The 57,671-nt window shown below is 39.7% G+C and carries 59 protein-coding genes and 1 tRNA gene (2 of these 60 running past the window's edge); 59 read left to right on the top strand and 1 reads right to left on the bottom strand.

Features of this window, described 5'->3' with window-relative positions; genetic code table 11:
* The 49 genes from HMPREF1477_RS03520 to pyrR form a co-directional block, all read left to right on the top strand.
* A protein-coding gene (locus HMPREF1477_RS03520; protein WP_016475839.1) for a formate--tetrahydrofolate ligase crosses the window boundary here: on the top strand, positions 1–1,207 show its 3' portion. It extends 464 nt beyond the left edge of the window; only the last 1,207 of its 1,671 coding nucleotides appear in the window; the start codon falls outside the window, past its left edge; the stop codon is at positions 1,205–1,207.
* Positions 1,208–1,293: 86 nt separating this feature from the next.
* Positions 1,294–1,911: a cyclodeaminase/cyclohydrolase family protein gene (locus HMPREF1477_RS03515; RefSeq protein ID WP_016475838.1), complete on the top strand. Its 618-nt coding sequence runs from the start codon at positions 1,294–1,296 to the stop codon at positions 1,909–1,911.
* 164 nt (positions 1,912–2,075) lie between these two features.
* The gene (locus HMPREF1477_RS03510; RefSeq protein WP_016475837.1) at positions 2,076–3,398 is read left to right on the top strand and encodes a nucleobase:cation symporter-2 family protein; all 1,323 of its coding nucleotides are present in this window, start codon (positions 2,076–2,078) and stop codon (positions 3,396–3,398) included.
* A gap of 173 nt (positions 3,399–3,571) precedes the next feature.
* Positions 3,572–4,012, top strand: coding sequence for an MOSC domain-containing protein (locus HMPREF1477_RS03505; RefSeq protein ID WP_009661571.1), 441 nt, complete (start codon positions 3,572–3,574; stop codon positions 4,010–4,012).
* A gap of 20 nt (positions 4,013–4,032) precedes the next feature.
* Positions 4,033–4,998 carry a GTP 3',8-cyclase MoaA gene (moaA, locus tag HMPREF1477_RS03500; protein WP_016475836.1) on the top strand — a complete coding sequence of 322 codons (966 nt, stop codon included), beginning with the start codon at positions 4,033–4,035 and terminating at the stop codon, positions 4,996–4,998.
* 1 nt (position 4,999) lies between these two features.
* On the top strand, positions 5,000–5,302 hold the full coding sequence (locus tag HMPREF1477_RS03495) for a hypothetical protein (RefSeq protein ID WP_016475835.1): 303 nt from the start codon (positions 5,000–5,002) through the stop codon (positions 5,300–5,302).
* A 107-nt stretch (positions 5,303–5,409) separates the two neighbouring features.
* Positions 5,410–5,485, top strand: a tRNA-Lys gene (locus HMPREF1477_RS03490).
* A gap of 70 nt (positions 5,486–5,555) precedes the next feature.
* On the top strand, positions 5,556–5,753 hold the full coding sequence (locus HMPREF1477_RS03485; protein WP_016475834.1) for a helix-turn-helix domain-containing protein: 198 nt from the start codon (positions 5,556–5,558) through the stop codon (positions 5,751–5,753).
* A gap of 87 nt (positions 5,754–5,840) precedes the next feature.
* The gene (locus HMPREF1477_RS03480; protein ID WP_016475833.1) at positions 5,841–6,782 is read left to right on the top strand and encodes a Dyp-type peroxidase; all 942 of its coding nucleotides are present in this window, start codon (positions 5,841–5,843) and stop codon (positions 6,780–6,782) included.
* Between the two features lie 138 nt (positions 6,783–6,920).
* On the top strand, positions 6,921–8,420 hold the full coding sequence (thrC, locus tag HMPREF1477_RS03475; protein ID WP_009661601.1) for a threonine synthase: 1,500 nt from the start codon (positions 6,921–6,923) through the stop codon (positions 8,418–8,420).
* Positions 8,421–8,501: 81 nt separating this feature from the next.
* Complete coding sequence (locus HMPREF1477_RS03470; protein WP_016475832.1) at positions 8,502–9,389, top strand: DMT family transporter; 888 nt, start codon at positions 8,502–8,504, stop codon at positions 9,387–9,389.
* A 109-nt stretch (positions 9,390–9,498) separates the two neighbouring features.
* Positions 9,499–11,193, top strand: coding sequence for an ATP-dependent endonuclease (locus HMPREF1477_RS03465; RefSeq protein ID WP_016475831.1), 1,695 nt, complete (start codon positions 9,499–9,501; stop codon positions 11,191–11,193).
* A 120-nt stretch (positions 11,194–11,313) separates the two neighbouring features.
* Positions 11,314–11,781, top strand: coding sequence for a large conductance mechanosensitive channel protein MscL (gene mscL / locus HMPREF1477_RS03460; RefSeq protein WP_016475830.1), 468 nt, complete (start codon positions 11,314–11,316; stop codon positions 11,779–11,781).
* A 181-nt stretch (positions 11,782–11,962) separates the two neighbouring features.
* On the top strand, positions 11,963–12,955 hold the full coding sequence (locus HMPREF1477_RS03455) for a D-glycerate dehydrogenase (RefSeq protein WP_038141507.1): 993 nt from the start codon (positions 11,963–11,965) through the stop codon (positions 12,953–12,955).
* 45 nt (positions 12,956–13,000) lie between these two features.
* Positions 13,001–14,689 carry a glutamine--tRNA ligase/YqeY domain fusion protein gene (locus HMPREF1477_RS03450; RefSeq protein WP_016475829.1) on the top strand — a complete coding sequence of 563 codons (1,689 nt, stop codon included), beginning with the start codon at positions 13,001–13,003 and terminating at the stop codon, positions 14,687–14,689.
* Between the two features lie 49 nt (positions 14,690–14,738).
* On the top strand, positions 14,739–15,365 hold the full coding sequence (locus HMPREF1477_RS03445) for a hypothetical protein (protein WP_005380715.1): 627 nt from the start codon (positions 14,739–14,741) through the stop codon (positions 15,363–15,365).
* Positions 15,366–15,474: 109 nt separating this feature from the next.
* Positions 15,475–16,062, top strand: coding sequence for a DUF3793 family protein (locus HMPREF1477_RS03440; RefSeq protein WP_005377411.1), 588 nt, complete (start codon positions 15,475–15,477; stop codon positions 16,060–16,062).
* Positions 16,063–16,072: 10 nt separating this feature from the next.
* The gene (locus tag HMPREF1477_RS03435; protein ID WP_016475827.1) at positions 16,073–16,492 is read left to right on the top strand and encodes a flavodoxin; all 420 of its coding nucleotides are present in this window, start codon (positions 16,073–16,075) and stop codon (positions 16,490–16,492) included.
* A gap of 128 nt (positions 16,493–16,620) precedes the next feature.
* Positions 16,621–17,811: a RuBisCO large subunit C-terminal-like domain-containing protein gene (locus tag HMPREF1477_RS03430; RefSeq protein WP_016475826.1), complete on the top strand. Its 1,191-nt coding sequence runs from the start codon at positions 16,621–16,623 to the stop codon at positions 17,809–17,811.
* Positions 17,812–17,902: 91 nt separating this feature from the next.
* Positions 17,903–18,712, top strand: coding sequence for an MBL fold metallo-hydrolase (locus tag HMPREF1477_RS03425; RefSeq protein ID WP_016475825.1), 810 nt, complete (start codon positions 17,903–17,905; stop codon positions 18,710–18,712).
* A gap of 13 nt (positions 18,713–18,725) precedes the next feature.
* On the top strand, positions 18,726–19,205 hold the full coding sequence (rlmH, locus tag HMPREF1477_RS03420) for a 23S rRNA (pseudouridine(1915)-N(3))-methyltransferase RlmH (RefSeq protein ID WP_016475824.1): 480 nt from the start codon (positions 18,726–18,728) through the stop codon (positions 19,203–19,205).
* 107 nt (positions 19,206–19,312) lie between these two features.
* Positions 19,313–19,768 (top strand): CBS domain-containing protein, encoded by a 456-nt coding sequence (locus tag HMPREF1477_RS03415; RefSeq protein ID WP_016475823.1) that lies wholly within the window; start codon positions 19,313–19,315, stop codon positions 19,766–19,768.
* Between the two features lie 158 nt (positions 19,769–19,926).
* Positions 19,927–21,231, top strand: a complete 1,305-nt coding sequence (tig, locus tag HMPREF1477_RS03410; protein WP_016475822.1) for a trigger factor — start codon at positions 19,927–19,929, stop codon at positions 21,229–21,231.
* A gap of 34 nt (positions 21,232–21,265) precedes the next feature.
* Positions 21,266–21,859, top strand: coding sequence for an ATP-dependent Clp endopeptidase proteolytic subunit ClpP (gene clpP / locus HMPREF1477_RS03405; protein ID WP_005377316.1), 594 nt, complete (start codon positions 21,266–21,268; stop codon positions 21,857–21,859).
* Positions 21,860–21,871: 12 nt separating this feature from the next.
* Positions 21,872–23,125: an ATP-dependent protease ATP-binding subunit ClpX gene (gene clpX, locus HMPREF1477_RS03400; protein ID WP_016475821.1), complete on the top strand. Its 1,254-nt coding sequence runs from the start codon at positions 21,872–21,874 to the stop codon at positions 23,123–23,125.
* Between the two features lie 65 nt (positions 23,126–23,190).
* Entirely contained in the window at positions 23,191–25,500 is a 2,310-nt protein-coding gene (lon, locus tag HMPREF1477_RS03395; RefSeq protein ID WP_005377407.1) for an endopeptidase La, read from the top strand.
* Positions 25,500–26,198, top strand: coding sequence for a ribosome biogenesis GTP-binding protein YihA/YsxC (gene yihA, locus HMPREF1477_RS03390; protein WP_016475820.1), 699 nt, complete (start codon positions 25,500–25,502; stop codon positions 26,196–26,198). The genes lon and yihA overlap by 1 nt, the downstream gene beginning before the upstream one ends.
* Positions 26,195–27,166 carry a polyprenyl synthetase family protein gene (locus tag HMPREF1477_RS03385; RefSeq protein WP_016475819.1) on the top strand — a complete coding sequence of 324 codons (972 nt, stop codon included), beginning with the start codon at positions 26,195–26,197 and terminating at the stop codon, positions 27,164–27,166. The genes yihA and HMPREF1477_RS03385 overlap by 4 nt, the downstream gene beginning before the upstream one ends.
* A gap of 1 nt (position 27,167) precedes the next feature.
* A complete protein-coding gene (gene tatC / locus HMPREF1477_RS03380) occupies positions 27,168–28,052 on the top strand; it encodes a twin-arginine translocase subunit TatC (RefSeq protein ID WP_016475818.1) in 885 nt (294 codons plus the stop codon).
* Positions 28,053–28,074: 22 nt separating this feature from the next.
* On the top strand, positions 28,075–30,732 hold the full coding sequence (locus HMPREF1477_RS03375) for a valine--tRNA ligase (RefSeq protein WP_016475817.1): 2,658 nt from the start codon (positions 28,075–28,077) through the stop codon (positions 30,730–30,732).
* Between the two features lie 9 nt (positions 30,733–30,741).
* Complete coding sequence (locus HMPREF1477_RS03370) at positions 30,742–32,049, top strand: folylpolyglutamate synthase/dihydrofolate synthase family protein (protein ID WP_016475816.1); 1,308 nt, start codon at positions 30,742–30,744, stop codon at positions 32,047–32,049.
* 9 nt (positions 32,050–32,058) lie between these two features.
* On the top strand, positions 32,059–33,327 hold the full coding sequence (locus HMPREF1477_RS03365) for an O-antigen ligase (protein ID WP_016475815.1): 1,269 nt from the start codon (positions 32,059–32,061) through the stop codon (positions 33,325–33,327).
* Between the two features lie 370 nt (positions 33,328–33,697).
* The gene (locus HMPREF1477_RS03360) at positions 33,698–35,200 is read left to right on the top strand and encodes an acetyl-CoA hydrolase/transferase family protein (RefSeq protein WP_016475814.1); all 1,503 of its coding nucleotides are present in this window, start codon (positions 33,698–33,700) and stop codon (positions 35,198–35,200) included.
* 28 nt (positions 35,201–35,228) lie between these two features.
* Positions 35,229–36,875, top strand: a complete 1,647-nt coding sequence (locus HMPREF1477_RS03355; protein ID WP_005380642.1) for a methylmalonyl-CoA mutase — start codon at positions 35,229–35,231, stop codon at positions 36,873–36,875.
* Positions 36,876–36,902: 27 nt separating this feature from the next.
* Positions 36,903–37,298, top strand: coding sequence for a cobalamin B12-binding domain-containing protein (locus HMPREF1477_RS03350; protein WP_005380683.1), 396 nt, complete (start codon positions 36,903–36,905; stop codon positions 37,296–37,298).
* 79 nt (positions 37,299–37,377) lie between these two features.
* A complete protein-coding gene (gene meaB, locus HMPREF1477_RS03345; RefSeq protein ID WP_005377389.1) occupies positions 37,378–38,316 on the top strand; it encodes a methylmalonyl Co-A mutase-associated GTPase MeaB in 939 nt (312 codons plus the stop codon).
* Positions 38,317–38,367: 51 nt separating this feature from the next.
* Positions 38,368–38,790 (top strand): methylmalonyl-CoA epimerase, encoded by a 423-nt coding sequence (gene mce / locus HMPREF1477_RS03340; RefSeq protein WP_005377395.1) that lies wholly within the window; start codon positions 38,368–38,370, stop codon positions 38,788–38,790.
* A gap of 36 nt (positions 38,791–38,826) precedes the next feature.
* A complete protein-coding gene (locus tag HMPREF1477_RS03335; RefSeq protein ID WP_005377385.1) occupies positions 38,827–40,356 on the top strand; it encodes a carboxyl transferase domain-containing protein in 1,530 nt (509 codons plus the stop codon).
* 73 nt (positions 40,357–40,429) lie between these two features.
* Positions 40,430–40,774 (top strand): OadG family protein, encoded by a 345-nt coding sequence (locus tag HMPREF1477_RS03330; RefSeq protein WP_016475813.1) that lies wholly within the window; start codon positions 40,430–40,432, stop codon positions 40,772–40,774.
* Between the two features lie 23 nt (positions 40,775–40,797).
* Positions 40,798–40,965 carry a hypothetical protein gene (locus HMPREF1477_RS09715; RefSeq protein ID WP_005377348.1) on the top strand — a complete coding sequence of 56 codons (168 nt, stop codon included), beginning with the start codon at positions 40,798–40,800 and terminating at the stop codon, positions 40,963–40,965.
* A gap of 97 nt (positions 40,966–41,062) precedes the next feature.
* Positions 41,063–41,446, top strand: a complete 384-nt coding sequence (locus tag HMPREF1477_RS03325; RefSeq protein ID WP_005377346.1) for a biotin/lipoyl-containing protein — start codon at positions 41,063–41,065, stop codon at positions 41,444–41,446.
* Positions 41,447–41,519: 73 nt separating this feature from the next.
* Positions 41,520–42,641 carry a sodium ion-translocating decarboxylase subunit beta gene (locus HMPREF1477_RS03320; protein ID WP_005382576.1) on the top strand — a complete coding sequence of 374 codons (1,122 nt, stop codon included), beginning with the start codon at positions 41,520–41,522 and terminating at the stop codon, positions 42,639–42,641.
* Between the two features lie 197 nt (positions 42,642–42,838).
* Positions 42,839–43,096, top strand: coding sequence for a hypothetical protein (locus tag HMPREF1477_RS03315; RefSeq protein WP_016475812.1), 258 nt, complete (start codon positions 42,839–42,841; stop codon positions 43,094–43,096).
* Between the two features lie 39 nt (positions 43,097–43,135).
* On the top strand, positions 43,136–44,434 hold the full coding sequence (locus HMPREF1477_RS03310) for an SLC13 family permease (protein ID WP_016475811.1): 1,299 nt from the start codon (positions 43,136–43,138) through the stop codon (positions 44,432–44,434).
* A 240-nt stretch (positions 44,435–44,674) separates the two neighbouring features.
* Complete coding sequence (locus HMPREF1477_RS03305) at positions 44,675–44,938, top strand: SemiSWEET family transporter (protein WP_004696474.1); 264 nt, start codon at positions 44,675–44,677, stop codon at positions 44,936–44,938.
* 492 nt (positions 44,939–45,430) lie between these two features.
* On the top strand, positions 45,431–45,595 hold the full coding sequence (locus tag HMPREF1477_RS03300; RefSeq protein ID WP_005377422.1) for a DUF362 domain-containing protein: 165 nt from the start codon (positions 45,431–45,433) through the stop codon (positions 45,593–45,595).
* A gap of 90 nt (positions 45,596–45,685) precedes the next feature.
* Positions 45,686–46,144 carry a signal peptidase II gene (gene lspA, locus HMPREF1477_RS03295; protein WP_071529971.1) on the top strand — a complete coding sequence of 153 codons (459 nt, stop codon included), beginning with the start codon at positions 45,686–45,688 and terminating at the stop codon, positions 46,142–46,144.
* On the top strand, positions 46,145–47,062 hold the full coding sequence (locus tag HMPREF1477_RS03290; RefSeq protein ID WP_016475810.1) for an RluA family pseudouridine synthase: 918 nt from the start codon (positions 46,145–46,147) through the stop codon (positions 47,060–47,062).
* An 11-nt stretch (positions 47,063–47,073) separates the two neighbouring features.
* Positions 47,074–47,595 carry a bifunctional pyr operon transcriptional regulator/uracil phosphoribosyltransferase PyrR gene (gene pyrR, locus HMPREF1477_RS03285; protein WP_016475809.1) on the top strand — a complete coding sequence of 174 codons (522 nt, stop codon included), beginning with the start codon at positions 47,074–47,076 and terminating at the stop codon, positions 47,593–47,595.
* Between the two features lie 97 nt (positions 47,596–47,692).
* Here pyrR and HMPREF1477_RS03280 read toward each other — a convergent pair whose 3' ends face one another.
* Positions 47,693–48,898, bottom strand: coding sequence for a nucleotidyltransferase family protein (locus HMPREF1477_RS03280; protein ID WP_016475808.1), 1,206 nt, complete (start codon positions 48,896–48,898; stop codon positions 47,693–47,695).
* A 196-nt stretch (positions 48,899–49,094) separates the two neighbouring features.
* Between HMPREF1477_RS03280 and HMPREF1477_RS03275 the strand changes: the two genes are divergently transcribed.
* The 10 genes from HMPREF1477_RS03275 to HMPREF1477_RS03230 all read left to right on the top strand — a co-directional run.
* Positions 49,095–49,658: a hypothetical protein gene (locus HMPREF1477_RS03275; protein ID WP_009661597.1), complete on the top strand. Its 564-nt coding sequence runs from the start codon at positions 49,095–49,097 to the stop codon at positions 49,656–49,658.
* A 3-nt stretch (positions 49,659–49,661) separates the two neighbouring features.
* Positions 49,662–50,867, top strand: coding sequence for an acetate/propionate family kinase (locus HMPREF1477_RS03270; RefSeq protein ID WP_005377317.1), 1,206 nt, complete (start codon positions 49,662–49,664; stop codon positions 50,865–50,867).
* Positions 50,868–51,005: 138 nt separating this feature from the next.
* On the top strand, positions 51,006–51,623 hold the full coding sequence (locus tag HMPREF1477_RS03265; RefSeq protein ID WP_016475807.1) for a hypothetical protein: 618 nt from the start codon (positions 51,006–51,008) through the stop codon (positions 51,621–51,623).
* A complete protein-coding gene (locus HMPREF1477_RS03260; protein ID WP_016475806.1) occupies positions 51,620–52,189 on the top strand; it encodes a nucleoside triphosphate pyrophosphatase in 570 nt (189 codons plus the stop codon). The genes HMPREF1477_RS03265 and HMPREF1477_RS03260 overlap by 4 nt, the downstream gene beginning before the upstream one ends.
* 102 nt (positions 52,190–52,291) lie before the next feature.
* Positions 52,292–52,990: a DNA repair protein RadC gene (gene radC / locus HMPREF1477_RS03255; protein WP_005380542.1), complete on the top strand. Its 699-nt coding sequence runs from the start codon at positions 52,292–52,294 to the stop codon at positions 52,988–52,990.
* A gap of 44 nt (positions 52,991–53,034) precedes the next feature.
* On the top strand, positions 53,035–54,072 hold the full coding sequence (locus HMPREF1477_RS03250) for a rod shape-determining protein (RefSeq protein ID WP_005377434.1): 1,038 nt from the start codon (positions 53,035–53,037) through the stop codon (positions 54,070–54,072).
* Positions 54,069–54,986, top strand: a complete 918-nt coding sequence (gene mreC, locus HMPREF1477_RS03245; protein ID WP_005377430.1) for a rod shape-determining protein MreC — start codon at positions 54,069–54,071, stop codon at positions 54,984–54,986. The genes HMPREF1477_RS03250 and mreC overlap by 4 nt, the downstream gene beginning before the upstream one ends.
* Positions 54,983–55,474, top strand: coding sequence for a rod shape-determining protein MreD (mreD, locus tag HMPREF1477_RS03240; protein ID WP_009661595.1), 492 nt, complete (start codon positions 54,983–54,985; stop codon positions 55,472–55,474). The genes mreC and mreD overlap by 4 nt, the downstream gene beginning before the upstream one ends.
* Before the next feature lie 38 nt (positions 55,475–55,512).
* Positions 55,513–57,405 (top strand): penicillin-binding protein 2, encoded by a 1,893-nt coding sequence (mrdA, locus tag HMPREF1477_RS03235; RefSeq protein WP_005377362.1) that lies wholly within the window; start codon positions 55,513–55,515, stop codon positions 57,403–57,405.
* Between the two features lie 12 nt (positions 57,406–57,417).
* Positions 57,418–57,671, top strand: the beginning of a protein-coding gene (locus tag HMPREF1477_RS03230; RefSeq protein ID WP_016475805.1) for a P-loop NTPase. 661 nt of this gene lie beyond the right edge of the window; 254 of the gene's 915 nt are visible here — the first part of the coding sequence; the start codon lies at positions 57,418–57,420; the stop codon falls past the right edge of the window.

The raw sequence follows: 57,671 nt of genomic DNA, 5'->3' as shown, positions 1-57,671 counted from the left end.
AATCGATTTGCGTCAAATTTCTTGGACTCGTGTTCTCGATATGAATGATCGTGCATTGCGTAATGTTACTGTCGCAATGGGCGGAAAAGTTTGTGGCTTCCCCCGCGAAGATCATTTTATGATTACCGTTGCCTCTGAAATCATGGCTATTTTGTGTTTAGCTAAGGATTTAGAAGATTTGAAAGCTCGTTTTGGTCGCATCGTCATCGGTCCAAATCTTAAGGGTGAACCGGTGTATGTACATCAACTCGGATGTGAAGGTGCGATGGCACTTCTTATGAAGGATGCTATTAAACCAAATCTTGTACAAACATTGGAACATACGCCTGCCATCGTTCATGGCGGTCCATTTGCTAATATTGCACATGGTTGTAACTCTGTAGTAGCTACAAAACTCGGCATGAAACTTGGTGATATCGTGGTGACAGAAGCTGGATTCGGCGCTGATCTAGGGGCAGAAAAGTTCCTCGACATTAAATGCCGTTATGGCGATATCTTCCCAAATGCCGTTGTCATCGTCGCTACATTGCGCGCTCTTAAAATGCATGGTGGCGTATCAAAACAAGAGTTAAATACAGAAAACGTAGAGGCTGTAACAAAGGGCTTCAGCAATTTGCGTAAAGCTATTGAAAATATGCGCTTCTTCGGTGTACCTGTTATGGTTGCTATTAATAAATTCGTTACCGATACGGATGCGGAAATCGCGGAGTTAACTCGTTTGTGCAATGACTATGGCGTGCCTGTAGAGCTCAATGAATGTTGGGAAAAAGGTGGCGAAGGTGGTATCGACATGGCGAAACGCGTTGTGGAACTCGTGGAAGGTAGTGAACCAACACCTAAATTTGTATATGAATTAACAGATAGCATCGAAGACAAAATCGGTAAAATTGTTCGCACTATTTATGGTGGTGATGGTGTTACATTTGGGGCTAAAGCGAAAAAACAAATCGCTCAATTAAAAGAGTGGGGCCTTGATAATTTGCCAGTATGTATGGCAAAGACGCAATATTCTTTATCCGATAACCCAGCGTTATTAGGTGCACCAACAGGCTTTACAATCAATGTAACGGATATTCGCGTTGCTAATGGTGCAGGATTCCTAGTATGCCGTACCGGTGATGTTATGGTTATGCCAGGCTTGCCTAAACGTCCTGCTGCACTTAACATGGACATTGATGCGGACGGTACCATTAAAGGATTGTTCTAATACTATAGTATTGTAATCGACATAGTATTTTTATTGACATAGTATACAGAGGGGGCAATAGCCCCCTTTGTTATTGAGGAGTATATATGGATTTATTGACGAGTTCTGTAAAAGATTTTGTAGCGGCAACTGCATCAAAGGAGCCTACTCCGGGTGGCGGTGCTATTGCAGCCTTGACGGCAGCCACAGGCGCAGCATTGGCTGAAATGGTAGCGAATTTAACATTTGATAAAAAAGGGTACGAAGATGTGCAAGAGGAGATGCATCTTTTACAACAAAAAGCAGAGTTTATTCGAGAGAAAGCGCTTTCACTAGCACAAGCAGATGCGAATGTATTTAATTTGTTTATGGATGCCTTGGCATTGCCAAAAAATACGGATGAAGAAAAATTAGCGCGTACTGCTGCGATTCAACAGGCTTATAAGGATGCGGCTAATGTACCTTTAGAAATAGGCATGATTAGTTATGAAATATTTGATCTTGCTTATGTTGCGGCTACGAAGGGCAACCAAAATCTCATTACCGATGGTATTATTGCAGCTATTAATGCAAGAGCTGCGGTAAAGGCAGCCTTTTTAAATGTGCGTATCAATATATCTGGCATTAAGGATGAAAGATATGTAGCTGATTTGAAAGCGCAAATGAATCAAATAGAATCTGAACTAGACGAAAAGGAAGCATCCGTTTTAGCCTTGTACAAATAAATGGACGATAACATACTTTTACATTAAGAATGTTCGGAAAAAAAATAAAATAGAAAGCCTTAGAAAATAAAATTTCTAAGGTTTTTCTTTTTCTATTGTTAAAATCCGAATAATAACGTAAAATATAAGTGTAATGTTTGTAGTTTAGAAAACAGGAGACCATTATGTCAGAACAAAACAATACTGTTGACTCTATGTTGCCAATACCTAAGCTGTTTGCCTACGGTTTACAACACGTATTAGCAATGTATGCCGGTGCTGTAGCGGTACCAATCATTATTGCGCAAGCTATGCATTTGCCTGTAGAGGATTTAATCCGACTTATTACAGCGGACTTGTTTACTTGTGGTATTGCCACACTTATCCAAACATTAGGGTTTGGCAATATTGGTGGTCGTATCCCGATGATTCAAGGTGTAACCTTTGCCTCTGTTGGACCTATGGCCATGATTGGGGCCCAACATGGTATGACCGCCATTTACGGTGCCATCATCATAGCCGGTATTTTTACTTTCTTAGTAGCACCATTTTTTAGTCGTTTGATTCGACTCTTCCCACCTGTTGTAACAGGCACCATTATTACAATCATTGGTATTAACCTCATGCCTGTAGCGGTAAACTGGATGGGGGGCGGTGTAGGCAATCCGCAGTTTGGTAGTCTTACCAACATCGGTCTCGGATTCCTTACATTCTTAATCGTTATCTTTACTTATAAATTTGCCAAAGGTTTTCTTGGTAATCTTTCCGTTTTAATTGGTCTTATTGCAGGTACTGCCATCGCTTTTGCAATGGGGGTAGCCAATTTTGCTGAGGTTGGTAAAGCTCATTGGCTGGCTGTTATTGAACCATTATACTTTGGATTACCAACATTTGATTGGGCCTCTGTGATTTCCATGGTAGTTGTTATGCTCGTTGTTATGGTTGAAACAACTGGTGATAGTATCGCAATCGGTGAAATCGTAGATAAAAAAATCGATCGTAAGGAATTGGCATCCATTATCCGTGCCGATGGTCTTTCCACTGTTATTGGTGGTATTCTTAACAGTTTCCCATATACAGCATTTGCTCAAAACGTTGGTCTTATCGCTGTAACACGCGTTAAAAGTCGTTTTGTAGTAGCTGCATCTGGTGTAATCTTAATTCTATTAGGCTTATTCCCTAAATTGGCGGCTGTTGTAGCAAGCATTCCAAATGCAGTGCTCGGTGGTGCTGGTATTGCCATGTTTGGTATGATTATTGCTAGCGGTATCCGTTCTCTTGGTAAGGTTAACTTTGATGGCAATCAAAACTTGATGCTTGTGGCGATTAGTATCGGTGTTTCCATGATTCCTATCGCTGCACCAACATTCTATGCGCATTTCCCAGCATGGGCTCAAATTTTATTAAAATCTGGTATTACATTCGGTAGTATCATGGCTATCCTCCTTAACCTATTGCTCAATGGCGTGAACAAGGGCGATGAATTCAAAGAAATGGGTCGTCGTTAATCGGCTTTCACCATTATTAATACTAAGAACTCTACTCGTAGTGGGTAGGGTTCTTTTTTTGAAAGTAATAATCTCCAAATAGTGACTAAACTCACAGGGGTTACACCTATATACTATGGTATAATAAATTGATAAATTTAGATGATTTGTTCCCATAAGAAGGGAAGGAGTTTATGGCTGAAGGTAAAATTATTGCCATCTCCATTAGCGAGAAAAAAGGGCAAAAGAAACATAATATTGAATCTGCCAATCTTATCGTAGATCACGGCATGGAAGGCGATGCACATGCAGGTAATTGGCATCGTCAAATTAGTTTACTCGGCATTAAGAGCATTGAGCATATGCGTGAAAAAGGGGCCGATGTAAAACCTGGTGATTTTGCTGAAAATATCACCGTCGAAGGCATTGTATTGTATGATTTACCGGTCGGTACGAAATTACAACTAGGCCCTGAGGTGTTATTAGAGGTCACACAAATTGGTAAAGAATGCCATCATGGCTGCGAAATTATGAAACAAGTTGGATCCTGCATCATGCCTACACAAGGTATTTTTGGTAAAGTGCTAAAAAATGGTACAATTAACGTAGGTGATGACGTTTCGATTATTAAATAATGTTGTAAATGAGGTGTACTATGAAGGACGCATGGGGCCGAACAATTGAATATGTACGTCTGTCATTGACAGATGCGTGCAATTTTTGCTGCCCATATTGCAGACCAGCAGAGATTACACCACAAAGCCAACATCAACTCTTATCTGTGGATGAATGGATGACTATTTTAGGTGCATTTCACCAAGTAGGGGTGAAAGCTGTACGCCTCACCGGTGGTGAGCCCTTACTATATCCTCATATAGAAGAGTTATTAGCACGTATCAAGCAGACTGGATGGTTTGAAGATATTTCTATGACAACCAATGGTAGTCTATTGGCGCCGCGGGCCAAGAAATTGAAAGAGCTCGGTTTGAACAGAGTCAATATTAGTCTTGATTCCCTTGATAGCGATGCTTTTGCGCTATGTGTGGGCAAAGCTAACCAACTCGATTCCGTTCTAAGCGGTATTCAAAGTGCTATTGATGCGGGCTTTACTTCTGTTAAAATTAATACTGTATTATCCCGACACTGGACTGATGATGAAGTTCGTGCTTTACTAACATACGTAGAAACTTGGCCGGTAATTTGGCGCTTTATTGAATATATGCCATTTCAGGGCGATGCGTTTCATGGGCCGACCTTCGATGAATGGAAGGCTCAATTAGAACGCGTTAGCGGTGGTATCCTCACCGAAAATCACGGTGTGTACGGTTTTGGACCTGCCACGTATTACAATTTACCGAGTGGTAAGGAGATTGGTTTTATTTTCTCCATGTCTCATAGTTATTGTGATACATGTAATCGTGTTCGCCTTACTTCAGATGGTCAAATGCGACTCTGCCTTTTGCGAGATGATGAGGCCGATTTAGTGTCTCTCGTACGTCGCGGCATAAGTGAAACTGAACTCGCCAGTCATATTGAATGGGCACTGCAACGTAAGCAAGAACGTCATGATGGTGTTACGATGGATCAACCAGAACGTCCTATGTGGCGCATCGGAGGGTAGTATGGGATTCTTTGATTTTCTAAAACCGAGAAATAAAGAGTTTGTTCAATCTTGTTGGCCTGGTGGCAAAATGCTGCAAGTCCACATGGAATATGATACACAAAAGCTTATATTTACCTATATAGGACGTTATGGATTACAATTTAGCGTGCCTAAGGCTGATGTAACAGACATCATTGTGAAAGAAGTAAGTCGTACCCATAGCGTTATTCAAATTTACCATGGCGAGGAATGTGTGGGGACTACGGATATCATTCCTACCGAGGCTTGTGAAACGATAAAGAATTGGATGTTAGAATTCTAATATCCTATACATATAGAGATGGTATAAATCAAATTGATATATTTTATGGGAATGTAATAAATATTCTTTACATTCCTATAAAATAAGCATATAATAATTCATGTCATGGACCACTAGCTCAGCTGGCAGAGCACCTGACTCTTAATCAGGGTGTCCAGGGTTCGAACCCCTGGTGGTCCACCAAAATAAACCCGCACAGTTGTGCGGGTTTTTCTTTTGCGGAGTATTATTATTGATTATTAGGGGAATTTAAATGAAACTAGAAGATGTTATGACAACACAAGAGGCGGCAGAACGTTGGAATGTTACTGCTGATTCTCTTAAACAAAACTGTAGAGGGCGAGTAAAAAACGGATTTTTAGAAGGAGAATTTAGAAAATCGGGGAAAATGTGGCTCGTCACTAGACAAGGTATGGAACGCTTATATGGTAAAGAAATAAAGTCTTTATAAATTTATTCTGATAAATATCGCATAGACAATAAATTAGTAATAGATTATGATTGGAACATAGTAGTTTTTCTCATTAGGAGGCCCCCAATGGCAGTAGATGTATCAAGAACACAAGATGTATATAAAGATGCTGGTCAAAATGTCAATTTCACAACATTATTATTAAATCGTAAAGATCGCGATGTAGAATTAGAAGTAATTCAAGACATGGCTGATCGTATTCAAGCGATTAAACGTTCTGTTAGTATTCGTGCTAATGGTGAAGGCTTAGGTATTGCGTTTGGCTTTAGTCGTAAAGCATGGGACTATTTATTCCCTAATGCACCTGTACCAAAAGAGTTAGAAGACTTCCAAGGTATTAAAGGTGATAAACAAGACGTGCCAGCTGTAGCGGCTGACTTGTTCTTACATGTACGTTCCAATGATGAATCTGTTACATACACCGTAGTGGATCAAATCATGGAATTCTTGCGTCCTGTTACATCCGTAGTTGATGAGACTCATGGATTCCATTATGAACAAGGTCGTGCTATTATCGATTTCGTTGATGGTACGGAAAATCCTGTAGGCCAAGAAGCGGTAGAATGGGGCGTTATCGGTGATGAAGATCCTGAATTCACGAATGGTTCTTATGCATTTGCACAAAAATACGAACACGATCTTGATGCTTGGCGCGCACTTCCTACAGAAATGCAAGAAAAATTCATCGGCCGTCGTAAATTTAGCGATATTGAGTTAGAAGACGATGAAAAAGATCCAGCAGCTCACAATGTAGTAGCTCAAGATAATCGTGATGATGAAGAACATAAAATCGTTCGTATGAATGTACCATTTGCACAACCTGGTCAAGGTGTGCGTGGCACATATTTCATCGGCTATGCTCGTTATTGGGATGTAACGAAAACAATGCTTACAAACATGTTTACTCAAAACGATAAATTGCTAGATTATTCTAAACCTATTACAGGTATGTTATTCTTCATTCCATCCCTTGATACATTGGATGCTATTGCAGAAGGCGAATTATAATCGTTATAATTTTACGATATATGTAATGATAAAATAATATGCAATAAATCTATAGAAAGCGCCCTTTTGGGGGCGCTTTTATGCTATAATTAAAGAATATTATTGATTCTGTAGAATTTTAGTTTGTAGAGGTTGCCCATGAATTATACAAGTACACGTGGCACTGTTGCCGTAAATGAAACATATGCATTATTACATGGTTTGGCGGAAGATGGCGGTTTATACGTACCAGCTTTATTTCCAACGAATTGCTTGAGCTATAACGACATTAAAGATAAATCTTACCAAGAGGTAGCTGCTGTTGTATTAGCTAAATTATTTCCTTGTTTCTCCGAAGCACATCTCAAGGAAATGATTAACTCCGCTTACAGCGATGCAAACTTTAGCACTCGTGATATTGCACCTCTACATTCTTTGCTTGAAAAACTATCTGTGTTAGAACTGTTCCACGGCCGTACACAAGCATTTAAAGATATGGCGCTTTCACTATTTCCATATTTATTGGTAGCAGCGAAAGAAGCAGAAGGCGAAGATAAAGAGGTTCTTATCTTGACGGCTACATCTGGTGATACAGGTAAGGCTGCCCTTGAAGGGTTTAAAGATGTACCTGGTACACATATTCAAGTATTCTATCCAACTGATGGCGTTAGCCCTATGCAAGCGGAACAAATGCAAAAGCAAGAAGGCGCTAATGTTAATGTAACTGCTATTCATGGTAACTTTGATGACGCTCAACAATTTTTGAAACGCTTATTTGTCGATGCTGATACAGCAAAAGAAGTAGCCGAAAAAGGCGTTATGTTCTCCAGTGCGAACTCCATCAATATCGGTCGTTTAGCACCGCAAGTAGTATACTATGTAAATGCTTATGCTGAGCTTGTTGCACAAGGTGCTATCCATGAAGATGAGGCGTTTAACGTAGTGGTTCCAACAGGTAATTTTGGTAACATCTTGGCTGCTTACTATGCTAAAAAGATGGGTATTCCTATCGGTAAATTGATCTGTGCATCCAATCAAAATAACGTGCTTACTGATTTCTTTAACACTGGTACATATGATATGAATCGTCCATTCTATACGACGATTTCTCCATCCATGGATATCCTTGAGTCCTCTAATTTTGAACGTTTCTTGTACTATATCTCCGGCGAGGATAGTGAAAGAACAGCTCAATGGATGAAAGATTTGAAATCCACAGGTAAATTATCTGTTAATGAAGAAGAATTTAAACGTGTACAAGCTAATTTCAGCGGTGCCTATGTCAATGACGAAGAAACAAAGGCTATTATTGAGCAAGTGTATAACTCCTATGGCTATTTAATGGATCCTCATACAGCTGTTGCGATGGGTGCGTATATGAAAGAACTAGAAGCTCATCCAGAAGATGGTGCTCGTCATACAATCATCGCATCTACTGCACATCCATTCAAATTCCCAACACCTATTTGTGAGGCCCTTGATATTAAGGTTGGTTCTACGCCTTATGAAAGCTTGGATAACATCTCAGCTGTAACCGGTGTAGCATTCCCTAAACAATTGGCTGCGTTAAAGGCTAAATCGTTACGCTTTACAAAAGCCATCGACAAAGAAAATATGAAACAAGAAATTCTAGATTTTGTCGATACATTCTCTAAATAATACTATGCCGCCTCTCCTTGGAGGGGCGGTTTCTTATTGTAATGGTTATCGATATATTGTATTGATGAGATAGGGGGATATATGGCAAAAAAAGGTTTAATTTATGCACTCCTTTCGGCACTATTGCTGAGTACCATGAATTTATTTGTTAAGATGCTGGGATCCAATATTCCATCTGGAGAGATTGCTTTCTTTCGCGGCTTATTTGGCACCGTTGCTGTCCTTGTCGTTATGTATATGAAGGGCATCCGATTTTCCACGGAGGACCGAGGACTGCTTATTATGCGAGGCCTCTATGGCGGTTTTGGCATGGTGTGTAACTTTATAGCCTTGGTACATATGAAGATGTCTGATGCTACCATATTATTTCAAACATCGGGAATTTTCGTGTTTATCTTTAGCGCCTTTTTCCTTAAGGAACGCGTTCCGAAGGGCGCTGGTAAATGGCTTATCTTAATCTTCATAGCTGTAATGGTTATGGTTAATCCATTTAGTTATGGCGGATTTACCTGGTATGCCTTAGTTGCCATCTTAGGTGCAGCGTTATCTGCCGCTGCGTATACAACAATTCGCTCCATTAGTAAGCATGGACAACATAGTAATTTTGAGATCATGGCTTATTTCTTAATTACAGGAATGATTGCGGGCCTTGTGACGACAGATGGATTTGTCATGCCTCAAGGTCAAGAATGGCTAATCATTACTGCTATTGGCGGTATAACCGTAGTGGCGCAATTCTTCTTAACGGGCGCTTTTGTTACAACGAATGCTGTAGTAGCACAATTCTTGCAATATGTAGGCGTATTCATTAGTTCCTTCTATGGATTTTTATTCTTTGGTGAAAGTCTATCCATCGAAACGGTGGGGGCTGGTATTGCCATGTTTGTGGCGTCCGTTATGTTGGCACGCTTAAAAGAGCAAAATGGGCCTATACGTGAAGGCAAGGTCATAGAGGAAAAAACAAAATAAATGTCGAATACTATATAAGTAGTATTGGTGCATAATTAAGATGCGACCATCAATTAGAGATATTATTGTATGGTTGCATCTTTTTGTATATTGTAGGAGTGTGATGACTATGTTTATGGAGTGGATTAAAATTGAGAATTATCGTAATCTCGTAGATATTGAACTACACTTTCACAATGATATCAATTACTTTGTAGGCGAAAATGCAGTGGGGAAATCTAATTTTCTTGACCTCTTAGAGCAAATGATGAATGTACGAGGCTTTCAAGAAAGTGATTTTGCTGATGTGCATAAACCGATACGCATTGAGTGTAAACTGTCTTTTTCTGAACTGACTACCTCATTTCAGGATATACTTGGTCCAGAAGATGGCATGTATCTACGACTTGAACAAGTGGTACAAGAGGTATATCCACGACTCTATAAGGTGGAGGGGGACCAATTGACACCTGTACCATTGTCTATGTTGCGCCATACAATCTATATGTGTCATCGCGATACATCGGAAGCGGAACTCTATTCTATTCCTACATCGGTATATATGGAACTGGGGAAAAAACTTGTTGCCTATTTACCTAAGACGGGATTAACTTCAGCCGATGCCATCGCATTAGATAGTTTTATCAATGTTAGAATGGGGCTTGATCCCGAATGTGTTCTTAATATACAGCGCCTTGTAGAGTTATTAACATCCTCTACAGAGGCAAATTTAATACGTAAGTATTCCATAGATAATGTACGGCTCATCATGGCGGTAGCACTAAAGATTTTGGCACAAATATATATGAAGGTACAGAGTGCATCTACTAATTTAGAATCACTGCTCGTGTATGATAGTGAGGGCCGTCGATATTTACCGGTATTTATCAGTGTTGATGAACCAGAACTACATTTGAGTCCCTATTTGCAACGGGCTGTACTCAGCTATTATCGTCAAATTGCAACCAATGAAAATGCTGAATTTTTAGCGTTAATTAAACAGCTATTTCAAATTGATGGTCTATTAGGTCAATTATTTGTAGTAACTCATAGTACTGATGCATTGGTAGATGATTATCGTCATATTATACGTATGTATCGTGATGAAACGGGTCTCGTTCGCGCCGCTTGCGGGGTGACATTTAAATTTGCACAAGAAGTAGAGAAGCATTTGATTATGCATTTTCCTGAAGCGAAGGAAGCCCTCTATGCACGTTGTATCATCTTGGTAGAAGGGGAAACTGAGTATGGCAGTTTTGCAGGTATCGCCAAAAAACTAAATGTAGATTTTGATTATTTTGGCATATGTCTTATCAATGCACGCGGGGAATCTTCTATTAGTAAGCTTCATAAATTATTTAAAAGCTTTGCCATTCCGACGGTAGCACTTTATGACCGAGATGTAATGGATAAGCATAGCAAGTCTCACACTAATGTGTTTTACACGAATGAAATCTGTTTTGAAATGGATGTAGTGTCCCATTTAATTCAACATCATCATCGGGATGTATTAGACAGCATTATTCACGATATTATCGATACAGGGCGTGGTATGGTAACAAAGGATATGGCCCGCCGCGGTTTTGCTAAGTTGGGACTTGATGATCATCAAGTGGTACAACGATGTTTGAAGAATATCAAGGCAAAGGATATAGATACATTATTGGCGTACTATTTCTCTTGGTTTTATAGCAATAAAGGTGTGATTGTAGGGCGTAGAATTGCCTACTATATACCGGATCATATGATTCCGCCAGCCTTTATTGCGGTTATTGAAAGGGCTAAAGTCTTATCTCTAGAATCATCTATTATGAAAATAGGATGATAAGCATATTAAAAATTTTCAATAAACTATATCGAAAAATATTGACATGGATGCAGTTTTCTTTTATGATTAATGAGGTTAATTTTTCCGAACGGTTTTAAGTGTGAGTAGGAGTTAAACATGAAGGAATTTATCAAAGAGTTTAAAGAGTTCGCTTTCAAAGGGAACATGATGGACCTTGCTGTCGGTATGATTATTGGTGCAGCTTTCACAGCATTAGTGAATTCTGTAGTTAGCAATTTGTTCATGCCATTAATCAGTGTGTTCACTGGTGGTATTGATTTTAGCAATCTATATTTGCCATTAAGTGAAGCATCTAAAGAGGCATTTGTAAATGGTGCTGATATTGCAACAGCTCGCTCTGCTGGTGCTGTATTGCCTTACGGTACATTCATTACTGACCTTATTCAATTCTTAATCTTAGCATTCGTTGTATTCTTAATGATTCGCGGGTTGACGAAGCTAATGCAAAGTGCTAAGAAAGAAGCTGAAGAAGCACCAGCGACTACAAAAGAATGTCCATTCTGTAAAACAGAAATCAATATTGATGCGGTTAAATGTCCTAACTGTACATCTGATTTAAAATAATCAACACACTAAGAAAGAGTTCTAGAAGCATAATGCTTTTAGAACTCTTTTTTGTTGTAACTTAGCCCTGAGTTTTGGTAAATTTCCAATTATAGGATACAATATAGATACATATAGTTTTCGTTGTAAATGATATGTTGTTACAGCATTTAAGAATATATATAGAAGGGATGAAATGATTATGGAACGTAAACCATTAGTAGTGGTACCTGGCTTAGTGCGACGTGATGCTATTGCCTATTTACAAGAACATGTTGACGTACGTCAGTGGACAGAAAAAACTAAAATGCCTAGAGAGGTTTTAAAAGAATGGTTACGCGATGCTGATGGTTTGTGGTCTATTAATTCTATATCGGTTGATGCGGACCTTGTGAAAGATGCGCCTAATTTAAAGGTCATTGCACAAGCCTCAGTAGGCTATGACAATGTAAAGATTGATGAACTTACGGCGGCGGGCATTCCTTATGGCAATACGCCAGGTGTTCTCAACGAAACCGTAGCAGAACTCGCTTTCACATTGATTGCTACGGCCAGTCGTCGCATTATTGAAAATGCAATTTTTGTAAAAAATGGCCGTTGGGCTGAGCGTCCTTCTAATATTAAGGGCTTTGATTTGAGTCGCCGCACATTGGGTATCATTGGTATGGGCGCCATCGGTGTTTCCATTTCTCGACGTGCTCGCGCCTTTGGTATGACTGTTGTATATCATAATCGACATCAACGTAATGATGATAAATTGTATAGAACGACGTATATGGAATTAGATGAGCTACTCGCTACGAGTGATGTGGTATGTATCATGGCGCCACTTACGGATGAAACGTATCATATGTGCGATGCCGAGTTTTTTAAGAAAATGAAAAAGACCGCATTGTTCGTCAATGTAGGTCGCGGTGCCATCGTTGATACAGATGCACTCATCGATGCCCTTAAAACTGGTGAAATCGATTATGCTGCACTTGATGTAACTGATCCAGAACCACTACCAGCAGATCATCCATTATTGTCCATTGATAACTGTCTAATTGTTCCTCATATTGGTTCGTATACAGATCGGACGCGATATGATATGTCCATGTTGACAGCGAATAATATCATTGCTGGTGTTCATAAAAAACCTCTACAAACATGTGTTAATGAAGAGGTGAATTATAAAATGTGCGGTCCTATATAAAATATGGTAAAATAAAAGAATATTTATCGTATGGAGGTTGTAACGTTGGAACATAAAGATACTGAACAAACTGTAGCTCCTGAAGAAGTTGTATCCATTAACTTTATCGAAGCTGAAATAAATAAAGATAATGAAGAGGGCGTATATGGTGGCCGTGTACATACGCGATTCCCACCAGAACCGAATGGTTATTTACACATTGGTCATGCTAAGTCTATTTGCCTTAACTTTGGGTTAGGCGAAGAATACAAGGGCTTAACAAATTTACGTTTTGATGACACAAACCCTGAAAAGGAAGATGTGGAATATGTAAATTCCATTAAAGAAGACGTGGAATGGCTTGGATTCCATTGGGATGGCGACGTACGTTATGCATCTGATTACTTTGGCAAAATGTATGATTATGCCAAAAAGCTTATCTCCTTGGGTAAGGCTTACGTAGATGATCAAACTGCAGAAGAAATCCGTCAAACGCGTGGCGATTTCTCTACACCAGGTACAAATAGCCCATATCGCGATCGCTCTGTAGAAGAAAATTTAAAACTCTTTGAAGAAATGAAAGAGGGGAAATATAAGGATGGCGAAAAGGTATTACGCGCTAAAATTGATATGGCGGATCCTAATATCGTCATGCGCGATCCTGTATTGTATCGTATTGTAAATGCAGCGCATCACCGTACAGGCTCTGAATGGAGCATTTATCCAATGTACGACTTTGCACATCCTATCGAGGATGCTATTGAACGCATTACCCATTCCGTATGTACATTGGAATTTGAAGTGCATCGTCCATTGTATAATTGGGTTCTCGAAGATTGGGAAGACACTGAAAAACCTCGCCAAATCGAGTTCGCTCGTTTAAATGTAACAAAAATGGTTATGTCTAAACGCAAATTACGTGCTCTTGTAGAGGCTGGCCTCGTATCCGGTTGGGATGATCCTCGTATGCCTACCATTTCTGGCTTGCGCCGTCGTGGCTATACACCAGAAGCCATCCGTGATTTCTGCGACCGCATTGGCGTAGCTAAGGCGGACAGCACCGTAGATATTGCATTGCTTGAATTTTGTATTCGTGAAGATTTGAAATTAAAAGCTCCACGTCCAATGGTTGTTATCGACCCTGTTAAGGTTATTATCGATAATTATCCAGAAGGTCAAACAGAACCTTGTGTGGTTGAAAATAATCCAGAAAATGAAGAACTCGGTACTCGTGAAGTTATGTTTGGTCGCGAGATTTATATTGAGCGCGCTGACTTTATGGAAGAACCAGTTAAGAAATTCTTCCGCTTGGCTCCGGGGAAAGAAGTACGCTTAAAAGGCGCTTATTTCATTACTTGCCAATCTGTTGTAAAGGATGATAACGGTACCATTACCGAAATCCATTGTACCTATGACCCTGAAACGAAGAGCGGCAGTGGTTGCACACGTAAGGTAAAGGGTACATTGCATTGGGTTGAAGCTTCTACGGCTGTAGATATTGAAACTCGTTTATATGACTACTTGCTTAAAGAAGAATCCGATGGTAAAGACTTCTTAGCTGATTTTAATCATGAATCGTTACAAGTTATGCACAGTAAAGGTGAAGCAAGCCTTGCTAATACTGTTCCTGGCGATAGATTCCAATTCTTGCGTCAAGGTTATTTCGTAACTGATAAGGATAGCACTGCCGATCATATTGTGGTAAACCGCATCGTAGGTTTACGTGATACATGGGCAAAACAACAAAAGAAATAGTTGTGATTATACCGCCCCTTTAAGGGGCGGTTTTGTTTAGGAGAAAACTATGAAATCAATGATAGCATTAGCTCTCGCTGGTGTTGTAGCGATGAGCACACCTGTACTTGTTGATGCGGCTAATATTAATGCTAGTAAATATGCCGCTGCATATGGAACGTATAATGGTATGAAACTTAACGAAGGTGTTACGATTTATGCCAATGCGCCAAAGGCTTTGTTCGCCGGTGCAGGTAAAACCGATGTAAAAACGGCTCTTATGCAAGCTGGTGCCAGCCGTGCCGAGGTATATACGCTTAACGTAAAACGAGAAAATGAAATGAATTACGCTGTATTTGCGAATGTGGTCGTAGGTGGTAAACATAATCTTGTTAACACCAAGCATGTGAGCACTGATGCCAGTGATGTCGGTAATTTGGTGGCATCTATCAATGGAGGTAAAGCTGCTGAGCTAGGCCAATACCAAGTGGTGACACCTTTGGCTAAGCATAATAAAACATATGTAGGTGCACTAAAATATACAAGTAAAGATAATAATAATTCTTATAATGAGATTCTTCATATTGCTGTTTCTGAAAGTAAATACGAGGGCCCTAGTGTGCGATTTATCGCTATAGATGAAGAAAGTGATGCTAAGGTATTTCCTCGCGTGAGCAACTTGCTAACTAGTAAATAATAAATAATTATTGAAATAAATTATCAATTATCTTGACAATATTTCTCATCGAGAGTACTATGTGTATATAGTAATCAATCTCAAGTAATGAGGCGGATTCTATATAGATATGCAACAGGCAGGTACGACTATGATGAATTCAATTGACAATATCATTGGATTTCATTGTGCACCGGCAATTCGAGGCATTAAGGTCTCGAATTTGGTTTCTATTCCACGGGACATGAATGAACAAATCCAATTCGTTTTGACTGAATATAATAAAGAGTTTAATGAAAAGGGTTTATTCTTCTTTGAATTATGTCGCTGTAAAGCACGTAGACTACTATTGGTGTTCCGTGAAACACAATTACGAGACTATGTACGGCAACCTGCGGTGATGACATTTTTGAAAGCCTACGGTTATCAAGATAGTATGAGCATTATGGAGATGCTTGAACATTTGCGATATCGTATGGAATCAAGCGTTGATTTCCCTCATGAAATTGGTGTGTTCCTTGGATATCCGTTAATGGATGTGAAATATTTTATTTCTCGTCGCGGTAATGGATACTCTATGTGTGGTGAATGGAAGGTTTACCACGATGTAGTAGATGCACAACGCTCTTTCTTATGTTACAAAGCATGTCGTGAATTTTGTCAAACTCAATTGATGTTGGGAAAAACATTTAGTTCATTGGTCGCAAGAACGGCCTAGGAGGTACAAGATGATTGGTGTAATTTTTTGGTCCGGTACAGGCAATACAGAAAAAATGGCTTATGAAGTAGCTGAAGGTATCAAAGCTGCAGGTCAAGAAGTAGAAGTAAAATCCGTTTCTGAAGTATCTGTTGATGAAGCAGCAGCTTACGATAAATTGGCTCTTGGTTGCGCTGACATGGGTGCTGAACAATTAGAAGAAGGCGAATTCGAACCATTCTACACTGAATTAGAAGGTAAATTGAGTGGTAAAAAAGTAGCAATCTTTGGCTCCTATGGTTGGGGTGGCACTTGGTTAGAAGACTGGGGCACTCGCATTAAAGATGCTGGCGGCGAATTAGTAGCTGACGGTGTGGCAATCTTGGGTGAACCAGATGATGACGGCAATGCACAATGCCAAGAATTGGGTAAAACATTAGCTAACGCATAACAACTTCATATTATATAAAGACTATAGCGATGGATGTGACATCGCTATAGTCTTTTTTGTATCTATTTATGGAAAGGTGTACTGCTTTGGTATATAATTAAATAATGTTATTGCAAAGGAGACGCATTATGAAGGACGAGCGATTTATAGTTACCTACCGAATTGAAGCCAACACATATGAAGACGCAAAGTCTATTGCTTGGGCTGTTCAAGTAGAACAAACGATTGAATTCCCTTATGAATTTGTAACTGATCCATATATTAAAAATACAATTACCGGTCGATTGGAATCTCTCGAACCGATGGCGCCAGATTCCGCATATGCAACTGTGGGAGTGATGTCGAATGTAGTGATTGATGCTTCTCGGTATTATCTAGCTCGCATTTCATATCATGTAGATACTACCGCATTAGAAGCAACGCAATTTTTAAATGTTGTATTTGGTAACTCATCGTTACAACCTCATATTTGGGTGGTAGACATAGAACTATGTCCTACATTATTTGACGTATTCAAAGGTCCACGATTTGGATTGCATGGTATTCGTAGATTGGTTGAAACGCCTACAAGACCGATGATTCAGGCTGTAATTAAACCTATGGGAACGCCTAATGAAGAACTAGCTCGCATGTGTGCAGCGTATACGCGTGGTGGCGTCGATGTTATCAAGGATGATCATGGCATTACGAACCAATCTTTTTCGCAGTTTAAGGATCGTGTAAGACGATGTGCTGCTGCGGTGCGTGAGATGAATGAGGCGCATGGAAAACACGCATTATATGCAGCTAATGTGTCTGGTGATGGCACAGACGTATTAGAACGTGCTTATTTCGCTAAAGAGGCGGGTGCTACGGCCCTTATGGTAGCCACAGGTTTAGTAGGCTCTGGTTGGTTACATAAATTGGCTACCGATGAAAAATTGTGCTTGCCTATTATTCACCACCCTGCCTATTCTGGTGGCTTTGTGAGCCCTGGTGTATCCGGTATTGCCGACTATTTACAGTTGGGATTCTTGCCTCGATTATTTGGCGCTGATATGATGGTTTTTGTATCCTATGGAGGGCGCTTTACTTTTACCCAAGAGCAATGTAAGCGTATTGCCGCATATATTAAACATCCTGTAGGATTGGTGAAAGCAGGTTGTCCGGCTCCTGGTGGTGGCGTGACTGATGCGCGCCTTACAGAATTAGTTGAGTTGTATGGAAATGATACGATGTTCCTCGTTGGAGGCGATATGTTCCGTCGTGGACCAGATCTTGAGTCGAATATGGCGTATTTTGTTAATCGATTAGAAGAACTATCACAATTGAAACAATAATAGTTGTGAAAATTGGACTTTCACTAACTCAATCGTACGGTGATTGAAAGACTTTCACCAATAGAAATAATTAATTATATGGAGTAGTTTAATGAGTGAAACCTCACCTTTAGAGGTCCATGTTCTTGCCAGCGGTAGCAAGGGTAATTGTACAGTTATAAAAAAAGGAAATTCTGTTATATTACATGATGTGGGTATTAGTTGCCGGCGCATCGTTAATGGGCTGAAAGAATTACATATCGATATGAGCCAGGTTGAGGAAATATTTATTAGCCACGAACATACCGACCATATTGCGGGGCTACAACAACTATTAAAGCGTTTTGATATTCCTGTATATACTAAGCAAGGCACGTGGCGTGAAATCCAAGATAAGTTAATCGTTCCAAAACATCAACTGGTGGAATTGACAAAGGGGAGTTTGGAGCTTGGAAATCTTACAGTGGAACCCTTTAGTGTTAGTCATGATGCGGCAGATCCTATAGGCATCAATGTATATTCTGGCAAGGATAAGGCTACGGTTGTCACCGATACGGGGGTGATTACGGATACTATATTGCATCGATTAGATGACAGCACATTGCTAGTCTTGGAGGCTAACTATGATCCTCAGATGTTGCGCTTCGGCCCGTATCAACCGTTTTTAAAGCAACGCGTAGCCAGTGATGAAGGTCATTTGAGTAACGAAATGGCGGCACAGGCCTTACTCATGATGAAACGACCTAATTTTATGCAGGTCATTTTGGCACATCGCTCTGAAAATAATAATAACCCTGTCCTCGTAACACAAACGATTGGACAAATGCTCGTCGATGGGGGCGTTAAAATAGGCCCAGAAATGAAATTACAGCATGGACAACCTAACGAAATAGTATCCATGCAGTCTGTTCGCAAAAATTAGAGGTACATCTTGTATGAAGTTTCATGTAATCTGTATTGGTAAATTAAAAGAAGCGTATCTCCGCGAAGGGGTTGCAGAGTTTGTAAAACGTATGCGCCCTTATGGAGGTATTACAATTACTGAATTGAATGAAAGTAAAATAGGGGATAAGCCTAGTGATGCGGACCGTAAACAAGTAGTCGTAGAAGAGGGGCAACGTTTATTAAAGGCTGTTCCTAAATCGGGATACACCGTATTGCTAGATGTATATGGTAAAACGATATCTTCTGAAAATTTGGCCTCTATGGTATCTAAATTAGAGGTAGATGGCATCAGCGATATGGCCTTTATCATAGGTGGTGCCTTTGGCGTTAGTGACGAATTGCGCCGTTCTGTAAAATTTAAGTTATCCTTTAGCCCGATGACCTTTACTCATCAAATGGTTCGATTGTTGTTGGTAGAACAGATTTACCGCAGTGCCAAGATAAATCGCAATGAACCATACCATTGGTGATATACTTAACTAAATATTATTTATATACAATTTTTGAAAAAGGAGTTTTCAACTCTAAGGTCGAATAGTATAATAAAGAGTAAAGTTATATGAAGGAGGAATTCCCTATGAAAATCCAAGACGTAATGAATAAATATCCTGTTACAGTTGGTAAAGATGCTCCCATTTCTGATGTAGCAGACTTATTAGTTAAATATAATTTAACAGCTGTCTCTGTAGTGGATGAAGAAAATAAATTGTTAGGTATCATTTCAGAAGGTGATTTGTTATACAAAAAGGTTCGCCCTCATGTACCTCATTATGTAAATGTTTTGGGCGCTAGTATCTATTACAATGGTATTGGTGAATACAATGCACAATTCAAAAAATTGTTAGCATCCCATGTATATGAATTGATGACTAGCGATGTTATTACTACAACACCGGATAAAGATGTAGAAGAAATCGTATCCGTTATGCTTGATCAACATTTGAAAAACATCCCTGTTGTAGATAAAGAGTACCGTTTGATTGGTATTTTATCTCGTCGTGATATCATTAAATTGATTGCAAAAGATAACTAATTATTTACATATATGCAATACTAAACAGCCACTCCCTATGAGTGGCTGTTTCCTTATAATGCTAAGAATTGCATTGAATTTTCATTTATGATATTATAAGGAGTGCATAATATACTACAGAAATTTGGGCGTTTGCCCTTCAAGGAGGACATATTTTAATGAAAGCAACTGTAAATCCTGTTGATCAACACGTAGTAACTTTAACTATCGAAGTACCTGCAGCAGAAGTAGACAAAGGTATCAAACAAGCGGTAAAACGCATTGCAAACCAAGTGAACATTCCTGGCTTCCGTAAAGGCCACGCACCTCGTCGTGTATTGGAAATGAACTTTGGTAAAGAAGCTATCTTGGAAGAAGCATTTGACGTATTGGCTAGCCAAAACTATAGTGCTGCTCTTCGTGAAAACGATATCGTTCCTGTATCTGATCCAGAAACAGAACGCGTACAATTCGAAGAAGGTAAAGATTTAATCTTCAAAGTAACTGTAACAAAACGCCCAGAAGTTAAACTTGGCGATTACAAAGGCTTAGAAGCTACAAAACAAGACGCTACTGTAACTGATGAACAAATCGAAGAACAATTGAACAATATCCGTGAACAACAAGCTAAAATGGTTGTTGCTGAAGAAGGCGCTACAATTCAAAAAGACGACTTCGCAGTAATCGATTTCGCTGGTTCTGTTGACGGTAAACCATTTGATGGTGGCGAAGGTAAATCCTACCCATTACAAATTGGTTCCGGTAGCTTCATCCCAGGTTTCGAAGATCAATTGATCGGCGCAAAAGCTGGCGATGATGTAACTGTAAAAGTAACATTCCCAGAAGACTACTTCGTAGCTGAATTAGCTGGTAAAGAAGCAGAATTCAAAACTCATATCCATGATATTAAACGTAAAGAATTGCCTGAATTGAACGATGAATTCGCAAAAGAAGCAAGCTCTTACGAAACAATTGAAGAATTGAAAAACGATCTTCGCGCTAAAATGGAAGAAGAAGCATCCCGTCGTGCCATCGACACTTACAATGCTGATTTGATTCAAGCAGCTGTTAAAAATGCAACTGTAGATATTCCAGAAGTGATGATCAATGATCGTGTAGAACAAATGATTCAAGAATTGGCTATGAACATGGAAGGCCGTGGCTTGAAACTTGATGACTACTTGAAATTCTCCAATAAAACTATCGAAGATTTACGCACTGAATACAAAGATTCCGCAGCTGAAAATGTACGCGCTGACTTAGTATTGGACGCTGTTGCAACTGCTGAAGGTATCGAAGTAACTCCAGATGATATGAATCGCGAAATCTTCATTATGGCTCAAAACTTTGGGGCAGATCCTAAAGAAGTTTGGGATATTATTGCAAAAGAAGGTCGTGTAGCTATGTTAGCAGGCTCTGTAGCTCGCAAAAAAGCAGCTCGATTCATCATCGATAATGCAAAAGGTGCAGAAGCAGCAGAATAATGCTTGCTCACTAGGTACATGAAAAGGTGATTATATGTATGTACCAATCGTAGTTGAACAAGGCGAACGTGGTGAACGTTCGTATGATATTTACTCTCGCTTATTAAAGGATCGCATTATCTTCTTAGGTGGACCTATTGATGATAATGTTGCAAATGCGGTGATTGCCCAAATGCTTTTCCTAGAAGCAGAGGATCCAGATAAAGATATTCATCTATATATTAATAGCCCAGGTGGTGTTGTAACTGCTGGTATGGCTATCTATGACACGATGCAATATATTAAACCAGATGTGTCTACCATTTGCGTAGGCTCCGCTGCAAGTATGGGGGCTGTATTATTGACAGCAGGTGCAAAGGGCAAACGCTTTGCATTGCCTCATGCGCGCGTTATGATTCACCAACCATTGGGCGGTGTACAAGGTCAAGCATCTGAAATCGAAATCCATGCCCGTGAAATTCTTCGTATGCGTGAAGAGTTAAATGGTATCCTAGCAGCTCGCAGTGGCCAAGATATTGAAGTGGTAGCACGTGATACTGATCGTGATAACTTCATGAGTGCCCAAGATGCCGTTGAATACGGTTTGATTGACGAGGTGTTAACTCGCGATACTCTAGAAAGCAAGTAATGGAGGCGCTCATTGGCAAAAGATAAAGATACTATGCGTTGTAGCTTTTGCGGACGCACAAGTGATGAAGTAAGAAAACTAGTGGCCGGTCCTAATGTGTACATCTGTGATGAATGCGTAGAAGTTTGTGAACGCATCATTGAAGATGAACTTGGTGACATCGGTACAGAAGACTTTAAATTAAAAGAATTGCCAACGCCAAAAGAAATTAAAGCTCATCTTGATCAATATGTCATTGGTCAAGATGATGCTAAAGTTTCCCTTGCGGTGGCAGTATATAATCACTACAAACGTTTACAAACAGATAATGTGGTAGATGATGTAGAACTACAAAAGTCCAATGTTCTATTTATCGGGCCTACAGGTAGTGGTAAAACATTATTGGCTCAAACATTGGCAAAAATGTTAGAGGTTCCATTTGCAATTGCAGATGCAACAAGCTTAACCGAGGCTGGCTATGTAGGGGAAGATGTAGAAAATATTCTATTAAAACTCATTCAAGCCGCCGATTATGATATTGAACGGGCTGAACGCGGTATTATTTACATCGATGAAATCGATAAGATTGCCCGTAAGTCTGAAAATCCTTCCATTACACGTGACGTGTCAGGGGAAGGTGTGCAACAAGCACTTTTAAAAATCTTAGAAGGTACCATTGCTTCGGTGCCACCTCAAGGTGGTCGTAAGCATCCTAATCAAGAAATGTTACAAATCGATACTACTAATATTCTCTTTATTTGTGGTGGTGCATTTGATGGTATGGATAAGGTTATTACAAAACGTACCGCTAAGAAAACATTAGGTTTTGGTGCTGATGTACAACGTGCTGAAGAACGCGATGTATCTGCGATTCTCAAAGAGGTTGTACCTGAAGATTTATTGAAATTTGGTTTGATTCCTGAATTTATTGGTCGTTTGCCTGTTATGGTAACATTAGACCTATTAGATCGGGATGCATTGGTCCAAATTCTTACAAAACCGAAAAATGCATTGACTAAGCAATATGAAAAAATTCTATCCCTTGATGGTGTAGAATTGACATTTGAAGATGATGCATTAGAAGAAATCGCTGATGAAGCATTACAGCGTAAAACTGGTGCTCGTGGTTTGCGTGCCATTATTGAGAAGGTAATGAAGTATGTTATGTATGAAGTTCCATCTATGGATGATGTGGCAAAATGCATAGTTACCAGAGAAGCCGTAAAGGGCACAGGTGAACCTATACTCAAAAATGAGGCAGACAAAGACATCCAGCTGAAATCGTAATTCGAAGAAACTCATTTCTGTGTAGGAATGAGTTTCTTTTCATAATATAAATCCTTGGAGGACATATGAATTTACTCGAAGTAGGTATTCCTACCGTTCCCCTTAGAGGGATGGTTGTATATCCGAATATCGTGATTCACCTCGATATCGGTCGAGACAAATCCATCAAAGCGGTAGAAGCCGCAATGAACGAAGATCGCATTATGGCAGTGGTATCCCAAAAGGATGATTCTGTAGATGCACCTACCGTTCATGATTTAGCCCAAATGGGTACACTTGTAAAAATTAAACAAATGTTGCGCTTACCAGGTGGTATTGTTCGTGTTCTCGTTGAAGGTATTACTCGTATTCGTGTTATGAACATTACGAGCATGGATCCTTATTATGTAGGGGACTATGAACGTGTAGCATCCATTTTCGAAGATGATGTAGAACTTGAGGCGTATCGTCGTTTAGTACAGTCTAAATTCAATGAATGGGCTGATGAAGCTAAAACGATTACTGAAGAAGGCGTTACACGCGTTATGGAATTGCGTGACCCTTGTGAACTAGCCGATCAAGTAGCATTTATGTTGCCTGTTAATAATGCAAAACGACAAGAGCTACTAGAGGAATTATCTGTTGCAAGACGATTGAACATGATTGTAGGCATTCTTAATATGGAATTACAAATTTCTGATTTGGAAAATTCCATCAACAATCAAGTTCGTCAAGCTATGGAAAAAACACAAAAAGAATATTTCTTGCGTGAAAAAATTCGCGTCATTCATGATGAATTGGGTGATAAGGGCGACCCTGAGGAAGAAGCAGATGAATTAAGAGAACAATTAAAAGCTCTTAATTTGAGTGAAGAGGTTCACAATCGTATTGATAAAGAAATCTCTCGCTATAGTCGCATGCCACAAATGATGCCAGAAGCGACCATTCTCAGAAATTATCTTGACTGGGTATTGAGCTTACCATGGAACGATGTTACCGATGATCGTCTAGATATCAATGAAGCTAAAGACATCTTAGAGGCTGATCATTATGGCTTAGAAAAGGTTAAGAAACGTATTTTAGAATTCTTGGCAGTTCGAAAATTGACAGGTAAGAATAGCGGTTCCATCCTTTGCTTGGTAGGACCTCCTGGTGTTGGTAAAACATCGTTAGCTTCATCCATTGCTAAAGCGATGAATCGTAAATTCGTACGCGCATCCTTAGGCGGCGTTCGCGATGAAGCTGAAATTCGTGGCCATCGTCGTACATACATTGGCGCATTGCCAGGTCGTATGATTCAGGGCATTAAAAATGCAGGTACACGTAATCCTGTATTCTTGCTTGATGAAATCGATAAATTGGCATCCGATTATAAAGGTGATCCGTCTTCTGCATTATTAGAAGTATTGGATCCGGAACAAAATAGTACATTTAGCGATCATTTTATTGAAATTCCATTTGATTTCTCTGATGTATTCTGGATTACTACGGCGAATGTGGCCTCTAATATTCCAGGCCCATTATTAGACCGTATGGAAATTATTGAGCTTTCAAGCTACATGGAAGATGAAAAATTAGAAATCGCTAAGCGCTATTTAGCACCTAAACAAATCGAAAAGAATGGTTTAAAAGATAATAAGATTAAACTATCTGATGCAGTGTTAAAGAAAATTGTATCCGAATATACTCGTGAAGCTGGCGTTCGTACCTTGGAAAAAACTATCGCTAAAGTATGCCGAAAAATGGCTTACCAAGTAGTAGAACAAGATATTGAAACTCCGAAGGTTTCCGTCAAGAATTTACACGAATACTTAGGCGCGCCTATCTTTATTGATCAAGAGCGTGAAAAGAAACCTCAAGTAGGCTATGTTAACGGACTTGCTTGGACCTCTGTAGGTGGTGTAGTATTACCTTGTGAAGCGACAACAATGGCAGGGACTGGCAAATTAGCACTAACTGGTAGCCTTGGTAAAGTAATGCAAGAATCCGGTCATGCTGCTATGAGCTATATTCGTCATAATGCAAAATCCTTGAAAATCGATGAAGAATTCTATAAAAAGTTAGACATTCACGTTCATCTTCCAGAAGGGGCAACACCAAAGGATGGGCCTTCTGCAGGGATTACGATGACATTAGCAATGGTATCTGCCTTGACGGGACGTAAGGTGCGCGCTGATCTCGCTATGACTGGTGAAATCACATTGCGTGGCCGCGTATTACCAATTGGCGGTCTTAAAGAGAAATTGTTGGCAGCATTGTCATACGGTGTGAAAGAGGTTTTAATTCCAAAAGGTAATGAAAAGGATATTCCTGAATTACCAGATAGTGTAAAAGAAGGTCTTATCATCACACCTGTTAAGACAATGGATGAAGTTTTAGCAAAGGCACTTGTATAATGCAAAAGAAGAAAAAATCCACAAAACATATGGGGCCAAAACCACAATATACAAGAAAAGAAATTAAGGGGCCTCGCATTATAGCAGCAAAATATAATACATCCTGTGTAAAAGCAGATCAATATCCTGAAGGGGATACGGTAGAAGTAGCCTTTTTAGGACGCTCTAATGTGGGCAAATCCTCATTGATTAATTCTTTGTGTAATTATCGTGGTCTTGCTCTTGTGAGTGGACAGCCAGGGAAAACAAAGACGATAAACTATTTTGATATTGAATCAAAAGAGGATATTAGTGAAACTGAAGAACGTCGGTACCACTGGTTCTTAGTGGATTTGCCTGGATATGGTTTTGCAAAGACGAATAAAGATAATCGCAATATGTGGTCATCATTTATATCTGATTATATATTGCATTCTGAACGATTAATGTTATTATGCTTGCTTATCGATGGGCGTCATCCAGAGATGCCTATCGACAAAGTGGCGTTTGATTGGCTCGTTGAGGCCGATGTGCCTCTTCAAATCGTGGTGACGAAGGTAGATAAGCTCAATGCTAAAGAGAAATCAGTAAATTTAGCAAAAATTAAAGCTATGTATCCAACTGATTCTCCACCGATTATGTATAGCTCATTGAAACATACGGGCCGTGAGTTATTGCAGCAACGAATTAATCAAGTACTAGTAGGGGAGGAAGCATGAGTAATTCAAACCAATTAGAGATGATGGAACGCATCGCTCTTGATTTAGAGGGTGTTGAACGTGCTCTTGCGTCATCCTTTAACACAGGGTCTGAAGATTTTAATACACTGATTAGACCTTTATCCGAGGCCGGCGGTAAACGTTTGCGCGCGCAATTATGCTTGCTTATTGCCAATGCGGGTACATCGGTAGAGGCGGAACGTATTAAGATTGCAGAAGCTGTAGAAATGTTACATCTAGCGACGTTGATTCATGATGATGTCTTAGATCAAGCGGAAATACGTCGCGGTGAAGAGACAATTCATAAGCACAAAGGCAATAAGGTTGCCATTTTAAGTGGTGACTATTTATTTGCTAAGGCATTTCGTATCGTATCCGAAATGCCACATATGGAATATTTAAAGGTCTTTTCTCATATCATCACCTGTCTTGTGGAAGGTGAATTTATGCAAATGGAAGATGTGTATCGCATTGACCAAGGCATAGATCGATATATGACAAAGACGCAAAAGAAAACAGCCGACTTTATGGAGGGCTGCATGGAACTAGGGGGTCTGTTAGGTGGCTGGTCTAGTGATGAAATTATGTACCTAAAACGATATGGTCATGCGTTGGGGATGGCGTTCCAGATTACCGATGACATTATGGATTATCGCGAAACCTCAGACACGACAGGCAAACCTGTGGGGAATGACCTTCGAGAGGGCTTGTTAACCTATCCATTGCTTAGTATCGTTAATGAAAGCAATCAAAATCAGTTGTTGCAAGATATTAAGAACCTTAATCATGGCGGTAATGAACAAGAGATTATCGATTATGTTATCGCTCAGGGTGGTATAGATAATACATTACGGGTCGCACAACAATATTGTGATGATGCGTTATCTGCATTACAATCTATACGTGATTTTGATGGCAAAGAGTTTTTAGTATTAGCTGTTCAAAATTTAGCAGATAGAAAGGTATAATATGGAGGCCTTCGAACCTAAAGATTTCGAATATCCCATAAAGAAACCTTCATTTGATAGCGTAGTTCGACAAAAGCGTCGGAAACAAGCACAAAAAGCAGAACAAGAGCAATATGCTGTGGTAAATACTGAACAGGAAGAGGGTGCTCCCGAGCCGTTATATACGGAGATGGAACAAAAGATGATGGACGAAGCTGCCAACTTATCGTTGGTAGGTCATCTATCAGAGCTTCGTAGACGTATTATAATTATGGTTGTTGCTATTATCATAGGAACAGGCATTGCCTATTATTATGTAGACGTATTATTAGATATTTTATTGGCCCCTGCAGGCAAGTTATATTACATGCGACCTACAGAAGCCTTCTTTACGTATATGAAGGTATCCATCGTAGGCGGCATAATTTTGGCATCGCCTATCATACTGCATCAAATATGGCTCTTTGTGAAACCAGCATTGACAGTTCGCGAGAAACATCTATCAAACTGGATTTTACCAGTAGCCTTTTTGTTGTTTGTAACAGGTATTTTCTTTTCCTATATCTTAGTGTTGCCTGCTGCGGTTAAGTTCTTTATGGGCTTTGCCACCGATGAATTGCAACCGATGTTTTCCATTGGTCAATATATGGACTTTGTATTGGCCTTTGTACTACCGTTCGGCTTTATATTCGAACTGCCATTGGTCATTATCATTATGGGATATTTTAATTTAATTACATCCCAATTCTTAAAGAAGAAACGCAAAATATTTATTTTGCTTTCCTTTATTATAGGTGCAGTAATTTCACCTACACCGGATATGTTCTCACAAACCATGATTGCATTGCCGATGATATTATTATATGAAACTAGCCTCTTTGTGTTAGCTAAAGTGATGAAACGATAAGTACTTACTTTCAGGAGGAACGATGAAAACCTACGAAAATTTAACCACCTACAATCCTGGTGAAATCGAAAGTAAATGGTATTCCTATTGGGAAAACCAAGGTTACTTTCACGAAGAAGTAGACACTGACAAGGAACCATTTAGCATTGTATTGCCACCTCCAAATGTAACAGGTATGTTGCATATGGGGCATGCACTAGATAATACATTACAAGATATCTTGATTCGTTTTAAACGTATGCAAGGTTACAATGTATTATGGATGCCTGGTACAGATCATGCTGGTATTGCTACACAAATCAAGGTAGAAGAAATGCTCGCTAAAGAAGAGGGCAAATCTCGCTATGATTTAGGTCGTGAAAAATTCGTAGAACGCGTTTGGGAATGGAAGAAAGAATACGGCGATACCATTGTTAAACAAATTCGCAGCTTAGGTGCATCCTGTGACTGGAGCCGTGAACGTTTTACATTGGATGAAGGATACTATCATGCAGTGCGTGAAGTATTTGTAAGCCTTTATGAAAAAGGTTTGATCTATCGCGGCGAACGTATCATCAACTGGTGCCCTCGTTGTGCAACAGCGTTGTCTGATGTAGAGGTAGAACACGAAGATGAACACGGTCATTTATGGCATATTAAATACCCTGTAAAAGGTGAAGAAGGTCGCTTTGTTATCGTTGCGACAACACGTCCTGAAACAATGTTCGGCGACGTAGCGGTAGCAGTAAATCCTGAAGACGACCGTTATAAAGATTTAATTGGTAAAACATTAATTTTGCCATTTGTTAATCGTGAAATTCCTGTTATTGCTGATGACTATGTAGATGCAAGCTTTGGTACAGGTTGTGTAAAAATTACACCAGCCCATGACCCTAACGACTTTGAAATGGGGCAACGTCACAACTTAGAATCCATCGTTGTTATGAACAATGATGCGACAATGAACGAAGGTGCTGGTAAATTTAACGGCATGACACGCGAAGAAGCGCGTAAACAAGTGGTAGCTGAGCTTGATGAATTAGGATTGCTAGAAAAAATCGAAGATCATGACCATGCGGTTGGCCATTGTTCTCGTTGTAAAACGATTATTGAACCAATGGTTTCTAAACAATGGTTCGTAGATATGAAACCTCTTGCAGAGCCAGCATTGAAGGTTGTAAAAGATGGTGACGTTCAATTCGTTCCTGAACGTTTTACTAAAACATATGTAAATTGGCTCGAAAACATCCGCGACTGGACGATTTCTCGTCAATTATGGTGGGGTCATCGTATTCCAGCGTGGTATTGTGATGACTGTGGTGAAACGATTGTTAGCCGTGAAGACATTACAGAATGCCCTCATTGTCATGGACATGTAACACAAGATCCAGATGTGCTCGATACATGGTTTAGTTCTGGTTTATGGCCATTTGCTACCATGGGTTGGCCTAAAGATACAGCAGAGCTTAAACAATGGTATCCAACAAGTGTACTCGTAACTGGTTATGATATTATCTTCTTCTGGGTTGCTCGTATGATTTTCATGGCTCTTGAGTTTGAACATGAAATTCCATTCAAACATGTATTTATTCATGGTCTTGTACGCGATAGCCAAGGCCGCAAGATGAGTAAATCCTTAGGCAATGGTATCAATCCATTAGATGTAATCGGCGAATATGGTGCTGATGCATTGCGCTTTACACTTGTAACAGGTAATACACCGGGCAATGATATGCGTTTCTACATGGAACGTGTAGAAGCAAACCGCAACTTCGCTAATAAAATTTGGAATGCTTCTAAATTCGTTCTCATGAATTTGACGAATTATGATGAAAGTTTCGTTCCTACTGAGGCTGATTTAACATTGGCTGACAAATGGATTGTCGAAAAATACAATGAAACTGTAGCAAGTATTACTGCAAATCTTGATAAATTTGAGCTTGGTGAAGCGGCTAGCTCCGTATATGATTTCATTTGGAATACCTATTGCGACTGGTACATTGAACTTGCAAAACCTCGTTTGTATAGCGATGCTAATGAACGCGATCGTCGTACTGTACAATATTTGCTTGTAACAATCTTGCGTCATATGCTTGAATTGTTGCATCCATTTATGCCATTCGTTACAGAACATATTTGGCAACACTTGCCTCATGAAGGTGAAAGCATTGTGATTGCTAAATGGCCAGAAGCGTTAGCTTTCACAAATCTTACAGAGGCTGCACGTCAAATGGAAATCATGATGGATGCTATTAAAGGTATCCGTAACATGCGCGCCGAAATGAATGTACCTTTGGGCAAAAAAGCCGAAGTTATTGTAGCACCGACTGATGCGTCTATTGCTGAGGCCGTTGCAGAGCATAGCGATTATTTCGTAACACTTGCATGGGCTGAAAAGGTAACTATTCTAGGTGCTGATGATCCAAAACCTGAAAATGCAACCGTAACTGTTGTAAATGGTATGGAAGTATATCTTCTCTTGAAGGATCTTATCGATGCAGATAAAGAAAAAGAACGTATCGAAAAAGAAAAAGGTCAAATGCAAAAAGAAATTGCACGCTTAGAAGGTAAATTGAGCAATCAAGGTTTCCTTGCAAAAGCACCAGAAGCAGTTGTAGCAAAAGAAAAAGAAAAACTAGAAGAATATAAACAAAAGCAACAAGCGTTGTTAGAACGTGAAGAATTCTTAAAAACCTTATAGGAGGTTTATATGACATACGAAGAAGCCTTAACGTATTTAGAAGATACCTCATCCTTCGGTATAAAACCGGGGTTAGAACGTATTCGTGCATTATTGCAAGCGTTGGGGAATCCTGAACGAGATTATAAAATCATTCATGTTACGGGTACAAATGGCAAAGGTTCTGTAACAACCTATATTTCGTATGCTCTATTTACCAGTGGATTACGGGTGGGGCGATTTACATCGCCTCACCTTGAATCTTATACGGAGCGTATAGAAATTAATGATGTTCAAATTAGCAAAGACGCTTTTGGCAATTTGATCGATTGTGTTCGACAAGGCGTAGATAAGATTATTGCTGATGGGGTAGAGCCACCTACGCAATTTGAAATTCTAACGGCCGCAGCATTCCTATTCTTTAAAGAACAAGGTGTAGACTATGCTGTTGTAGAGGCTGGCTTGGGTGGATTACTGGATTCAACGAATGTTGTGACACCAGTGGTTTCCGTTATTACTAATGTTACCCTTGATCATCAAGCGTATTGTGGCAATACGGTTGAAGAGATTGCCAAGCATAAGGCGGGCATTATAAAAGAAGGTGTTCCTGTTGTAACGGCGGCTCAAGAAGGACCATTAAAGGTCATTGAAGAGACAGCTGAAGAAAAACATGCACCATTATATGTGTTTAACAAAAAGTTTGGTATCGATAGCCGTAGTGTAGTGCCTGGTGGGCAATTGATTACGGTCAGTGCTATTGGCGCACCGCCTGCTATGTTATTTACAACGATGGCTGGGATTCATCAATCTGTCAATTTGGCTTGTGCATTACAAGCTGTACGCCTAGTTATGGAACATGATGATGCTATTAGCGAAGAAACAATGCGCGAAGGTTTTGCCCGTGCCACTTGGGCTGGTCGTTTTGAGATTAAAAAAGCTTTGGATCGGACATTCATATTTGATGGTGCCCACAATGCAGCAGGTGCAGAATCTTTCGGTATGACTTACCATGAATTATTTGGAGATACGCCAAAAACAATGGTGATGGCTATTTTGTCAGATAAGGATGAAATGGGGATTATTCACGAAGTTGTAAAACCAAAAGATACAGTCATTGCAGTGGCTGCACCAACACCACGTACAGAGGTGCCAGAGAAATTGGTAGAAACCGTTCGGCAATGTGTGAAAGGGGTAGTGGCACAGACAGAAGATTCTGTGAGCAGTGCTCTTGATTTAGCATTACAATCGACACAAGATGGAGACATCATTGTTGTGTGTGGATCATTATATATTCTTGGCGAAGCTCGCGGCTGGTTACAAAACCGTATGAGCCACTAGGTAATCATTATGGATCACTCATTATTTCCAACGGAAACAAAGTTGAAGTTTTATATTGAACGACTTATTTATGGTGTGGCTATTGCCATGCCACTACAACCGATGGTAGGGGATGTGCTCTTGTGGTTGGCCGTTGGGCTTGCCATTGTCGATTTAATACGAAGTCATAGTCTTAGCTTGCCTACGGGATGGCTATCGTGGACGGTTATGTTTTTTGTCCTTTGGACGGGCGTATCAGCTGCCCTTTCCGATAATGCGCAATGGGCTTTGACAAGTTGGTTTTATCAGATTGTGGCCGGTGGCGGTATCTATTATTTAGTACGTACCTATATTAGTACGCCAAAACAGTGGCGTTATTTTCTTCAATGTACATTGGGAACGGCGATTCTCGTTTGTTGTATAGGTGCTTATGAATATATTTTTATTCCTAATCATCATATAAAAGAATGGGTTGATGCCATCCAATTTCCAAAATTGATGCGACGCATGTCGTCAACATTGACGAATCCCAATCTGTTGGGCGCTTACTTATTGATGATTCTAAGCGTTAGTATTAGCTATTTATTGGTTTACTGGAAGGGCTTATCCGATAAAATCTTATCGGAGGAATATAAGAAACAAATCTACATGATGATTCCCATAGCATTAATACTTTTTGTTACCATGCTATTAACGTATTCACGTGGCATATGGATCAGTTTTGGTGCCATGATTATTTACTGGGGAATTTTTGTAGAACGCCGTTTATTATTATCCTTGTTAGCAATCCCCATTATTCTATATTTTTATGATGGAGAAATTGCTACTCGTCTTTGGTCTATATTCCAAGGTCATGATACATCGGCTGATTTACGATGGGCCTTGTGGGATAGCACGATGTACATTGTTCGTGAAAATCCTGTGTGGGGGATTGGGTGGAATACATTTTACTTAGTATATCCAGAATATAATTATTATATTCAAGGTCCTAATGTATTGATGTATCACGCTCATAATTTATACCTTAATATGTTGGCTGAAATAGGCATACCAGGACTTATCTCCTTTATAACTGTATTAATAGGTCATGTGGTTACCTCTATACGTCTAAAAGGTGATGTGTTCCGTAAGGCTGCCTCCATCGGTGTCGGTGCTTTAGCAGTTGGTGTTCTTGTGAGCGGTTTGTCTGATTTTGAATTATATAGTCACCAAGTAACGATTACATTCTGGTTATTGCTAGGATGGGTAGGTGCTTTTGTGAAAGTTCAACAAAATCAGACTAAAATCAATCATAATTAAAACGCATCGAAAAAAATCGAAATTGTTGTGTTATGTATAATAAGAATTAGAATAAGAGTGAATTGAAGAGAATCTATATATTGTATAGAAATTCTTCGATTCACTCTTTTTTAACTATATATATGAAATTATAAAAATATATCTATAATTCCTGAGAGTTATAACGATGTGAATTTAATTTATCCTAAAAATGGAAAATCCATGACTTTTAGTCATAATGACCCATAAATATGTGACAAAAAATACATTTTATGCATATAAGTTGACAATGCGATTGTAAAAGCATACGATGAAGTTGGTTTAAGGAACGGTTTAGACCAAGAGATTGATCAACTGTCGTTTAACAAGGTGATTTTAAGGAGATGGTACGATGATAGACATCAAAGATCGCGTTAAAAATGCGGCCCTCCAAGGCAAAATTGTCACAGCTTATGAAGCAGCTCAAATGATTAACCACAATGATAAAGTTGGTATTTCCGGCTTTACTCCATCTGGTTATGCAAAAGCTGTACCATTGGCTTTGGCTGAACGAATGGAAAAAGAACCATTCAAAATTGATTTATGGACAGGTGCTTCCGTAGGTGATGAAGCCGACGGTGCATTAACACGTGCACATGGTATTAACCGTCGTTTCCCTTATCAAACAAATGGGGATACACGCAAAGCTTTAAATAGCGGCGACATTAAATACATTGATATGCACTTAAGTACAATGGCGCAAAATGTACGCTATGGTTTCTTTGGTGATTTAGATGTAGCTATCGTAGAAGTTTGTCAAATCAATGAAGATGGCTCTTTAGTACCTACAACATCTGTTGGTAACTCTCCAACATTTGTTAGCCAAGCTAAAAAAGTTATCGTAGAAGTAAACGTATCTCAACCATTATCTTTGGTTGGTATGCATGATATCTACGAACCACTTGATCCACCATATCGCAAACCAATTCCATTGGAACATGCTGGTGATCGTATTGGTACTGATGCAATTCCTTGTGACCCAGACAAAATCATTGCAGTAGTTCCTTGTGATGTTCCTGATACTACAAGACCTTTGGCACCTATCGATGATGATGCAAAAGCAATGAGTCAACACCTTATCAAATTCTTTGAACAAGAAATCGGTGAAGGTCGTTTACCTGAAAACTTGCTTCCATTGCAATCTGGCGTAGGTTCTGTAGCAAATGCAGTAATCAGCGGATTGGCTCAAGGCCCATTCAAAGATTTGTCCATTTATACAGAAGTAATCCAAGATGGTATGTTTGACTTAATCGATGCAGGTAAAGTAACTGTATGTTCCGGTACTGCATTAAGTCCTTCTCCAGATGGGTTGAAACGTTTCTATAATAACATCGATGAATATCGTAAAAAGATTATTCTTCGTCCACAAGAAATTTCTAACAACCCTGGTATTGCTCGCCGTATTGGTGTCATTGCCATGAATACCGCTATCGAATTTGATATTTTTGGCAATGTAAACTCTACTCATATTATGGGTAGCAAAATGATGAACGGTATTGGCGGATCTGGTGACTTTGCACGTAGTGCATATCTCACTATTTTCTGTACTAATTCCGTTGCAAAAGGTGGCGACATCAGTTCTATCGTTCCATATGTATCTCATGTGGATCACCCAGAACATGACACTATGATTTTCTGTACAGAACAAGGTGTTGCTGACTGCCGTGGTTTGAGCCCAGTGGAAAGAGCTCGTTTGATCATTGAAAAATGTGCTCACCCAGACTACAAACCAATGTTAACTGAATACCTCGAAAAAGCACTCGCTGCAACTAAGAATGCCCATACACCAATGTTGCTCGACGAAGCTCTTTCTTGGCATAAACGCTTCACAGAAACTGGAAGCATGAAAAAATAACCTGTTTTTTTAGGAGGATGATGAAAACATGGCTTACGAAAACCTTAAAGCCCAAATTGCTGAGTACAATAAACTTTGTGACGAAAAGTGTGTAAAAACTCCAGAACGTCAAAACTTGAAATACAACCGCGTGTATACACCAGTTGATATTGAAGGCTTTGATTATGAACGTGATTTGGGTATGCCTGGTGAATATCCATATACTCGTGGCGTACAACCTACAATGTACCGTGGTCGTTTCTGGACTATGCGTATGTATGCTGGTTTCGCGACAGCTGAAGAATCTAACAAACGTTACCGTTACCTTATCGAATCCGGTGCAACTGGTCTTTCCTGTGCATTCGACTTACCTACACAAATCGGCTATGACTCTGATGACGTTATGGCTGAAGGCGAAGTTGGTAAAGTAGGTGTAGCGATTGACTCCTTGGCAGATATGGAAATCTTGTTCAACGGCATCGACCTTGGCAAAGTATCCACTTCCATGACAATCAACGCTCCAGCATCCGTTTTGTTGGCAATGTATATCGCAGTAGCTGAAAAACAAGGCGTACCTTCCACAGAATTGAAAGGTACAATTCAAAATGATATTTTGAAAGAATACGCAGCTCGTGGTACTTACATTTTCCCTCCAAAACCATCCATGCGTTTGATCACTAATATCTTTGAATATTGCTCTCAATACGTTCCAAAATGGAATACAATTTCCATTTCCGGTTACCATATCCGTGAAGCAGGTTCCACAGCAGCACAAGAAATCGCATTTACAATTGCTGATGGTATCGCATATGTAGAAGCAGCTTTGAAAGCTGGTCTTGATGTTGATACATTCGCTGGTCGTCTTTCCTTCTTCTGGAATGCTCATAACAATGTACTTGAAGAAGTTGCTAAATTCCGCGCATCCCGTCGTTTATGGGCAACTATCATGAAAGAACGTTTTGGTGCTAAAAAACCAAAATCCATGATGCTTCGTGTACATACTCAAACAGCTGGTTCCATGTTGACTGCACAACAAGTTGATAACAACATCGTTCGTGTTGCTCTTCAAACTGCAGCTGCTGTAATGGGCGGTACTCAATCCTTACATACAAACTCCCGTGACGAAGCATTGGCTCTTCCTACAGAAGCATCTGTACAAGTAGCTCTTCGTACACAACAAATCGTGGCTTACGAATCTGGTTTAGCAGACGTAGTTGACCCATTGGGCGGTTCCTACTATGTAGAAGCTATGACTAACGCTATCTATGACGAAGCTATGGCTTACATCAAGAAAATTGATGAAATGGGCGGCGCTGTAGTAGCAATCGAAAAAGGCTACATCCAAAAAGAAATCCAAGAATCCGCTTACAAATGGCAAATGGAAGTTGAATCTGGCTTGCGCACAATCGTTGGCGTAAACAAATTCCAAGTTGAAGAAGAAGCTCCAAAAGACTTGCTTCGCGTAGACGCTTCCGTAGGTGTAAACCAATCTAAGAAAACTCAAGCAGTTCGCGCTAACCGCGATCAAGCAGCAGTTGACAAAGCTTTAGCTGATTTGAAAGCTGGCGCAGCTGACGAAAACGTTAACTTGATGCCATTAATTCTTGCAGCAGTTAAAACATATGCTACTTTGGGTGAAATTTGTAATGTATTGCGCGAAGTATTCGGTGAATACCAAGCTCATTCCACATTATAATATCGGCTAATTTCGGAGGTAATTATCATGGCAGAAAAACGTATTAGAGTAATCGTAGCAAAACCAGGTCTTGATGGTCATGACCGTGGTGCAAAAGTTGTAGCACGCGCACTTCGCGATGCTGGTTTCGAAGTAATCTACACAGGTCTTCGTCAAACTCCAGAACAAATCGTAGAAGCAGCACTTTCTGAAGACGTTAATGTAGTTGCATTATCCCTTCTTTCCGGCGCTCACAACACATTGTTCCCTAAAATTGTTGAACTTTTGAAAGAAAAAGGCATGGGCGATGTATTAGTAATCGGCGGTGGCGTTATTCCTGATGCTGATATTCCTGGCTTGAAAAAAGCTGGCGTAGCAGCTGTATTCACACCTGGTACTCCAACTGGTGATATCGTAGACTTCATCAAGGAAAACGTAAAATAATTAACTGGGCAAGAGAGGGGCTCAACTGGAATGGTTGGCTCCCCTCTATTCCCATATTCTAAGATAGGTGGTGAGGCGAATGGATTTAGTTAAAGGCCTCTTTGAAGGCTCAAGACTAGCCTTAGCACGGTCCATCACTGCTGTAGAAAACGAGTATGAAAATGCCATCGATATTATGAAGGCAATTTACCCTAAAACGGGTAATGCACGTATTCTCGGTATAACTGGTGCCCCTGGTGCTGGTAAAAGTACTTTGACAGATAAGGTTGTTAAACATTATCTAGATCAAGGTAAAAAAATCGGCATCGTTGCCATCGACCCAACAAGCCCATTCTCTGGTGGTGCTATCTTGGGGGACCGTATTAGAATGAATGATTTGACATTAAATGAAAATGTATTCATTCGAAGCATGGGGACGCGTGGTAGTCTAGGTGGTTTATCCAAAAAGACTGCAGACGTTGTAAAATTAATGGATGCCTTTGGCATGGACTTGATTATCATTGAAACAGTAGGCGTAGGTCAATCTGAAGTAGATATCGTAAAAAATGCAGATACTACATTGGTTGTTCTTGTTCCTGGTCTCGGTGATGATATCCAAGCTATTAAAGCGGGTATTCTTGAAATCGGCGATGTATTTGCTATCAATAAAGCTGACCGAGATGGTTGCGATCGTTTGAATGTTGAAATTGAAATGATGCTTGACCTAGATTCTCGTGAAGTAAAATGGCGCCCACCAATTAAGCGCACAATTGCTAGTAAAGACCAAGGCGTAGATGAACTTATCGAAGCCTTAGATGAACATTTTGAGTATCTTGAAGATTCCGGTGAATTGGAATCTCGTCGGGCAGAACGTACTCGCGATGAAATCATCGCAATGATTAATGAACAAATTGGTCGTTATGTAGCTGATAAAATCATTACAAGCGACGAATTTAATAGCCAAGTGGCAGCTGTTAATGAACGCGAAAGCGATCCATACACAGTTGTTAACGGCGTAATGACAAACGTGCTAAAGTAGACGGCGACTACATAGCATTAGAGATTTAGCCTTATAAAGGAGATAATCGAAATGGCTTTTAAAGTATTACAAGTGGATCACATCGGTATTGGTGTTAATGATTTAGCAGCAACTAAAGAATTTTACAAAAATGCTTTGGGAATTCAACATCTTCCTGAAGATGAAGTAGTAGAAGAACAAAAAGTAAAAGTATCCTTCTTCCCATGCGGCGATGCTGAATTAGAATTCTTGGAAACTACTACTCCAGACGGCCCTATCGGTAAATTCATCGAAAAAAATGGCGGTCGTGATGGTATCCAACACGTTGCTTTGCGTGTAGATAATATTGAAAATGCTATTGCTGATCTTATGGCGAAAGGTATTCGTATGATTGACGAAAAACCTCGTTATGGTGCTGGCGGTTCCTCTATTGCATTCGTTCATCCTAAAGCTACAGGTGGCGTATTACTTGAACTTTGTCAACGAATGAAATAAAATATTATTGTAACAAGTTTTTATGGAGGTGCTGACATGCAAACAGTGCAAGAAAAAATTGAGTTGTTGCACGAAAAACTAGCAAAAGTTAAAGCTGGTGGCGGTGAAAAACGCGTTGAGAAACAACATTCTCAAGGTAAAATGACTGCTCGTGAACGTTTGGCTAAATTATTCGATGACAACTCTTTTGTTGAACTTGATCAATTCGTTAAACATCGTTGTGTTAACTTCGGTCAAGACAAAAAAGAATTACCAGGCGAAGGTGTAGTAACTGGTTATGGTACTATCGATGGTCGTTTGGTATATGCATTCGCACAAGACTTCACTGTAGAAGGTGGTTCTCTTGGTGAAATGCACGCTGCTAAAATCGTTAAAGTACAACGTTTAGCAATGAAAATGGGTGCTCCTATCGTTGGTATCAATGATTCCGGCGGGGCTCGTATTCAAGAAGCTGTAGATGCTCTTGCTGGTTACGGTAAAATTTTCTTTGAAAATACAAATGCATCTGGCGTTATTCCACAAATTTCCGTAATCATGGGACCATGTGCAGGCGGTGCTGTATATTCTCCAGCATTGACTGACTTCATCTACATGGTTAAAAACACATCTCAAATGTTCATCACTGGTCCTGCAGTTATTAAATCTGTAACTGGTGAAGAAGTAACAGCTGAAGATCTTGGTGGCGCAATGGCTCACAACTCTGTGTCTGGTGTTGCTCACTTCGCAGCTGAAAATGAAGATGATTGCATCGCTCAAATCCGCTACTTGTTAGGTTTCTTACCTTCTAACAACATGGAAGATGCTCCATTGGTAGATACAGGTGATGACCCAACTCGTGAAGATGAAGGCTTAAACAGCTTGTTACCTGATAACAGCAACATGCCTTACGACATGAAAGATGTTATCGCAGCTACTGTAGATAATGGCGAATACTATGAAGTACAACCATTCTATGCTACAAACATCATTACATGCTTCGCACGTTTTGATGGTCAATCTGTTGGTATCATTGCTAACCAACCTAAAGTAATGGCTGGTTGCTTGGACATCAACGCATCTGATAAATCTTCCCGTTTTATCCGTTTCTGTGATGCTTTCAATATTCCAATCGTTAACTTCGTTGACGTTCCTGGTTTCTTGCCTGGCACAAATCAAGAATGGGGCGGTATCATTCGTCATGGTGCTAAAATGTTGTATGCTTACTCTGAAGCAACAGTACCAAAAATTACTGTTATCACTCGTAAAGCATACGGTGGTTCTTACCTCGCTATGTGTTCCCAAGATTTGGGCGCTGATCAAGTATACGCTTGGCCTACATCCGAAATCGCTGTAATGGGTCCTGCTGGTGCAGCTAACATCATCTTCAAAAAAGATGAAGATAAAGACGCTAAAACAGCTAAGTACGTAGAAGAATTCGCAACTCCTTACAAAGCTGCAGAACGTGGCTTCGTTGATGTTGTAATCGAACCAAAACAAACTCGTCCAGCTGTTATCAATGCGTTGGCTATGCTTGCAAGTAAACGTGAAAACCGTGCTCCAAAGAAACATGGTAATATTCCATTATAATTCGATTCGGTAATCATATCATCGAATTTGGGAGATACCTTTCTTTATTTATTTTTTAGAAAGGGGAATGATTATGGAAGGACAAGCAGTTACTACCAATCCCTGGTTAATCATGGCCATTAATATGACAGTTGTATTTGTTGTGTTGATTCTTTTAGGCGTTTTGATGACAATCGTTCATTTGATTGACCCTACGAAAAAGAAAAAAGAGGCACCGGCAAGTGCTCCTGTTGCAGCTCCTGCAGCTACTCCAGTGGCTACACCAAGTGCATCTGCTCAAAATGAGGATGAAGTAGTAGCAGCTATCGTGGGTGCCATTGTGGCGATGGGGTACTCATCTGAACAAATTGCATCTATTCGACCTACAGCAACTAGTGCTAAATGGCGCTTGGAAGGTCGTTTAAGCGGTAGAAATTAATATTTTTTTAGGAGGCATTTGTCATGAGCAATGCTACAAAAGCTAACGGTAAGGCACCATCTCAAGATGTTGTTGCAGTTATCGTTGGCGCATTAGCGGCAATGGGTTATTCCGCTGATCAAATCGCGCATATCCGTCCAATCGTAAGCTACAATTGGAAAATGGAAGGTCGCTTACGCGGTAATCGATAAGATTAACGTTTTTAGGTAATCGATAGGATTATCAGAACTATATGTGTAAATGAAATTTAAGTATTGTGTAGATATACACATTTTGGAGGAATTTAAGATGAAAAAATTCAACGTTACAGTAAATGGCACAGCATATGATGTAGAAGTTAATGAAGTAAAAGCTGCAGCTCCTGCAGCAGCTCCTAAAGCAGCTCCAGCAGCAGCTCCTAAAGCAGCTCCTGCACCAGCACCAGCTCCAGCTGCAGCAGCAGCTCCAGTTCCAGCAGGTGCTGAAACTGTAAAAGCTCCAATGCCTGGTAAAATCCTATCTGTAGCAGTATCCGCTGGTCAAGCAGTTAAAAAAGGCGAAACTTTGTTGATTCTTGAAGCTATGAAAATGCAAAACGAAATCGCAGCTCCTCATGATGCTGTAGTTGCAGAAGTTCGCGTAGCTGCTAACCAAACTGTATCCACTGGCGATGATATGGTTGTTCTTGGCTAATACCAAGTGTTGTCTTATGGCGCGGCTGCGCCGCGTCATATAACAATTTAATATTTGTGAAAGGGGAACGCATATGGAGGCTTTTGCTGTTGCGATTCAATCTGTTATAAATGATAGCGGGTTCCTCGCATTTACAACATACAATGCTATTATGATTCTTGTAGGTTTGATCCTATTGTATTTAGCATTTGCTAGAGAGTTTGAACCATTATTGTTGGGTCCGATTGCGTTTGGTTGTGTACTTGCTAATATCCCTCGTAACGGCTTCGAAGAAGGCGTTATGGCGCTTATTAGTGCTGGTATCTCTCAAGAAATCTTCCCACCTCTAATTTTCCTTGGTGTAGGTGCAATGACTGACTTTGGTCCGCTTATTGCTAACCCTAAAACATTGTTGTTAGGTGCTGCTGCACAAATCGGCGTATTCGTTGCGTTAGGTGGCGCTATGATGCTCGGCTTTACAGCTCAAGAAGCTGCAGCTATCGGCATCATCGGTGGTGCAGACGGTCCTACATCTATCTACTTAGCTACTAAACTAGCTCCTCATTTATTAGGTGCTATCGCGGTTGCCGCATATTCTTATATGTCCTTGGTACCGTTGATTCAACCACCTGTAATGAAATTATTCACTACGCAAAAAGAACGTGAAATTGTAATGGAACAATTGCGTGAAGTTACACGTTTTGAAAAAATCGTATTCCCAATCGTTGCAACAATCTTCATTTCTTTATTGCTTCCTTCCATTACATCCCTTTTAGGTATGTTGATGTTAGGTAACTTGTTCCGTGAATCTGGTGTAACTGAACGTTTGTCCGATACATCTCAAAATGCGTTGATCAATACTGTTACTATCTTCTTAGCAACTGGTACTGGTTTAACAATGAGTGCGGAACACTTCTTAAGTTTGCAAACTCTCCTTATCATCTGCTTAGGTTTGATTGCATTCATCGGTGGTACAGCTGGTGGCGTATTATTTGGTAAATTAATGAGCTTAGTTGATGGTGGTAAAACAAATCCACTTATTGGTTCTGCTGGTGTATCCGCAGTTCCTATGGCAGCTCGTGTATCCCAAGTAGTAGGTGCTAAAGCTAACCCAGCAAACTTCTTGCTCATGCATGCCATGGGTCCTAACGTAGCTGGTGTAATCGGTACAGCAGTAGCAGCAGGTACAATGCTTGCTATGTTGTCCAGCCACTAATAGTTTAATAATTATTCACCAAGGTGTGCCATTTTAGGTACACCTATTGGTGAATAAAAAATCCCCTGTATCGTATGTAAACATGCAGAAAAGGGGTATATTAGCAATAAATGCTTTGTCAGATCGGTCATTATGTGATGAGCAAGAATTTCACTAAATAACCTTCTAGTGCTTTCAAAATAGTAGAGGTGGTCATCTTGTTATCAATTGAATTAAAAATACTGATTTGTTTCGTATGGGCATTTATTGTTTTTTTAGTTACTGCACTGATTATTGGTGTTGAACGCAAATCACAATGGTTCCAAAGAAGAACTAAATATTCTTGGTTTAATCGCCGAGGATTTCTAGGAGAAGCATTACTTTTTGGTTATCCCAAAACTATAGAGGGATATGGGGTTACATTTTTAATGGCTTGTGCTATTAGTATCGTAGGCTATGTTTTATACCTCATATAACTACAATCAGTGCATTTCTCTGAAGGGAGATGATGATGTATGGGTGCTGCAGAACAAACCTTAATCGTCCTTGCAGTCATGGCTGTTTTATTCGTTACGGAAATTATTCCTTTAGCTATCACTTCTTTAGGCGGTGCAATTGCCCTTGGCCTTATGGGGATTATTACTCCTAAGGTTGTATTCTCTGGTTTATCTGATAGTACAGTTGTGTTGTTCGCCGGCATGTTCGTTGTTGGTGCTGCGTTATTCTACACAGGTTTAGCTCAAAAGATTGGTGAAACCGTAGTTTCCCATGCAGGCACTAGTGAAAATGGTTTGATGCTTGCCATCATGGTTGTTACTGCAACTATGTCTGCATTTTTATCTAACACTGGTACAACAGCTGCATTACTTCCAGTAGTTGTAGGTATCTGTGCTGTTGCGAAGATTCCTGCTTCTCGTCAATTGATGCCTTTAGCATTTGCTGCTGGTATTGGTGGTATCATTACAATGGTTGGTACACCACCAAACATCATTGTAAGTGGTACATTGACTAAATTTGGTGAACAACCATTTGGGTTCTTCGAATTTGCTTGGATCGGTATTCCTTTGACTATCGCTACTATTATTTTCATGATGTTAATTGGTAAGCATTTGCTTCCTAAACATGAAATTCAAGATGCTGGCGACGTTGAACAAGAAGTAGCTGCTGAAGATATTTCTAACGATCCTAAGAAACAATTATATTCTGGTCTTATTCTTTTAGGCGTAATCATCGCTATGATTTTAGGTGACTTCCTAAAAGGCTATGGTATTAACTTACCATTGAGCATGGTTGCCGTTATTGGCGCAATGCTTTGCGTATTGACTGGTTGCTTGAACGAAAAACAAGCTTATACATCCATTGACTGGGTTACAATCTTCTTATTTGCAGGTATGATGCCAGTGGCAACTGCACTAGATCAATCTGGTGCAGGTAAAATGATTGCTAATGCAGTTATCGGTATTATGGGTTCTGACCCTAGCCCTTACTTTGCAACAGCAGTATTGTTTATTTTGTCTTGTGTTATGACTCAATTTATGTCTAACACAGCATCTTGTGCATTGTTGGCTCCTATCGGTATCTCCATTGCTCAAGGTATGCATGCTGACCCTCATGCCGTATTGATGGCTATCGGTGTTGCTGCATCTTGTGCATTCGGTACACCTGTAGGTACACCTCCAAATACATTAGTACTTGGCCCTGGTCAATACAAATTTACTGATTATGTAAAAGCCGGCGTTCCATTGATTTTAGTTTGCTTCGTAGTAAGCTTAATTATTATCCCAATGGTATGGCCATTCTTCCCTGGTAAATAATAGGGAATAGGTTACTCTACTATACAAGCACACACGAGGTCGAATCGTAAGATTCGGCCTCGTTTTTTATGATTTTAGCCTATATGATTTTAATATAGATTACATATAAGTGTAATCAAAAGCAATATGAATTAAACTAATTTGCATGATTAATTTTACACAATTGACTACATCGAAAAAAATATGATATAGTATATTGTGTAAGATATAATAATGTAATGTTGAATATGGAGGTTATCTATGACAAAAGAAAGATTTAACATGTTAGTTGGTTCTATTGGTGCATTTATTGGTGTATTTGTATTTTTAGCCTATATCCCACAAATAATTGCTAATCTTCATGGTCAACCTAGTCAACCATGGCAACCATTATTTGCAGCAGTATCCTGTTTGATCTGGGTATTATATGGTTGGACAAAATCACCTAAACGTGATTATATTTTAATCGTACCAAACCTTGCAGGCGTTATTTTAGGTACACTAACATTCTTAACATCTTTCTAAGTGCTATAAGAAAAAAATAGTATTATTGTTATATAGTGAATAATAGTAAAGATATTACTTTACTTTATAAATATAAATGAGGTCGAATCGTATGATTCGGCCTTTTTTAGAGTGAAGTTTATATGTTAGATTAAAATATAGATAAGCGTTAAATCTGTTGTAATAAAAAAATAGTTTTTATGATAATAAATATTGATAATTGAATTCCTAGTATAATAGTACGTATTTTGATAAAAATGATAATTTGTGCATTCTCAATTATTGAAAGATATATTTAAATATATAAATGAAAAGAAATATCAAAATTATGATAAACATAGACTTTATATGATAAAAAGGAACAATTATTATGCAAAATAATATACAAAACTTTATCATTTTCGTTTGACTTTCAATTATTATTGTGTGATAATGAGAACAGAAGTTAAGGCAAGTGCCTTTTTAAATGATAATAATAAGTTTTCTTTTATAATGTTCCTATGGAGGTTTATCATGAGAGTTATTGCTGATGGTTGCATTAAATGTGGTTCTTGCGCATCTGTTTGCCCAGTTGCTGCTATTTCTGAAGGCGAAACTAAATACGAAATCAACGATACTTGCATCGACTGCGGTTCTTGCGAATCCGTTTGCCCAGTATCTGTAATTTCCGCTGAGTAATCACAAATAAAATACGCCCCTCATTGAGGGGCTTTTTATTTTGCCTAAAATCATGTAACTTAGTATAATAGGACTATTAAGATATATATTATTAAAAGGGAGTATAACTTGTTTTATTTTATTGCAATCATTTGGCTTGTATTGGATCAAGCTTCTAAATATTATGTGATGAACCATTTTGCTCTTGGTGAATCACTACCGGTTATTCACAATGTATTCCATCTTACGTATATTATTAATCGCGGTGCAGCCTTTGGCATGTTGACGAATCAGCGGTGGTTCTTTTTAGCCGTTGCTTTCGTATTAATTATCGTATATGGCTTCTATCGTAAACGTGTTAATAATGGTCCACTTTCATTACGAGTAGGAACGGCATTGTTGATTGCGGGAGCCATAGGTAATGGCATAGATCGATATGTACTACATGGGGTAGTGGACTTTTTTGATTTTAGAATTTGGCCTATTTTTAATATTGCGGATATTGGTATATGTGTAGGCGTTGTATGTGTCATATATTATTTACTAACATCTGAACATGAGGAGAAATAGATGAACGAATATAAAGTATCTTTGGAACAAGAGGGAAAGCGTCTTGATGTATTTCTGACGGATGTGATGGAAGGTTCTCGTAGTTATATCCAGAGTCTTATTAAATCTGGTCATGTTTTGGTAAACGGCAAGGTTAGTAAGGCTAACTTACGCCTTAATGCAGATAGCACTATTTCTGTAGATATTCCAGAACCAGAATCGGTAGAAATTTTACCAGAGGATATTCCTGTTGAATATCTTTATGAAGATCATGATATTATTATCGTCAACAAGCCTCGTGGCATGGTTGTACATCCAGCAATTGGTAATTACTCAGGAACGCTAGTGAATGCTTTGCTTTACCATTGTAAGGACTTATCTGGTATTAATGGTGAAATTCGCCCTGGCATCGTACATCGTTTAGATAAGGATACATCTGGTGTCATGATGGCTGCTAAAAATGATGCAGCTCATATTGGTTTAGCTGAACAGGTGAAAGCACACAGTGCTAAACGAACATATTTAGCTCTCGTTCAAGGCAATATCGTGGAGGAAAAGGGGATTATTAAGGCTCCTATCGGTAGACATCCTAAAGACCGTATGAAAATGGCTGTAGTGTTTGAAAACAGCAAGGAAGCAGTGACTCATTTTAAAGTGTTAGAACGTTATGGATATCATACATTAGTGGAATGTGTGTTAGAGACGGGACGCACTCATCAAATTCGCGTTCACTTTGCTCATATTGGACATCCAGTTGTTAACGATCCTTTTTATGGATATCGCCGCATGGACTTCCCTATAGAGGGACAAGCACTTCATTCTCATACATTGGATGTGGTGCATCCAATTACAGGTGAACCTATGCATTTTGAAGCACCTGTACCGGAGGACTTTCAAAATTGTATCGCCTTCGCAAAGGAATATAGAGAACGTAGATAAGGGATAAGACTATGGAAACAAAACGTATTTTAATGGATGGAGACGCCATTAGACGTGCCATTAGACGTATTAGTCATGAAATATTAGAACGTAATAAGGGGCTTTCAAATGCAGTTATTGTTGGTATTGAACGACGTGGCGTTATGCTAGCTAAACGATTGCAAAGTGAAATTGAAGCTATTGAAGGCCTTCGTATTGAGTGTGAACCTTTAAATGTGGCCATGTATCGCGATGATCGGGATACGCGACCTAAGGAAGGGAATCCTTGCTCAATTGATACTACAGAAAAAACCATTATCTTAGTAGATGATGTTTTGTATACAGGTCGTACCATTCGTGCTGCTTTAAATGCATTGATGACATCTGGTCGTCCTAAATCTATTCAACTAGCAGTATTGGTAGATCGAGGCCATCGAGAATTGCCTATACGCGCTGATTATGTGGGGAAAAATATCCCTACGTCTCATTTGGAAAAGGTACGCGTACAGGTTCAAGAATTAGATGGATCTGATGGCGTAACTATCGAACAATAATAGGTAGATATAACAAATCGACATATGAAAAGACTCGACGTACATGGTCGAGTCTTTTTGGTAGGGGAATAACATGATAAGGCTATATTGTCATAAACTATATTTCAATATATTGTGGAGAATAGCGAAAATCTTCGTGCCCAGTGCGCGCCCTAGGGGCTTTAAAACTATAAGCCTGTAGATCAGTAGCCTTCGTATCGATTTCCATCATTCGGCGACCAAAATCGGAAACTATGGTTGATGCTTTAGCCCATTTTTGAATAAGCGGAATGCTCGGTGTATTGTGCTTTAACCACGTGCGACCGCGCTGATTAAATGCTAATAATCGCGCGTATTGAGGACCTAGTATATGAGCTTCTTGTAATATTGGCTTAGTGATTTGTAGCGCAGTATAGGCTGCCATGCGACGTAGTCTTGCATAGGTATAGCGTTTTGTCTTTATCTCTTCCAGTGCGTGCGTCCAGCTTACTTGCTGCATAGCCTTGTGCCAACGATGCTCAATGCCTTCCGTAAAATCTCCATATGTTTCTAATTCTGCAGCTGAAAGTAAGCGATTGAGGCCATGCAGAATATCATTGTATCTTTCGTAGTCCACATAGACATCATGTGCTATGATTTTGTGCATATCATCTATGATAGTATGTGGTACATAGGCATCGATGGTTGTGCCTTCTACGAGTGCCTTACGTAATGCGGTTCCAGAAGGAAAATCTTGGCCTTGAGACAGGGTAGGACTATGATGTGATGATTGTCTAGTAATGGGAATGACCATAAGATTAGTAAAATATCGCTGGGCAGCGCGAATATATTCAAGGCCTAGTAATGAGTTTGGCGCATTGTCAATGAGTTCTCCATTTGGTACATACTTAGCAATCACTTGGCGTAATGCCGTACCATAAGAAATACCGGTTTTTATATGGTGTTGAATGGCATCTTGCCCTTGCGGCGTATTTATAAATTCGGCGGCTGTGTGCAATATGGCATTATCATCAAGCTCAGAGCCAAAGGAAATGCTATGAATGTGTATCGCTTTCATAAGTCGCACCGCACCGGTACAAAATAGTTCTGCACTGCCTAGAGAATAGACCGTAGGTAATTCGATAACGACGTCGGCACCACCATGAATAGCCCATCGAGCACGGTCGAATTTGCTAAAATACGCAGGCTCGCCCCGCTGTACAAAGGAACCGCTCATTATGGCGATACGCAATGCATCAGGATAGGTAGTACGTAATGTATGTAATTGATGCGCATGGCCGTTGTGAAACGGATTGTATTCACAAATAATACCGATTGATTTCATCGTAGTTCCTTTCATAGGTTTATTTTCTATTATTATATAATAAATTAAAGAATTTATATAATGGGTGGCATGTGTAATGTATGGAATTTTTGGCCTTCTTGTTAGGAATTATAGAATTTCTTGTGAAAGTACTAGAATGGGAGGCGGTGTAATGGTATAATTATCTGTGAATTCTGATTTGACGTGAGGTGATTTGATGAAAGTACAGTGGAAACGAGCGTTACAGACCATCGTGTTAGGTACATCCTTATTGGCTTTAGCCGGATGTGGTTCTGATAATGTGATGGATATATATAGCTTTGGTAATCAAGTCATTCGTTCCGGTCAATCGGAAGTGACTGTAGCCTTGCCATATGAAATGGGGAAAACATCAGAAACGACGAGTGTTGATGGATATCCTATGGATGCGTATGGTAGCCTAAGCCAACATATGTTGATTTCTGTAGAGGCCCGTCAACCGGCACCGAATAAAGCGTTGCCAACGGTTGCACAGTTTGTGGATCAAAAGAAATCTGAATATGCAAAATTGGGTGCTACTGTTAATGTGGAATCTATCGATTTAAATGGGGTGCAAGCACAGCTCATTACCGGTGATTTTTACGTTAACAAAATTAAAACTAGTTTCTCTCAATATGTCTTTATGGATAAGGGCGTATTGTGGAATATAACCTATAGATATCCTACGGATGATCAAATAGGCGCTGATATCAGCAAACAAATTAAAGATAAGATTTACGTTACGCAAAAGAAAGAGGGTTAATCAATGAACGTATTAGTAGTTAACTGCGGTAGTTCTTCCTTGAAATATCAATTACTTGATATGACAAACGAAACTGAATTGGCGAAAGGTTTATTTGAAAAGATCGGTGATCAAGACGCTATCTTCACTCATAAACGTCCAAACGCAGACAAATTAGAACGCGTTGAACCAATTTTGAATCACAAAGAAGCATTACGCATCTTGCTCGACATCTTAGTTGATCCTGAATTTGGTGTTATCAAATCTATGGATGAAATCGATGCAGTAGGTCACCGTGTAGTACATGGTGGTGAAAAATTCGCTGATTCCGTATTGATTACACCTGCAGTAATGGAAGCTTTGGAAGAATGTTCATCCCTTGCTCCATTGCATAACCCACCAAATATCCAAGGTATCGAAGCTTGCCAAGCTATCATGCCAAATGTACCACAAGTTGCTGTATTCGATACTGCATTCCACCAAACAATGCCTAAAGAAGCTTACATGTATGCGCTTCCTTACTCCTACTATGAAGAGTACGGCATTCGTCGTTATGGTTTCCATGGTACATCCCACAAATATGTAGCACAACGTTGCGCAGAATTGATGGGTAAACATATGTCTGATCTTCGCATCATTACATGTCACTTGGGTAATGGTTCTTCCGTATCCGCTATCAAAGGTGGTCGTTCCATCGATACTACAATGGGCTTCACTCCATTGTCTGGTTTGATCATGGGTACTCGTACTGGTGATATCGACCCTGCTATCGTTCCATTCTTGATGGATAAAACAGGCATGTCTTATGAAGAAGTTGACCGTGTTATGAATAAAGAATCCGGTGTATTGGGTATTTCCGGTGTGTCCAATGACTTCCGCGTAATCGAAGAAGCTGCTTCTAATGGTAATAAACGCGCTCAATTGGCTCTTAACATGTTCCACTACAAAGTTCGTCGTGTAATCGGTGCGTTCGCTGCTGTTATGGGCGGTGTTGATGCTATCATCTTCACAGCTGGTATCGGCGAAAATGGTATCGGTAACCGCGATGCTATCTGTAATGGCTTGGAATACCTTGGCACACGTATTGACCCTGAACGCAATAATATTCGCGGTAAAGAACAAGAAATCAGTGCTGAAGGTTCTAAAGTAAAAATCTTCGTAATCCCTACAAACGAAGAAATCATGATCGCTCGCGATACTCAACGTATTACAAGCGCTTTGAAAAAATAATATAACCTCTTAATGGTTATCTAAACTCTTATATAGAAACCTCGCTTATATCTTAGATATAGGCGGGGTTTTTGTAGTTTTTCAGAGCTGAATCCTATATAATAAATAGTATGCAGAGTCTTTTGAAAGGGGTTACGTATGAATATTTTATATAGTGAACAATCTCAGCGCACCCGTAGTGCAGAATTATTAGTAGTGGTATTTGTTATTTTGTTGGTGGGGGCTATGGGTTTTACCACCTATAGAAGTATTGCGCAGGGCCATATATTACTTTCAGAATATTTTATAGAAATCATGGCGCTCATTGTCATTGTTAAACAAGCTGTGAGCCGCTATACATATATATTGACGGATTCTGAATTTATCATCAAAGAAAAATCCTTTTTTAGAAAACGTACATATTCTGTAAAATATGATGATATTGATGGTATTTATGCGTATAATCGCGATTTTCTAACGAATTTACGTTATCGCTATAAATATAGAAAGTGTTCTACCTCCGATGATAGACCGATTTGGTTCATGGTATATTCCATTACTAAAGGGAAAAAGGTTCAATATGGCCGTGTTATGTTGAAAGCAGAGGATGCATTCTATGAAACACTAGAACAGTTTGTACCTAATCGTGTGCGCGTGCCAGAAGCGGATGTTATTTTCTATGCTACGGTACGTGCTGATGCGGTAAAACAAGGCATCGATGTTAAGGAATATTATGACAGTCTAATTAAAAGTGCGGAAGAACAGGAACAAGAATGAGTGGATTATATTTAGCAAGTCAATCACCAAGACGAACGGAATTATTGCATCAAGTGGGTATAGACCATACTGTTGTTACTAGTTCTTATGTAGAAGATAATGTAGTGATTACAGATCCTATTGAAATGGTGAAAGCACAAGCTCTTGGTAAAGCGCGCTGCGCAAATGATGTGCCTGATGGTAGCATCGTACTAGGTGCTGATACAATTGTTGTATTTGATGGAAAGGTACTAGGGAAACCGCATAGTAAGGATGAGGCACGTACAATGCTTCGTACATTATCTGGTCAAGTTCACTCTGTTATTACCGGTGTAGCCTTACTCATTAAGGAACGCGAAATCGTCTTTCACAATGAAACAAAGGTGTATTTTAAAACGCTGCAGGATTTTGAAATCGAGTCATATATCGACTCCATGGAACCGATGGATAAGGCTGGAGCCTATGGCATCCAAGGAAAGGGCGCTTTGTGGGTTGATAAGATTGAAGGGTCCTATACAAATGTTGTAGGGTTGCCTGTAGAACATGTATATGAAGAATTATGTAAAGCATTAGGTGTAAAGTCTTAGATTAATATTGATGGTCATGTTAACACATCAAATAGATATTCTAATGTTATGGTAGAAATATGAGGCTGATTTGTTTATGTATTGTAAGAATGGAGAAATGCAATGCAAGTCAGAACTATCAGCGTAAAAGATATGTTGCCATTTCAACGGCCACGTGAAAAATTCGTTGCTCTAGGCCCTAAACAAATGGCGATGGAAGAATTATTGGCTATATTATTACGTACCGGTTTAAAAGGTCAATCATCTATTGATTTAGCACATACGATTATCGATTCTTTCACAGATGGTATTCATGGGCTAAACCATATGACCGTAGATGATTTAGTAAAGATTAAGGGCGTTGGTATCGATAAAGCGGTTACTATTTGTGCTGCTGTAGAGTTAGGACGGCGTTTGGGTGAGTTAAAAATCACCTCTACATACGAAGATTTTTCTCAGCCTTATGTTATCGCTCAATATGTAATGGAACGCTTGCGCCATGAAACAGAAGAACATGTATTAGCGGCTATGTTGACGTCTCGGAATAAATTAATTCACATCGAGACCATATCTAATGGAGGCCTCACATCGAGTCTTGTAGAACAACGGGCTGTTTTTAGAAAAGCCATTGCTTGTAATGCAGCCGCTATTATTTTGATTCACAATCATCCATCCGGCGATAGTAGACCTAGTGATGATGACATACGTGTTACCAAGTTATTTGTTAGTGCTGGGCAATTTATGGGCATTCCAGTCTTAGACCATATCGTCATTGGTGATGGCGAGTTTACAAGCTTGAGTGAAATTGGTAAATTAAGCTAGTTGTGGTAAAATGGAATGATGATGTAATGAAGGAGATTAGCATTATGAATTCCATTTTACCGTCTTTTGGAAAAGACGTGAGTATCGATATTGGTACGTCTATGACACGTGTCATGGGGGGCACGCGCGAGACCATGATGAGTGAGCCCTCCATTGTGGCTACTGATACAAAATTAGATAAAATTGTTGCTGTCGGTGATGATGCAGATCGCATTGTACGACGCATGCCTGATATGTGGATGGAGTTGACACCGCTACAAGATGGATTTATCGTCGATTACCGCGTAATGCATACGATGTTAAAATATTTTCTTCACAAGGTATCCAATACATTGCGTAGATCTCGTGTACTCGTTGGCGTTCCTTGTGGCATGACTGATGTAGAACAACGGGCCATGATGGATGCCGTAATTCAAGCAGGCGCGCGGGAAGTCTTTCTGATTGAACGCCCTGTGGCTGCCGCTATAGGTTCCGGTTTACCAATTTTTGAGGCTCGTGGATCTATGGTTATTGATATTGGTGAAGGTACTGCCGACATGGGGATTATCTCATTAGGTGGCACGGTTATTAGTAAGACGATACGGTTTGGCGGCGGCGATTTAGATCGCGCCATCATGCAATATATTAATCAGTGTTTTGGTTTAATGGTATCCGAGCAAACTATAACGGATATTAAACATGCTATAGGTACTGCGGTTGTACCTGCGGAGGATTGTGAATTCTCCTTTACTGGTCGCGATATGACGAGTGGTATTGTTAGACGCGCTGTACTTCATCAATCTGAAATTTACGAAGTGATTAATAAACGCCTTGCAGACTTTTTAGATGCAATTCAACAAATGATACGCGTTACAGCTCCTGAATTAGTGGCTGATATTATGCAGCATGGAATTGTGTTAACAGGTGGTATGGCTCGTTTGCAGGGGCTAGCAGAGCGAATTAGCACCGAAATGGGGGTACCTGTTCAGGTTGCTTCTGATCCAGAATTAAAGGTCGTACAAGGCTTGCATCGTAGTTCCGGTCAAATTGTAGAGTTAGCTCGTTTTATTATTAATTCAAAGGATAGAAGGGGACGTGTATGATACAGTCAGATCGTAAATTATTAATCTTTGTTGTCCTCGGCTGTATTATCATGGCCCTTCTTGGTTTTGCCTGGAAACAGCGAACTAGTATCCCCTTTGTAACCGTACCATTTGAAAAAATTGTTACCCCATTCACATATGGTTCAGCTCGCGTACTTTCAACGATTCAAACCGGCATACGTATCATTGATAATGCTATATCGGGTTTTGTTGAAAGCAATGATAAGGATAATACCATTGCAGATTTGCAACAAAAGGTACTAAATCACGATGAAGTTGTGGCCGAAAATATTCGCCTTCGTCAGATGCTTAACTATAAATCGTCCCACCCAGAGTTTACGATGACCTTGGCGGGCATTATTACTAAAGATTTCGGTACATGGTCAAATACATTTACCATTGACCGGGGCGAGAATGACGGCATACAACCTAATATGGCTGTTGTCGTACCAAGTGGCGTTGTGGGCTTTGTTACCGATGTATATCCTAATTCGGCACGTGTTCAAACTATTTTGGATCCTCGCAGTGCAATTGGTGTTATCGTACAGCGTCCTGAATCACGTTTGGCCGGTGTAGTAAAAGGGGATGGTAATCATCCTAATGAGCCAATGATGGTCAATATTGCACGTGATGGTGATGTCCTTGTAGGCGATAAATTGATTACCTCTGGTTATGGTGGAATTTATCCAAAGGGCTTGTTAGTGGGTAATGTATTAACCATTACAAATGATACAGAAGGTTTCGTGAAAAACGCGGCTATTCAACCGAGCGTTGATTTTAATCGCTTAGAAGAGGTGTTTATTATTACTGCCTCTACAGTGCAAACACCAGATAAAGCAAAATTAGAACCTAAATTAGTTCCTCAAACGCAGCGTGACCAAGTGCAAGGGGCTAAAGGAGCGGTAAATCAATGAGATATATTGCATTAATTCTCGTGTGTTGTGCGTTGTATTTTATACAAGCTCAATTATTACCGGCCATATTTCATACGAATTGGCTACCCAATTGTATACTGACTGCTGTAGTTTTAGTCACGATTTTTAAAGGTCGAAAAATGGGGCTTATTGCTGCCGTAGTAGGTGGATCCATTCATGATATTTTGATATCTAACTTTTTTGGATTACATCTCTTTCCGTACATTGTCGTAGTATATCTACTGTCTCTTGTAAAAAGTAGTGTTTACGAAGAACGTTGGTATTGGTCATGCGGCATTATCGGTGTATGTACGATTTTAGATGGAATTATGCGCTGCATCATGATCGGTGCCAGTGGTGGTGATATCCAATTCATTTCTTACATGGGACACATGGTTATGCCAACTGTATTTTGGAATGCCATATTAGGTGGTATAGGCCATAAAATGATGGGCCTTATGGAAGAAAAAGAGGATTATATTTGGTAGAATTGCTGATTTAGTAAAGCATATAAGGGGAATCATAGGTGCTTGAAAGTTTATATAAAAGGAAAAAAACGAGCCGTTTTGATGTGCTTTTCTATATTGTAATGGGTATCTTCGTTATTCTAGGGCTCCGTCTATTTGCTATGCAAATATTAGAGGGTGGTTATTATCAAGCTAAAGCAGAGGGTAACCGCCTGCGCATTGTACCTATGACGGCTGCTCGTGGGGTTATGTATGATAGAAATGGTCAGATTTTAGTCGGTTCTAGACCGGCCTATACCATTTCTATTATGCCTAATGGCAAACCTTTAGATGATGATGAATTGGCTAAGCTAGCTACATTGTTACATAAAAAGCCAGAAGAAATTCAAAAAAAGGTAGATGACCACAAACATGGCTATGAACCGATACGTATAGCTAACGATATCTCCATGGACGTGGTGACTAGTATCGAAGAACATCGTCATGAATTGCCTGGTGTTTCTATCGATGTAGAACCTTTAAGATATTATCCATATGAAACTATGGCATCTCAGCTATTTGGGTATGTTGGTGAAGTAAGTGAAGATGAACTAGCAGAAATTAAGGAACAAGATCCTAATACAACGGTTGGTGCTGGATCTATCCTAGGCCGTGCTGGTTTAGAAAAATTATATGATTCAGTGCTTCGTGGCGTTGACGGTGGCAAGCAATTAGAGGTTGATGCATCTGGCCGACCTGTAGCAGAGGTCGATCGCAAGCATACTGTACCGGGTTCAAATATTCATCTTACTATTGATGTGAATATTCAAAAAGCGGCAGAAGAGGCTGTTAAAAAGGAATTGGATCAGTTGCGTAGTTCAGGTGCAACGGGTGCAGCCGTGGTTGCATTAGACCCTAATACTGGCGCGGTTCTTGCCATGGTAAGTGCGCCAGAATTTAATCCTAATTGGTTTGCCAAGGGCATTACATCGACTCAATGGAATCAATTGAACAATGACAAGAGTCATCCTTTTGAAAATAAGGTCATTGCTGGTGAATATCCACCAGGATCACCTTTTAAAATTGTAACTGGTACAGCTGCATTAGACTTGAAAAAGGTAACTCCTGATGAAATGATTTTTGATAGTGGGAAACACTGGCTCATTGATAAGAGAAATGCAGAAGGCGAAGCATTGGGTTGGTTGAATTTTAATCGTGCTTTGGCTAAGTCTGATAACGTGTATTTCTATGAAATGGGTAATCGCCTAGGTATTGAAAATATCGATACCTATGCCCGCTACTTTGGATTAGGTGAAAAAACGGGTATCAATCTGGTCGGTGAAGCAGCTGGTAATGTGGCGAGTCCAGAGTATAAACGGAAAGTATTTGATCAAGATTGGTATTTAGGCGAAACCTTTGATGCGGCTATCGGGCAATCATTCCATTTGGTAACGCCATTACAGATGGCTGTACTTCTCAGTCAAGTGGCGAATGGAGGTACTCGTTACCAACCATATGTGGTGAGTCGTGTTGATAATCCCGATGGGACACCAGCTGAAATTTTTGGACCTAAGAACCTAGGCGTACTTCCAGTACCTAAAAATATTATGGACCTTATTCGCGAAGGTCTTCGCGATGTAACTAGCGAAGGTGGTACGGCTGGTGAATTGTTTAAAGGTTTTCCTGTTGCCGTAGCAGGTAAAACAGGGACTGCGGAAAACGCACATGGCCGAGATCATGGCTGGTTTGTTGCGTATGCACCATATGATAAGCCTCAAATTGTCGTCGTTGCTCTCGTTGAGCAAGGTGGTTTTGGTGCAGGCTCTGCAGGACCGATTGTACGGGATATTTTGAGTGCCTATTTTAAGGTGCCTACTAGTAGTTCAAAAACGACTGACACAAAAACAACTGATACAAAAACAACAACCAATAAAAAAGAAACACAGGAAATTAAGCCAAGTGTAAAGGAATAGGAAGGATATACAATGGGGGATATAATCGGTCTTATCTCAGGTAAAGGTGGCGTAGGTAAAACGACGATAACAGCCTGCTTAGGGGCTGCGCTTAGCGAACAAGGATATCGAGTTCTTCTTTGTGATGGCGATTTTGGTTTGCGCGACTTAGATATTATCTTGGGAAAAGAAGATGAGGTATGTTTTGATGCATATAATGCATTAGAAGATAAATCCATGGCTGATGATGTAGTCATGAAAGTTCAGGATAATCTATATTTTTTGCC

This window comes from Veillonella sp. HPA0037 (genome assembly GCF_000411535.1).
Taxonomy (GTDB): Bacteria; Bacillota; Negativicutes; order Veillonellales; family Veillonellaceae; genus Veillonella; species Veillonella atypica.
The sequence above is the reverse complement of the archived record's forward strand: the minus strand, read 5'-3'. Positions and strand labels throughout refer to the sequence as shown.

Excerpts from the sequence above, each read along its gene's own strand:
- HMPREF1477_RS03250 (WP_005377434.1), top strand. The coding sequence starts at position 53,035 with ATGAATTCCATTTTACCGTCTTTTGGAAAAGACGTGAGTATCGATATT.
- HMPREF1477_RS03365 (WP_016475815.1), top strand. The coding sequence starts at position 32,059 with ATGGATCACTCATTATTTCCAACGGAAACAAAGTTGAAGTTTTATATT.
- meaB (WP_005377389.1), top strand. The coding sequence starts at position 37,378 with ATGGATTTAGTTAAAGGCCTCTTTGAAGGCTCAAGACTAGCCTTAGCA.
- HMPREF1477_RS03300 (WP_005377422.1), top strand. The coding sequence starts at position 45,431 with ATGAGAGTTATTGCTGATGGTTGCATTAAATGTGGTTCTTGCGCATCT.
- HMPREF1477_RS03355 (WP_005380642.1), top strand. The coding sequence starts at position 35,229 with ATGGCTTACGAAAACCTTAAAGCCCAAATTGCTGAGTACAATAAACTT.
- mreC (WP_005377430.1), top strand. The coding sequence starts at position 54,069 with ATGATACAGTCAGATCGTAAATTATTAATCTTTGTTGTCCTCGGCTGT.
- HMPREF1477_RS03385 (WP_016475819.1), top strand. The coding sequence starts at position 26,195 with ATGAGTAATTCAAACCAATTAGAGATGATGGAACGCATCGCTCTTGAT.
- HMPREF1477_RS03415 (WP_016475823.1), top strand. The coding sequence starts at position 19,313 with ATGAAAATCCAAGACGTAATGAATAAATATCCTGTTACAGTTGGTAAA.
- HMPREF1477_RS03325 (WP_005377346.1), top strand. The coding sequence starts at position 41,063 with ATGAAAAAATTCAACGTTACAGTAAATGGCACAGCATATGATGTAGAA.
- HMPREF1477_RS03375 (WP_016475817.1), top strand. The coding sequence starts at position 28,075 with ATGAAAACCTACGAAAATTTAACCACCTACAATCCTGGTGAAATCGAA.
- HMPREF1477_RS03370 (WP_016475816.1), top strand. The coding sequence starts at position 30,742 with ATGACATACGAAGAAGCCTTAACGTATTTAGAAGATACCTCATCCTTC.
- tig (WP_016475822.1), top strand. The coding sequence starts at position 19,927 with ATGAAAGCAACTGTAAATCCTGTTGATCAACACGTAGTAACTTTAACT.
- yihA (WP_016475820.1), top strand. The coding sequence starts at position 25,500 with ATGCAAAAGAAGAAAAAATCCACAAAACATATGGGGCCAAAACCACAA.
- HMPREF1477_RS03320 (WP_005382576.1), top strand. The coding sequence starts at position 41,520 with ATGGAGGCTTTTGCTGTTGCGATTCAATCTGTTATAAATGATAGCGGG.
- HMPREF1477_RS03280 (WP_016475808.1), bottom strand. The coding sequence starts at position 48,898 with ATGAAATCAATCGGTATTATTTGTGAATACAATCCGTTTCACAACGGC.
- HMPREF1477_RS03445 (WP_005380715.1), top strand. The coding sequence starts at position 14,739 with ATGAAATCAATGATAGCATTAGCTCTCGCTGGTGTTGTAGCGATGAGC.
- HMPREF1477_RS03310 (WP_016475811.1), top strand. The coding sequence starts at position 43,136 with ATGGGTGCTGCAGAACAAACCTTAATCGTCCTTGCAGTCATGGCTGTT.
- HMPREF1477_RS03505 (WP_009661571.1), top strand. The coding sequence starts at position 3,572 with ATGGCTGAAGGTAAAATTATTGCCATCTCCATTAGCGAGAAAAAAGGG.
- radC (WP_005380542.1), top strand. The coding sequence starts at position 52,292 with ATGCAAGTCAGAACTATCAGCGTAAAAGATATGTTGCCATTTCAACGG.
- HMPREF1477_RS03305 (WP_004696474.1), top strand. The coding sequence starts at position 44,675 with ATGACAAAAGAAAGATTTAACATGTTAGTTGGTTCTATTGGTGCATTT.
- HMPREF1477_RS03330 (WP_016475813.1), top strand. The coding sequence starts at position 40,430 with ATGGAAGGACAAGCAGTTACTACCAATCCCTGGTTAATCATGGCCATT.
- HMPREF1477_RS03360 (WP_016475814.1), top strand. The coding sequence starts at position 33,698 with ATGATAGACATCAAAGATCGCGTTAAAAATGCGGCCCTCCAAGGCAAA.
- tatC (WP_016475818.1), top strand. The coding sequence starts at position 27,168 with ATGGAGGCCTTCGAACCTAAAGATTTCGAATATCCCATAAAGAAACCT.
- HMPREF1477_RS03515 (WP_016475838.1), top strand. The coding sequence starts at position 1,294 with ATGGATTTATTGACGAGTTCTGTAAAAGATTTTGTAGCGGCAACTGCA.
- HMPREF1477_RS03430 (WP_016475826.1), top strand. The coding sequence starts at position 16,621 with ATGAAGGACGAGCGATTTATAGTTACCTACCGAATTGAAGCCAACACA.
- mscL (WP_016475830.1), top strand. The coding sequence starts at position 11,314 with ATGAAGGAATTTATCAAAGAGTTTAAAGAGTTCGCTTTCAAAGGGAAC.
- pyrR (WP_016475809.1), top strand. The coding sequence starts at position 47,074 with ATGGAAACAAAACGTATTTTAATGGATGGAGACGCCATTAGACGTGCC.
- lon (WP_005377407.1), top strand. The coding sequence starts at position 23,191 with ATGAATTTACTCGAAGTAGGTATTCCTACCGTTCCCCTTAGAGGGATG.
- HMPREF1477_RS09715 (WP_005377348.1), top strand. The coding sequence starts at position 40,798 with ATGAGCAATGCTACAAAAGCTAACGGTAAGGCACCATCTCAAGATGTT.
- HMPREF1477_RS03485 (WP_016475834.1), top strand. The coding sequence starts at position 5,556 with ATGAAACTAGAAGATGTTATGACAACACAAGAGGCGGCAGAACGTTGG.
- rlmH (WP_016475824.1), top strand. The coding sequence starts at position 18,726 with ATGAAGTTTCATGTAATCTGTATTGGTAAATTAAAAGAAGCGTATCTC.
- HMPREF1477_RS03495 (WP_016475835.1), top strand. The coding sequence starts at position 5,000 with ATGGGATTCTTTGATTTTCTAAAACCGAGAAATAAAGAGTTTGTTCAA.
- clpP (WP_005377316.1), top strand. The coding sequence starts at position 21,266 with ATGTATGTACCAATCGTAGTTGAACAAGGCGAACGTGGTGAACGTTCG.
- HMPREF1477_RS03455 (WP_038141507.1), top strand. The coding sequence starts at position 11,963 with ATGGAACGTAAACCATTAGTAGTGGTACCTGGCTTAGTGCGACGTGAT.
- HMPREF1477_RS03470 (WP_016475832.1), top strand. The coding sequence starts at position 8,502 with ATGGCAAAAAAAGGTTTAATTTATGCACTCCTTTCGGCACTATTGCTG.
- HMPREF1477_RS03510 (WP_016475837.1), top strand. The coding sequence starts at position 2,076 with ATGTCAGAACAAAACAATACTGTTGACTCTATGTTGCCAATACCTAAG.
- HMPREF1477_RS03435 (WP_016475827.1), top strand. The coding sequence starts at position 16,073 with ATGATTGGTGTAATTTTTTGGTCCGGTACAGGCAATACAGAAAAAATG.
- mreD (WP_009661595.1), top strand. The coding sequence starts at position 54,983 with ATGAGATATATTGCATTAATTCTCGTGTGTTGTGCGTTGTATTTTATA.
- HMPREF1477_RS03290 (WP_016475810.1), top strand. The coding sequence starts at position 46,145 with ATGAACGAATATAAAGTATCTTTGGAACAAGAGGGAAAGCGTCTTGAT.
- HMPREF1477_RS03260 (WP_016475806.1), top strand. The coding sequence starts at position 51,620 with ATGAGTGGATTATATTTAGCAAGTCAATCACCAAGACGAACGGAATTA.
- moaA (WP_016475836.1), top strand. The coding sequence starts at position 4,033 with ATGAAGGACGCATGGGGCCGAACAATTGAATATGTACGTCTGTCATTG.
- HMPREF1477_RS03270 (WP_005377317.1), top strand. The coding sequence starts at position 49,662 with ATGAACGTATTAGTAGTTAACTGCGGTAGTTCTTCCTTGAAATATCAA.
- HMPREF1477_RS03350 (WP_005380683.1), top strand. The coding sequence starts at position 36,903 with ATGGCAGAAAAACGTATTAGAGTAATCGTAGCAAAACCAGGTCTTGAT.
- HMPREF1477_RS03480 (WP_016475833.1), top strand. The coding sequence starts at position 5,841 with ATGGCAGTAGATGTATCAAGAACACAAGATGTATATAAAGATGCTGGT.
- HMPREF1477_RS03275 (WP_009661597.1), top strand. The coding sequence starts at position 49,095 with ATGAAAGTACAGTGGAAACGAGCGTTACAGACCATCGTGTTAGGTACA.
- mce (WP_005377395.1), top strand. The coding sequence starts at position 38,368 with ATGGCTTTTAAAGTATTACAAGTGGATCACATCGGTATTGGTGTTAAT.
- HMPREF1477_RS03425 (WP_016475825.1), top strand. The coding sequence starts at position 17,903 with ATGAGTGAAACCTCACCTTTAGAGGTCCATGTTCTTGCCAGCGGTAGC.
- HMPREF1477_RS03265 (WP_016475807.1), top strand. The coding sequence starts at position 51,006 with ATGAATATTTTATATAGTGAACAATCTCAGCGCACCCGTAGTGCAGAA.
- HMPREF1477_RS03465 (WP_016475831.1), top strand. The coding sequence starts at position 9,499 with ATGTTTATGGAGTGGATTAAAATTGAGAATTATCGTAATCTCGTAGAT.
- thrC (WP_009661601.1), top strand. The coding sequence starts at position 6,921 with ATGAATTATACAAGTACACGTGGCACTGTTGCCGTAAATGAAACATAT.
- HMPREF1477_RS03440 (WP_005377411.1), top strand. The coding sequence starts at position 15,475 with ATGCAACAGGCAGGTACGACTATGATGAATTCAATTGACAATATCATT.
- HMPREF1477_RS03335 (WP_005377385.1), top strand. The coding sequence starts at position 38,827 with ATGCAAACAGTGCAAGAAAAAATTGAGTTGTTGCACGAAAAACTAGCA.